Origin of the sequence: Acinetobacter sp. FL (genome assembly GCF_040744925.1) — a bacterium.
In the GTDB taxonomy this organism is placed as follows: Bacteria; Pseudomonadota; Gammaproteobacteria; order Pseudomonadales; family Moraxellaceae; genus Acinetobacter; species Acinetobacter radioresistens.
In genome coordinates this window covers 1,787,815-1,845,485 of record NZ_CP160437.1, presented here as the reverse complement: position 1 = coordinate 1,845,485, position 57,671 = coordinate 1,787,815, and the positions used below count along the sequence as shown (strand labels likewise).

The 57,671-nt window shown below is 41.3% G+C and carries 51 protein-coding genes and 1 CRISPR repeat array (1 of these 52 running past the window's edge); of the genes, 28 read left to right on the top strand and 23 right to left on the bottom strand.

Annotated elements, in window-relative coordinates:
• The 3 genes in view from csy3 to ABZP31_RS08650 are tightly spaced (at most 29 nt apart) and all read right to left on the bottom strand, a layout consistent with a single transcriptional unit that may run on beyond the window.
• Positions 1-668: the 5' portion of a type I-F CRISPR-associated protein Csy3 gene (gene csy3 / locus ABZP31_RS08660; RefSeq protein ID WP_034680311.1), read on the bottom strand. Its footprint begins 397 nt before the window's first position; only the first 668 of its 1,065 coding nucleotides appear in the window; the start codon lies at positions 666-668; its stop codon lies beyond the left edge, outside the window.
• A 29-nt stretch (positions 669-697) separates the two neighbouring features.
• Positions 698-1,603: a type I-F CRISPR-associated protein Csy2 gene (gene csy2 / locus ABZP31_RS08655; RefSeq protein ID WP_034680313.1), complete on the bottom strand. Its 906-nt coding sequence runs from the start codon at positions 1,601-1,603 to the stop codon at positions 698-700.
• Positions 1,600-2,766 carry a hypothetical protein gene (locus ABZP31_RS08650; protein ID WP_262475984.1) on the bottom strand — a complete coding sequence of 389 codons (1,167 nt, stop codon included), beginning with the start codon at positions 2,764-2,766 and terminating at the stop codon, positions 1,600-1,602. Before ABZP31_RS08650 ends, csy2 begins: the two co-directional genes overlap by 4 nt.
• A gap of 277 nt (positions 2,767-3,043) precedes the next feature.
• Positions 3,044-5,231: direct repeats of the CRISPR family, unit length 28 nt; unit sequence GTTTGTCATCGCATAGATGATTTAGAAA.
• Positions 5,232-5,355: 124 nt separating this feature from the next.
• On the opposite strand from ABZP31_RS08650, the gene cas3f reads away from it, so the two are divergent.
• Entirely contained in the window at positions 5,356-8,592 is a 3,237-nt protein-coding gene (gene cas3f / locus ABZP31_RS08645) for a type I-F CRISPR-associated helicase Cas3f (protein WP_367156789.1), read from the top strand.
• 74 nt (positions 8,593-8,666) lie between these two features.
• On the opposite strand, the gene ABZP31_RS08640 is transcribed toward cas3f, so the two are convergent.
• Positions 8,667-9,548 carry a LysR family transcriptional regulator gene (locus ABZP31_RS08640; protein ID WP_262476078.1) on the bottom strand — a complete coding sequence of 294 codons (882 nt, stop codon included), beginning with the start codon at positions 9,546-9,548 and terminating at the stop codon, positions 8,667-8,669.
• Positions 9,549-9,644: 96 nt separating this feature from the next.
• Between ABZP31_RS08640 and ABZP31_RS08635 the strand changes: the two genes are divergently transcribed.
• From ABZP31_RS08635 to madM, 10 genes are all read left to right on the top strand, one after another.
• Entirely contained in the window at positions 9,645-10,076 is a 432-nt protein-coding gene (locus ABZP31_RS08635; protein WP_005026480.1) for a PACE efflux transporter, read from the top strand.
• Positions 10,077-10,536: 460 nt separating this feature from the next.
• Complete coding sequence (gene mdcA, locus ABZP31_RS08630; protein WP_367156788.1) at positions 10,537-12,216, top strand: malonate decarboxylase subunit alpha; 1,680 nt, start codon at positions 10,537-10,539, stop codon at positions 12,214-12,216.
• A complete protein-coding gene (locus ABZP31_RS08625) occupies positions 12,216-13,100 on the top strand; it encodes a triphosphoribosyl-dephospho-CoA synthase (protein ID WP_367156787.1) in 885 nt (294 codons plus the stop codon). The genes mdcA and ABZP31_RS08625 overlap by 1 nt, the downstream gene beginning before the upstream one ends.
• A gap of 2 nt (positions 13,101-13,102) precedes the next feature.
• Positions 13,103-13,405, top strand: coding sequence for a malonate decarboxylase subunit delta (locus tag ABZP31_RS08620; RefSeq protein ID WP_367156786.1), 303 nt, complete (start codon positions 13,103-13,105; stop codon positions 13,403-13,405).
• The gene (locus ABZP31_RS08615) at positions 13,395-14,246 is read left to right on the top strand and encodes a biotin-independent malonate decarboxylase subunit beta (RefSeq protein WP_248134934.1); all 852 of its coding nucleotides are present in this window, start codon (positions 13,395-13,397) and stop codon (positions 14,244-14,246) included. Before ABZP31_RS08620 ends, ABZP31_RS08615 begins: the two co-directional genes overlap by 11 nt.
• The gene (gene mdcE / locus ABZP31_RS08610) at positions 14,243-15,070 is read left to right on the top strand and encodes a biotin-independent malonate decarboxylase subunit gamma (protein WP_248134932.1); all 828 of its coding nucleotides are present in this window, start codon (positions 14,243-14,245) and stop codon (positions 15,068-15,070) included. Before ABZP31_RS08615 ends, mdcE begins: the two co-directional genes overlap by 4 nt.
• Positions 15,067-15,681, top strand: coding sequence for a malonate decarboxylase holo-ACP synthase (locus tag ABZP31_RS08605; RefSeq protein WP_248134930.1), 615 nt, complete (start codon positions 15,067-15,069; stop codon positions 15,679-15,681). The genes mdcE and ABZP31_RS08605 overlap by 4 nt, the downstream gene beginning before the upstream one ends.
• A gap of 1 nt (position 15,682) precedes the next feature.
• Positions 15,683-16,609: a malonate decarboxylase subunit epsilon gene (gene mdcH, locus ABZP31_RS08600; RefSeq protein ID WP_248134928.1), complete on the top strand. Its 927-nt coding sequence runs from the start codon at positions 15,683-15,685 to the stop codon at positions 16,607-16,609.
• A gap of 54 nt (positions 16,610-16,663) precedes the next feature.
• Complete coding sequence (gene madL / locus ABZP31_RS08595) at positions 16,664-17,065, top strand: malonate transporter subunit MadL (RefSeq protein ID WP_101162380.1); 402 nt, start codon at positions 16,664-16,666, stop codon at positions 17,063-17,065.
• Positions 17,066-17,101: 36 nt separating this feature from the next.
• Positions 17,102-17,863 carry a malonate transporter subunit MadM gene (gene madM / locus ABZP31_RS08590; protein ID WP_248134926.1) on the top strand — a complete coding sequence of 254 codons (762 nt, stop codon included), beginning with the start codon at positions 17,102-17,104 and terminating at the stop codon, positions 17,861-17,863.
• Positions 17,864-17,914: 51 nt separating this feature from the next.
• Here the strand turns inward: madM and ABZP31_RS08585 are convergent, their stop codons facing one another.
• Positions 17,915-18,835 (bottom strand): LysR family transcriptional regulator, encoded by a 921-nt coding sequence (locus ABZP31_RS08585; RefSeq protein WP_005406275.1) that lies wholly within the window; start codon positions 18,833-18,835, stop codon positions 17,915-17,917.
• Positions 18,836-19,051: 216 nt separating this feature from the next.
• Positions 19,052-19,840 carry a DUF4198 domain-containing protein gene (locus ABZP31_RS08580; RefSeq protein WP_005406366.1) on the bottom strand — a complete coding sequence of 263 codons (789 nt, stop codon included), beginning with the start codon at positions 19,838-19,840 and terminating at the stop codon, positions 19,052-19,054.
• A 365-nt stretch (positions 19,841-20,205) separates the two neighbouring features.
• On the opposite strand from ABZP31_RS08580, the gene ABZP31_RS08575 reads away from it, so the two are divergent.
• Positions 20,206-21,192, top strand: coding sequence for an AraC family transcriptional regulator (locus ABZP31_RS08575; RefSeq protein WP_005406299.1), 987 nt, complete (start codon positions 20,206-20,208; stop codon positions 21,190-21,192).
• A 71-nt stretch (positions 21,193-21,263) separates the two neighbouring features.
• On the opposite strand, the gene ABZP31_RS08570 is transcribed toward ABZP31_RS08575, so the two are convergent.
• The 6 genes from ABZP31_RS08570 to ABZP31_RS08545 form a co-directional block, all read right to left on the bottom strand.
• Positions 21,264-22,607, bottom strand: a complete 1,344-nt coding sequence (locus tag ABZP31_RS08570; RefSeq protein WP_005026442.1) for an MFS transporter — start codon at positions 22,605-22,607, stop codon at positions 21,264-21,266.
• 472 nt (positions 22,608-23,079) lie between these two features.
• Positions 23,080-24,000, bottom strand: a complete 921-nt coding sequence (gene catA, locus ABZP31_RS08565; protein ID WP_367156964.1) for a catechol 1,2-dioxygenase — start codon at positions 23,998-24,000, stop codon at positions 23,080-23,082.
• A 101-nt stretch (positions 24,001-24,101) separates the two neighbouring features.
• On the bottom strand, positions 24,102-25,136 hold the full coding sequence (gene antC / locus ABZP31_RS08560) for an anthranilate 1,2-dioxygenase electron transfer component AntC (protein WP_034683598.1): 1,035 nt from the start codon (positions 25,134-25,136) through the stop codon (positions 24,102-24,104).
• A gap of 10 nt (positions 25,137-25,146) precedes the next feature.
• Positions 25,147-25,638 (bottom strand): anthranilate 1,2-dioxygenase small subunit, encoded by a 492-nt coding sequence (gene antB, locus ABZP31_RS08555; protein ID WP_005019796.1) that lies wholly within the window; start codon positions 25,636-25,638, stop codon positions 25,147-25,149.
• Positions 25,639-25,640: 2 nt separating this feature from the next.
• Positions 25,641-27,056, bottom strand: coding sequence for an anthranilate 1,2-dioxygenase large subunit (gene antA / locus ABZP31_RS08550; protein ID WP_005406280.1), 1,416 nt, complete (start codon positions 27,054-27,056; stop codon positions 25,641-25,643).
• 165 nt (positions 27,057-27,221) lie between these two features.
• On the bottom strand, positions 27,222-28,034 hold the full coding sequence (locus ABZP31_RS08545; protein WP_005406484.1) for an IclR family transcriptional regulator: 813 nt from the start codon (positions 28,032-28,034) through the stop codon (positions 27,222-27,224).
• A gap of 253 nt (positions 28,035-28,287) precedes the next feature.
• Between ABZP31_RS08545 and ABZP31_RS08540 the strand changes: the two genes are divergently transcribed.
• From ABZP31_RS08540 to ABZP31_RS08475, 14 genes are all read left to right on the top strand, one after another.
• On the top strand, positions 28,288-28,593 hold the full coding sequence (locus ABZP31_RS08540) for a non-heme iron oxygenase ferredoxin subunit (RefSeq protein ID WP_005406223.1): 306 nt from the start codon (positions 28,288-28,290) through the stop codon (positions 28,591-28,593).
• Positions 28,594-28,620: 27 nt separating this feature from the next.
• Complete coding sequence (locus ABZP31_RS08535; RefSeq protein WP_005406435.1) at positions 28,621-28,920, top strand: recombinase-like helix-turn-helix domain-containing protein; 300 nt, start codon at positions 28,621-28,623, stop codon at positions 28,918-28,920.
• 16 nt (positions 28,921-28,936) lie between these two features.
• A complete protein-coding gene (locus ABZP31_RS08530) occupies positions 28,937-30,004 on the top strand; it encodes an aromatic ring-hydroxylating dioxygenase subunit alpha (protein WP_005406334.1) in 1,068 nt (355 codons plus the stop codon).
• Positions 29,997-30,761 (top strand): SDR family oxidoreductase, encoded by a 765-nt coding sequence (locus ABZP31_RS08525; RefSeq protein ID WP_151828775.1) that lies wholly within the window; start codon positions 29,997-29,999, stop codon positions 30,759-30,761. Before ABZP31_RS08530 ends, ABZP31_RS08525 begins: the two co-directional genes overlap by 8 nt.
• Before the next feature lie 11 nt (positions 30,762-30,772).
• Entirely contained in the window at positions 30,773-31,702 is a 930-nt protein-coding gene (locus ABZP31_RS08520) for a VOC family protein (protein ID WP_367156785.1), read from the top strand.
• Positions 31,703-31,732: 30 nt separating this feature from the next.
• Positions 31,733-32,944 carry an FAD-dependent oxidoreductase gene (locus ABZP31_RS08515; RefSeq protein WP_248134456.1) on the top strand — a complete coding sequence of 404 codons (1,212 nt, stop codon included), beginning with the start codon at positions 31,733-31,735 and terminating at the stop codon, positions 32,942-32,944.
• Positions 32,945-32,986: 42 nt separating this feature from the next.
• Positions 32,987-34,210, top strand: a complete 1,224-nt coding sequence (locus ABZP31_RS08510; RefSeq protein WP_005026429.1) for an MFS transporter — start codon at positions 32,987-32,989, stop codon at positions 34,208-34,210.
• Positions 34,211-34,233: 23 nt separating this feature from the next.
• Positions 34,234-34,755, top strand: coding sequence for a cupin domain-containing protein (locus tag ABZP31_RS08505; RefSeq protein WP_248134458.1), 522 nt, complete (start codon positions 34,234-34,236; stop codon positions 34,753-34,755).
• A gap of 36 nt (positions 34,756-34,791) precedes the next feature.
• Positions 34,792-35,616, top strand: coding sequence for an alpha/beta hydrolase (locus ABZP31_RS08500; protein ID WP_248134460.1), 825 nt, complete (start codon positions 34,792-34,794; stop codon positions 35,614-35,616).
• 15 nt (positions 35,617-35,631) lie between these two features.
• Positions 35,632-36,426 (top strand): SDR family oxidoreductase, encoded by a 795-nt coding sequence (locus tag ABZP31_RS08495; RefSeq protein ID WP_248134462.1) that lies wholly within the window; start codon positions 35,632-35,634, stop codon positions 36,424-36,426.
• A 15-nt stretch (positions 36,427-36,441) separates the two neighbouring features.
• Positions 36,442-37,233 carry an aspartate dehydrogenase gene (locus ABZP31_RS08490; RefSeq protein ID WP_248122608.1) on the top strand — a complete coding sequence of 264 codons (792 nt, stop codon included), beginning with the start codon at positions 36,442-36,444 and terminating at the stop codon, positions 37,231-37,233.
• A gap of 13 nt (positions 37,234-37,246) precedes the next feature.
• Positions 37,247-38,713 (top strand): aldehyde dehydrogenase, encoded by a 1,467-nt coding sequence (locus ABZP31_RS08485; protein WP_248134464.1) that lies wholly within the window; start codon positions 37,247-37,249, stop codon positions 38,711-38,713.
• A gap of 38 nt (positions 38,714-38,751) precedes the next feature.
• Positions 38,752-40,392 (top strand): thiamine pyrophosphate-binding protein, encoded by a 1,641-nt coding sequence (locus ABZP31_RS08480; RefSeq protein ID WP_017400629.1) that lies wholly within the window; start codon positions 38,752-38,754, stop codon positions 40,390-40,392.
• Between the two features lie 155 nt (positions 40,393-40,547).
• Positions 40,548-41,744: a hypothetical protein gene (locus ABZP31_RS08475; RefSeq protein WP_017400628.1), complete on the top strand. Its 1,197-nt coding sequence runs from the start codon at positions 40,548-40,550 to the stop codon at positions 41,742-41,744.
• A gap of 101 nt (positions 41,745-41,845) precedes the next feature.
• Here ABZP31_RS08475 and ABZP31_RS08470 read toward each other — a convergent pair whose 3' ends face one another.
• Complete coding sequence (locus ABZP31_RS08470; RefSeq protein ID WP_005026418.1) at positions 41,846-42,049, bottom strand: hypothetical protein; 204 nt, start codon at positions 42,047-42,049, stop codon at positions 41,846-41,848.
• 139 nt (positions 42,050-42,188) lie between these two features.
• On the opposite strand from ABZP31_RS08470, the gene def reads away from it, so the two are divergent.
• Both def and ABZP31_RS08460 read left to right on the top strand, forming a co-directional pair.
• Entirely contained in the window at positions 42,189-42,668 is a 480-nt protein-coding gene (gene def, locus ABZP31_RS08465; protein ID WP_005026415.1) for a peptide deformylase, read from the top strand.
• A gap of 357 nt (positions 42,669-43,025) precedes the next feature.
• Positions 43,026-43,829, top strand: a complete 804-nt coding sequence (locus ABZP31_RS08460; RefSeq protein WP_005026413.1) for a thioesterase family protein — start codon at positions 43,026-43,028, stop codon at positions 43,827-43,829.
• Positions 43,830-43,885: 56 nt separating this feature from the next.
• Here ABZP31_RS08460 and ABZP31_RS08455 read toward each other — a convergent pair whose 3' ends face one another.
• The 10 genes from ABZP31_RS08455 to ABZP31_RS08410 form a co-directional block, all read right to left on the bottom strand.
• Positions 43,886-45,919, bottom strand: coding sequence for a triacylglycerol lipase (locus ABZP31_RS08455; protein WP_034431553.1), 2,034 nt, complete (start codon positions 45,917-45,919; stop codon positions 43,886-43,888).
• Positions 45,920-46,039: 120 nt separating this feature from the next.
• Positions 46,040-47,014 (bottom strand): ABUW_2363 family tetratricopeptide repeat lipoprotein, encoded by a 975-nt coding sequence (locus ABZP31_RS08450; RefSeq protein ID WP_017400626.1) that lies wholly within the window; start codon positions 47,012-47,014, stop codon positions 46,040-46,042.
• Positions 47,015-47,123: 109 nt separating this feature from the next.
• Positions 47,124-47,942, bottom strand: coding sequence for a serine O-acetyltransferase (cysE, locus tag ABZP31_RS08445; protein ID WP_005019829.1), 819 nt, complete (start codon positions 47,940-47,942; stop codon positions 47,124-47,126).
• A complete protein-coding gene (locus ABZP31_RS08440; protein WP_367156784.1) occupies positions 47,935-48,777 on the bottom strand; it encodes an RNA methyltransferase in 843 nt (280 codons plus the stop codon). The genes cysE and ABZP31_RS08440 overlap by 8 nt, the downstream gene beginning before the upstream one ends.
• Positions 48,778-48,796: 19 nt before the next feature.
• Complete coding sequence (dnaE, locus tag ABZP31_RS08435; RefSeq protein WP_248134473.1) at positions 48,797-52,363, bottom strand: DNA polymerase III subunit alpha; 3,567 nt, start codon at positions 52,361-52,363, stop codon at positions 48,797-48,799.
• 465 nt (positions 52,364-52,828) lie between these two features.
• Positions 52,829-53,113 (bottom strand): hypothetical protein, encoded by a 285-nt coding sequence (locus ABZP31_RS08430; protein ID WP_248134474.1) that lies wholly within the window; start codon positions 53,111-53,113, stop codon positions 52,829-52,831.
• A gap of 140 nt (positions 53,114-53,253) precedes the next feature.
• On the bottom strand, positions 53,254-53,949 hold the full coding sequence (locus ABZP31_RS08425; RefSeq protein WP_005019833.1) for a methionine ABC transporter permease: 696 nt from the start codon (positions 53,947-53,949) through the stop codon (positions 53,254-53,256).
• Positions 53,946-54,971, bottom strand: coding sequence for a methionine ABC transporter ATP-binding protein (locus tag ABZP31_RS08420; RefSeq protein WP_005019835.1), 1,026 nt, complete (start codon positions 54,969-54,971; stop codon positions 53,946-53,948). The genes ABZP31_RS08425 and ABZP31_RS08420 overlap by 4 nt, the downstream gene beginning before the upstream one ends.
• A gap of 75 nt (positions 54,972-55,046) precedes the next feature.
• On the bottom strand, positions 55,047-55,916 hold the full coding sequence (locus tag ABZP31_RS08415) for a MetQ/NlpA family ABC transporter substrate-binding protein (protein ID WP_005019838.1): 870 nt from the start codon (positions 55,914-55,916) through the stop codon (positions 55,047-55,049).
• Positions 55,917-56,411: 495 nt separating this feature from the next.
• On the bottom strand, positions 56,412-57,647 hold the full coding sequence (locus ABZP31_RS08410; RefSeq protein WP_005019839.1) for a pyridoxal phosphate-dependent aminotransferase: 1,236 nt from the start codon (positions 57,645-57,647) through the stop codon (positions 56,412-56,414).
• Between the last annotated feature and the right edge of the window lie 24 nt (positions 57,648-57,671).

Below are 57,671 nucleotides of genomic sequence, written 5' to 3'. Positions count from 1 at the left end.
CCCATACCAAAGTCAACAATCGCTTCAATGTGTAAGGCAGCATTTGTTGATTCGCCCGTAATCCCTTTTAATAAAATGTCTGCTAGTTTTTGTTCTTGTTCAGACGGTCGATCAAAACTCTTAAGGTTGTAGGAAAGGGCATCAAAGCTAAATGTTTCAGGGTAGTCCTGAGCAGTCACTTGAATGGTAATACTTTCAGCGACAATACGGTTACGCCATAACCAGCGGCCATTCACGATATTGCGTACATAACGGCGCACAACTTCTTTTAGTCCATCGCTTTCTTTAGTGTGATTTACAAAATTTAAGAAAGCTTGACGGAAGTTATATTCTTCATTTTTATCTGTACCTTTGGCAGATGCCGTAGCAAATAGGACGCAACTTAAATCAATAAAACGAAAGTTCCATTTTACTAAAAGTTTAGAATTCAGTTTCAGTTTAACTGACTCAGTGACTTGGATATTAGTAACTTCGCGGGCTAGCGAATTACCTGTTGCAGCCCCTTTTTCTTTATTACCTGCGACATTTTGAGTTCCTCGAATACCGTGATACATCACATGTAAAGGCTCTTGTTTGCCATCTTCAAATAAATTAAAAAAAGCCCCGTCACTCACCACTGTACCGCGTTGTAAAGAAAGACTACCCGGTAATTTCTTAAAAATTGTCATGTGAAAAATTCCTTATGTTCAAAAATGATTTATGCATTAACGCAATTTTGTTTTAAAAGAAAAATGTCGTCTTGTGGCCAGTGGTAGGTCCACAATAGTTTTTGCAAGTTATGCCAAGTGTCATCCTCAGCCTCGGTATTTTTCCTTAGAATCTCGCCTAAAGAAAAATACTGAACAATGCCTGTAAGTGGTTCTGCATAGGCATGTGCTGTAGTTTCCTGATCTTGTGCTTGGCGAATACCTGCTCGTTGGTCTGTGAGTGGCTCAAGTAGGGCGTACCCCAAATTAGTTGCCGATATCCAACTTAAATTTTGGTCATTAAAGAAAGTTCTAAGTGCATCTACTTTTAATGCCAACAGTTGGGTAAATGCCTGAACTCGATTAATTTGTTTACGCTGCTGATACTCAATAAGCAAATCTTGTCGATCTAAAATGGCAAAGCCAGTTTTGATTTTCTTTAGGGCTGCTTCTAATTCATTTTCAGCATGGGTGGTAATATCTAAAAACTCGATAATTTGTCCGCCAGCAAAACGGCTACGTTTTAGAATATTGGTGAGTTTTTCTGGACTAATTCGAGAACTTGTAAATTTAATCACAAGGCTAAATTCTATATGACACGATGCTGTTGGCTGTAGAGCAAGATTTATATTTTCTTTAGCGTAACCTTTACCGTCTCCTTTGGCATAGTCTTTTTCATTTATGAATACTGCTCCGCGACGTTGAGAAGGTATGAATCGGCCCCAAGCTTGTTCGCCTAAACGCTGTTGGTCATGATGAATATAAATAATACCTTCTTCTTGAGTGCCTAATTGTCTTGCTAAATGATGTGCAAACATATTGGCTGCAAACAAAGGTACACCACCTAATAAAACGCCATTGGTTTGCATATTTGCATTTTGTACTCGCATACGAGGAATCACGACATAACGACTCATCGAACAATCTCCCGTAAGCGGCGGGCGATATAACCTTCAGCATTGCTATCTAGGCTAATCGTTATAGTTTCATTATTGATTTCGATATCAAAGGTTTCATTGGTGATTTTTCTAGCAAGATAATCGGAGAATTTAATTCTCCAGTGATCATCTCTTAGCTCTGGGTCAATCAAACCTTGCAAAACAAATGGAAGGCTCGGATGAACCCAGAATGAAGGACGCTCAATTTCTTCCATACTTGGTAAAATTGATTCAGCTTCTTCTAAAATATTTTTTTGAAAAGTCGCCTGTCTTAAGACATCTTTAGCAAGGATGTTCAGGAAAATAACTTCCTGATCTCGAACATCCCGATTCGTAGAAGGAGCGAAAATCTCAAGGTTATGCCAATTTTGAATGGTATTCGTCGCGGTGATAATAAGTTGGCGATTTAAAATTTCTGACCACTCTTTAATTGCTTCTTTTGCTCGTTTAGTCCCATTAAGCAGTTTTATTTTACGGGATAGTCGTATCGTAAATCCGTTATAGAAAATTGCTAAGGCTTGGCGTACTTTTTCACTTGCTTGAGGAGCATCAACTGTAATAGGGCGTTGCATTGAACGAACAAAGCTTCCGACATTTTGTGGATTGGCTCTGCCAATGCCAAAAATAGCAGTTTGAATGCGGTTAAACTCACTGTCTTTTTCTTTGCGTAATTCATTTACAGCATCAACTTCTTGGTTCACAAGATAATTTACACCAGCAGCAGTAAGTGGGCTTACTGAAACATACTCACCATTTTTAGGAATTAGAAGCTGGCGCATACGTATATCAATGTTTTCTGTACCGGCTTGATACGGCTCATTAAAAATAGATGAAATGGATGGCTTGAGCTGTTCCACTTGTTGTTGAAACTCAGCTTCTTCTGAATGGATGTCATTATTAATCATGGCTGCTTTTACGACTTTAAAAATAGAAGCCGTTTTACCTGCATTTGCCTGATAATCAGTGGGAATCAGGAAGTCTTCATTTAATAAAGTTCGAGCACTGAGATAAGGTAAATCAAGTGCTTGTTGATTACTTAAACGAATCCCGCCTTTTTCAATATTGGAGTTAATCGTTTTTAAACTAAAGTGCACTGATTCTTCTAAAGCGTTTATAAAAATATCAGTTTGTGGTTCAGGCATTATTTTCTCCATTTTTATTATTTAAACAATTTTTAACAGATTTTTTTAAAAATGAAAGTGATACATGGCATTATTGCGACAAATTAAGTCGTAAGGACAACAGGTTAAAAATACTATATGCTTAATAGTTTTAGCCTAAGATGATTAGGTTAAACTTTGAATTTTTAAAAAATTAAATTTAATTCAATAGTTTATATTATTTTCTTAATTTGAAGGTTTAGATTCATTAAAAAGTCTATACTATTGTTTTTAAGAGCTTTGCTTTGACTTGGCTCTAGTTTGTCATCGCATAGATGATTTAGAAAAACAACAACCTGTACCCAAATGCCCGGCGGTCGTTTGTCATCGCATAGATGATTTAGAAAGACAATACCTGATACATCAACATCAGCATTGGGTTTGTCATCGCATAGATGATTTAGAAATGTACCCAAATGCCCGGCGGTCAATACTGCGTGTTTGTCATCGCATAGATGATTTAGAAAAGTACCTGAACCAGAGCCGTCACCATCACCACGTTTGTCATCGCATAGATGATTTAGAAATTAAGGTAGTCGAAGCTCAATTTCAGCTTGGCGTTTGTCATCGCATAGATGATTTAGAAATAAGCAACCTGTGCCAATTCCATCCCAAACAAGTTTGTCATCGCATAGATGATTTAGAAATACCGACTCGTTATGATCAATGTAATCAAAGTGTTTGTCATCGCATAGATGATTTAGAAAACAGGCCCCAGCAAAGTGGAAAAAGGGGCAAAGTTTGTCATCGCATAGATGATTTAGAAATTAATGGCGGATTATGGTCAGGAAACCTGCGCGTTTGTCATCGCATAGATGATTTAGAAACACGCCATTTCCATCGTCAAAAGTGGAGTACTGTTTGTCATCGCATAGATGATTTAGAAATGAATCTTGCGACGAGTTGAAAAATCCTTAAGGTTTGTCATCGCATAGATGATTTAGAAATATGCGATTTTGTAGTTAAACTGCGAAACTGGGTTTGTCATCGCATAGATGATTTAGAAAAAGTGAGATAAAACATTTAGTTATCCCCTTTGGTTTGTCATCGCATAGATGATTTAGAAATCAATAACGCCTGCACCTGATCCGCCTCAAAGGTTTGTCATCGCATAGATGATTTAGAAAATATCGTTTGGGCGTGACTGCATCGTTGTTATGTTTGTCATCGCATAGATGATTTAGAAATTGGTCTAGCATGACCGTTTCAGAAGCAAAACGTTTGTCATCGCATAGATGATTTAGAAACTAAATAACAATGTTCCTGAATTTGCTGAAGTGTTTGTCATCGCATAGATGATTTAGAAAACTGAGGTCATAAGGAGCTGTAAAGCTTGTTGGTTTGTCATCGCATAGATGATTTAGAAATTAGTCGATTAGCCAGGCGTGTAACCTTTGGAGTTTGTCATCGCATAGATGATTTAGAAATTGAAGTGGCGCCGGATATTGAAATGGATTTCGTTTGTCATCGCATAGATGATTTAGAAAGCGATATGCCATTCAAGGACGAGCAATTTAATGTTTGTCATCGCATAGATGATTTAGAAATTCTGCCTCCTTACACTCGTCGAAGCTCCTCGGTTTGTCATCGCATAGATGATTTAGAAACTGCTGCAGTTAAGAAAAATGAAAGATTAGAAGTTTGTCATCGCATAGATGATTTAGAAATACTTCATTTACAAGTATGGCTTTTAAGTTTTGTTTGTCATCGCATAGATGATTTAGAAATCATCAGAACATGGTTCAGCCAGTTCTTGATAGTTTGTCATCGCATAGATGATTTAGAAATATAAAAAGACGCCGCACCAGCTCGATCCGGAGTTTGTCATCGCATAGATGATTTAGAAACGCAGGAGGACATTGAATTGGTTCTTGTGTCGGTTTGTCATCGCATAGATGATTTAGAAATCATAATTAGTTATATGGTAAAGCTTACCCATGTTTGTCATCGCATAGATGATTTAGAAACATTGCCGGAAGTACATACGCTTAATCATTTGGTTTGTCATCGCATAGATGATTTAGAAAAAGAAATATCCCAATCGTCATATTGTGACGAAGTTTGTCATCGCATAGATGATTTAGAAAAGCCACGAGTCGGTTTTCCAATCTTGTTTACAGTTTGTCATCGCATAGATGATTTAGAAATGAGTAAGGGCAATAAATTTCTCATCCATGATGTTTGTCATCGCATAGATGATTTAGAAGTACAAAACTATCATTATTTCCGGAATTCCGGAGTTTGTCATCGCATAGATGATTTAGAAAATTAGAATACGTGGACTCCTTCAAAGAAGGGCGTTTGTCATCGCATAGATGATTTAGAAAATTATTGCGGAAACAAGAGTATAGTTTTTATAGTTTGTCATCGCATAGATGGTTTAGAAAAGCAGGAAAGCGGAATTCAATAGTCGCACTGTGTTTGTCATCGCATAGATGATTTAAAAAATCTAATTTCAATATTTAAGACGACATATTTTGTCGTTAAAAGATAGTATTAAGCAGATTAAGACTGTCTCTTTTTAAAACAAAAGAATATATTTTTATTATATTTAAATTTTAATAATAAGTTATGCATGTCATTCTCATTTCCGCTTGTGAAAAAAGAGCTTTAAAGAAAACAAGAGCAATCTTGGATAGCTATGCGATTCGTACAGGACATTCATCTTGGCAAGCACCCATGACCATGGATGGCTTAAAAGAAATTCGTAGTGCATTAAAAAAAGTGGCAACCCGACAAACTGCGGTAGCTGCGTACATTAATTTTGGTGTGCGAAGAATGAAGCTTGCATGGGTTGTGGGCGCAAAACATAAATTTGCATACGGCGGTGCCTATCCGGTTGCATCGACCAAAAAACAGCAAAAGTTATTGATGCTAGATGAATGGGTCAAAGCAAGTAGCTTGTTGGCAGGTGCAGCAGGGGACATGCATGATATTGGTAAGGCCTCACAACATTTTCAGAACAAATTAAGTCCAGAAATGGCAGGACAAAAAATGAGAGATGATATTCGACATGAATGGCTGTCTCTAAAATTATTGCAACAACTCAGAAAAAATGGATGGGACTGGCAACTTGTCTGGAAGAATTTAGATAAAGGTTTAGATAAATTTACTTTAGGTGATCGACAGGAAATTGAACAGGGAATCCAAAACGAATTAGAAGCAGTTGATTATTTAGTTGTGACACATCATGGCTTATTAGGCGTGGAAGAAGCTTTAAAAAATGATCCACTCGCATTACCCCATTATGAAAATCATGTCCGTACATTAGTTCCAAGCCGTGAACAAATGAGCTGTGCAGGTGAATTGCCAGACTCTATTTTTAAAAGCCATCAAAAACGTATGCAGCGTTTAACGGCATTAATACCAAAACAAAAAACAGACCCGCTTTTATATTGGAAAGCCTTAGCACTGCATTCGCGAGCAGCGCTGATTCATGCCGATCATATTATTTCGGCACAACAATATTCTTTGCAAAAGCCTGAAAATGTATCGTTATTTGCAAATACAAAGCTTAAAACGATAGACCAGGACAAGAAAGCCAAATTACAAGATCAGCCACTAGAATGGCATTTACACCAAGTCGGAGATCGGGCTTCACGCATTGCAGTTCAAATGATGACTGATTTGAGTTTATCAGGGTTATCTGAACAAACCGTTGAATACATCTGTCAGCCAACAACTCACCCACGTTTCCAATGGCAAAATATCGCAGCAAATACATTGCAAAAACATATACAGAAGCATCCTGAAACACCGGCACTGGTATTTAATATTGCAGGGACAGGAAGCGGGAAAACCCGTATGAATTTGCGCGCTGCCTGTACCTTACGACCAGATGACCCAAGACTAGCGATTGCGCTTAATTTGCGTTCTCTAACATTGCAGACTGGGCATGCACTTAAAACATCGATGAATCTATCGGAAGATGAAATCGCCGTGATTATTGGAGATACCGTTACTCAGACTTTATTCGATCAAAGTAAAGAGAAAATTGAGTTCGTTGATGAAGATGAAAATCGTCCTGAGCCTATGTTTGATGCCTGGGGTGAGGACTGTGAATTACCTGAATGGTTACATCCCTTATTTACGGTTGAAAAAAATGGGCGTAAAGTTTTGGATCAAAAGGAAACGACCATTCTTGCTTCGCCTTTGTTAGTTTCAACGATTGATTATCTGATTGCAGCCGGTGAGCCTCATCGACAAGGACATCACGTTAAAGCATTACTTAGAATAATGAGTAGTGACCTGATTTTAGATGAAGTGGATGGCTATGAGCCCAAGGCATTGATTGCTGTTTTACGTTTAGTTCAGCTCGCTGCAATGTATGGTCGAAATGTGATTTGCTCGTCGGCAATCTTATCACTGACCGTTGCCAAAACAATTCATCGAGCCTTTGAATCGGGTATGCAGATGCGGGCAGCCCTGTATGACACCGAGAAAAAATCTATCATTGCGATTATTGATAATGAGCTTAAACCCCAAGTCTGGTTAGAACGATCAAATCAAAAATCAGAATTTAATACAAACTACCAAAAGCATTTAGATAATTTACAAGTTCACTTGCTCTCTAAGCCTACCCATCGACTGGCTCAGTTACTTTCGTTACCTGAAACTACAGTTTTATCGTGGAAACAGTCGGTATTGGAAGGAGTAAAGCAACTTCATCAAGAGCATGCATGGCATTTTAAAAATACAGAAAAGAAAATTTCTTTGGGGCTTATACGGGTTGCCAATATTAAACATGCAATTCGACTTGCCCAGTTTTTATCAGATCATTTACCTGAGGCAAAAATAGCTTGCTATCATGCGAATGACTGGCTTATTTCAAGATTTTATAAAGAGCAACGTCTAGATCAACTTTTAACAAGGCATAAAGACGGTAAAAAAAGAAAAACGGGTAATGAGCAGATCGAGCAAGATGATGAAATGATTGATCTCATTCAAAAATCTAATTCTTTAAATATTCCCTTTATTGTGGTTGCGACACCAGTAGAAGAAGTGGGACGAGATCATGATTTTGATTGGGCCATTATTGATGCCTCAAGTGTGCAATCCATTGTACAAACAGCAGGACGAGTCAATCGTCATCGATTGGAAAAAGTACAGCAACCCAATATTATGATTCTACAGTGGAATTATCGTTATTGTGAACAACGAGATATTGAAAAAAACAAGCAACAAACCAGACAGCGCAGACGCGTATTTGTTTATCCGGGTTATGAAGGATATGGTTCATCGGTAACATCAACTTATTCATCTCAAGATTTAAACGAGCTTTTGCCTTGGGATCTTCAATCTCAATTAGTGATTAATGCCCGATTGCGTTTTGATCAGTTAAATTGTTTATTTGCAAAATATGATGATCAACAAATTAAAAGTTTTTGCCAGAATTATTTTAATGATCAAGGAGATCAGTTATTTTCTCGGTCTGATGTAGATGCAAGTATCATGACAGAGAATATTTATAATTTAACGCCTTTACGTGAACGTAATTATCAAGAAACCTATATGTTTGAGTGGGCTGAGAGCTTAACTGTTAAAAAGCAAGTATATGGTTTTGATGCGAAAGCGACGAAGACGTTAAAATATCCGAAATATGATTTGGTATGGGACCAAGTGAAATTCGAAGAAATTCCTGCTAAACCGCAAGCATGGTTAGCCCTCACTCCCCAACAAATGAAAGATTACTGTGACGAGTACCAAATTGCCCATGAGCAAGGCTGCCGTTTATCTTTAACACTTTACAATAGAGATGCAGTATCTATGTGGTCTTATGATTATGGCTTTGGCATCATGTCAAAGTAGATTAATTTTTACATTTAAAAGATAAGGTTCAAGAAAAAATTTTCCTATTTAATCTAATCTAGTCATTATTTTGATCAGTCTTCGCGGATCAGCTCTATTAATTCACGAGAGGCTTTAGGAAGTACCTTATCTTTTAACCAGACCAAATAGACCGGCATAGGGAGCTGATTTTGTGTATTTTTAAAATTTAACTGGATTAGTCGGCCAGTATCAATCAGATCTTTTACCAGAGATAAAGGAAAGTTACCCCAGCCTAAGCCTATCTCCACCATATCAATTGCTGTCTGTAAATGATTGGTTCGCCAGTAAGAAGCACCTATCACAGGCCTTAAATCTGTTATGTCTAGCTCGGTACTTGCAACTAATATCTGCCGTACATTAATCAGATCTTCAATAAAAATTGCATCTTTATTTGTATGTACCAATTCATGGTTTGCTGAAATTGTAGCTATCACTGTCTCTGTAGTAACAAGCTGCAAATATTCCTGCATCTTAATATTTTGACCGGAACTGGCCAGACAGATACTGATCTGTTCTGCATAAAGCATATGCAGAATATCATCCTGTGGCGCTGTAATAACTTCAATATGAAGCAGGGGATATTTTGAGGCAATTTTTTGTATAGCCAGCAAGAGCTTCCGGTTATTTACATCAGAAACGACACCTATTTTTAAAATATTCTCTAGGCCCAAAGACAGTTCACATGCATGCTTCGTCATCTGCCTAAGTTGCTCTGAAATCATTCTGGCTTGGGGTACTAATGCCAGCGCCGTAGCTGTAGGAATAACCTTGCGTGGAGTCCTTTCAAAAAGCATTAGTCCTAATTCTGCCTCCAGGTTGGCTATACCCATGCTCACTGCCGACGGAACCCTGCGTAAATTTCGTGCGGCCGCAGAAAAAGAGCCTGCATCGAGAACAGCAAGAAATAATTCAATATTTTCACTACTAAAATTCATTTGTTATCAGTTCAACTGAAAGCCATTAACTTTATCAATAATTCTAACTGAAATTAAAATAGGGAATCTTATCAATTTGTTCAGGTAATTACATTCATGCAAGGAATGAAACGTCGAGTAGTCTATATCACTAGCTATGAAATCATCGGAATGGGAATTTCTTCGCTATGTTTCGCTTTATTGACTGGCAGCACATTAAGCCATACTGGACCTCTAGCAATTTTAGTGACCAGTATGGCGGCACTTTGGAATCTGGTATATAACCTGATGTTCGAAGCATGGGAAAGACGTCAAACGATGCGTACCCGTACTGTGAAACGGCGTATAGCCCATGCAATAGGGTTTCAGCTCACCCTAATTATTTTTCTGATTCCCCTTATTGCCTGGTGGATGGAAATTACATTACTCAAAGCATTTATTTTAGATGCTTCTTTAATTGTTATTATTCCTTTTTATACTTTTACCTTTAACTGGATTTTTGATCAATTATTTGGTGTACCGCTTTCTGCTCAACCTATAGCTAAATAGATTTTATTAAAAAATAATATTGAGGGTTTTTTTGATCTATAGAAAATATACAGAATAGAAGTATATTTTCTATATTGTAAATTAAATAATATGTGAATAAGTTTTTGATTTTAATTAGATTATATTTTATGGGATAAAGTATTGTTGATTTATCATGATATTATAAAAATATAGGAAGATTATATTTAAAACTAATTTAATGTTTTAATTAATACTATAAATAATGAAATATACTAAATTAAAAATTTATTTTATATAAAAAATAATTGAGAAACTGAAAAAGAATTATATGTCTATTAATAGTACTTAACTACTTCCTCTTAATTAGAATCTTTAACATGTTACTTCAAAGTAGTTTTAAATCATTAACTTTAGGTTAATGATTCTGCTTTCAGGTTGATTGATCCTGCATACTAAAAAGAGTTTTATAGGTCAGGAGATAAGTATTAAGGAAAGCCTCATGGAAGGTTCGGTTCAGAATAAAGAACGTATATGGACAAAACGTCGACATGCAAAACAACTCAAACTGGAAATGGCTGCAAAATATGCCGATGGCTGCATTATTCCGGCAGAAGATATTATAAAAGTATTAGAAATATTGATTACACCAGGCGACAAAGTAGTTCTGGAAGGAAATAACCAGAAACAGGCAGATTTTTTATCTCGTTCACTGATACAAGTCAATCCGGAAATTCTGCATGACCTGCATATGATTATGCCCAGCGTTGGGCGTCCGGAACATCTGGATCTGTTTGAAAAAGGTATTGCCCGCAAGCTGGACTTTTCTTTTGCAGGAACACAAAGTCTTAGAATCAGTCAATTAATTGAAGACGGGCTACTCGAAGTTGGAGCCATTCATACTTATATTGAACTCTATTCACGGTTACTGGTTGACCTTATTCCCAACGTTGTACTTTCAGCAGGTTTTATGGCAGACCGGCAGGGTAATATCTATACCGGCCCAAGTACAGAAGATTCTCCAGCTTTAATAGAACCTGCTGCTTTTAGTGACGGTATTGTAATAGTCCAGGTAAATGAACTGGTTGATGATGTTACAGATTTACCACGGGTTGATATTCCTGCTTCATGGGTAGATTTTGTCGTGGTAGCAGATAAATCATTTTATATCGAACCTTTATTTACACGTGATCCGAAACACATCAAGCCTGTGCATATATTGATGGCCATGATGGCGATCCGCGGTATTTATGAACGTCATCAAGTGCAATCTTTAAATCATGGGATCGGTTTTAACACAGCAGCGATTGAACTGATTTTACCTACTTATGGCGAATCTCTGGGTTTGAAAGGCAAGATTTGCCGCAACTGGACACTCAATCCGCACCCGACATTAATACCTGCCATTGAAACTGGTTGGGTGGAAAGTGTGCATTGCTTCGGGACCGAGCTAGGCATGGAAAAATATATTGCTGCCCGCCCTGATGTATTTTTTACCGGTCGAGATGGCTCATTACGTTCTAACCGTATGATGTGCCAGTTGGCTGGACAGTACGCAGTAGATCTGTTTATTGGAGCAACGCTTCAGGTAGATGGAAGCGGGAACTCTTCCACAGTTACTAAAGGCCGACTTGCCGGTTTTGGTGGAGCGCCCAATATGGGCCATGACCCTCGTGGACGCAGACATGCCACACCTGCCTGGCTGGACATGCGGACCACACAACAAACTGATACAGATACTTATCTCGCTCGTGGCAAGAAACTGGTTGTACAGATGGTAGAAACCTTTCAGGAAGGCGAGAAACCTACTTTTGTAAATACGCTTGATGCGGTAGGTGTAGCTCAAAAGGCTGGTATGGCACTGGCACCTGTCATGATTTATGGTGATGATGTAACCCATTTACTCACTGAGGAAGGAATTGCCTACCTATATAAAGCCTGCAGTATGCAAGAACGAGAAGAGATGATTGCAGCGGTTGCGGGTGTAACTGATATAGGTCTTAATCATAACCCTAAAACAACTGAACGCCTGCGTCAGGAAGGTCTGGTGGTCTTTCCAGAAGACCTAGGGATACGCCGTACTGATGCAACACGCGAATTACTGGCTGCCAAAAATATTGCAGAGCTTGTGTCCTGGTCAGATGGCTTATATCAACCACCTGCAAAATTCAGGAGCTGGTAATGATGGCTGTTTTAACCGGAACTTCTTTGACTGTGGCCGAGCGGCTGGCTGAATTTGCCGTCCAGGCATTACTAGATGAAGTAAATCTGACTCCTAAGCCGGCACTGGTCGATCAGCGTGGCAGTGGTGCACATGATGACCTTAGCCTTGAGCTGATGGAGCATTCGGCACAAAGCCTGTTTCCCATGTTTAAGGCAATGGCTCAGGCCGCAGAGAAATATGGAACTGTCTGTCAGTCATTAAGAGAAAAAATTGGTCATATTGGGCGTCAAGGCGAGAAGCAAATGCTGCAGGTAACTCAAGGCATTAATACGCATCGTGGTGCAATCTGGTCACTTGGATTAATGGTCACTGCTACAGCGCTTACTCTTGAAAAGCAGAAAAGGCTAACGGTACCTGACTTATGCAGGCTTGCCGGAAAAATTGCCTGTTTGGAAGACCGGTTTATTCCAGTACAGGCATTAACACATGGCCAGAAAATCCGGCAGCAATACGGCATAAATGGTGCCAAACAGCAGGCCCAGCAAGGTTTTCCAGTAATAGTTCAGTACGGTTGGCCGCAATTATGCCTGAGCCGTAGTAAAAGCATAAGTGAAAGTCATGCACGGCTTGATAGCTTGCTTGCCATGATGTCACAGCTTACAGATACCTGTGTCATTTATCGGGCTGGCCTTTCCGGGCTAGAAGAGATGCAGGACGGTGCAAAATATGTTCTGGCCTCAGGAGGAAGTTCTACCTTAAAAGGACAGCAGGCTTTACAACAGCTAGAACATGATTTACTGGCCATTAGAGCGTCGGCCGGGGGAGCAGCAGATTTACTGGCAGCCTTACTGTTTCTGGATAGCATAAGCAGAATGGACCATAAAATATTAAAGGATGACTAAGTATGGAAATATTAAATTTTGAATTTAATGCGGGAAAAATACCTCAAAAATCTATTGTAGTTGGCTGTGTAGGTTCAGGAGATCTGGAAATCCTGATAGAACCCGGTTCAGAAAGAAAGCTTAAAGTCAGGGTAACAACTTCAGTAGATGGCAGCAGTCAGCGTTGGAATAACCTGTTTGAACGGGTATTTACCAGCCAGCTTCCGCCAGCAGTCAATATTGATATCCACGATTTTGGAGCGACACCGGGAGTTGTCCGTTTAAGGCTGGAACAGGCCTTTGAGGAGATAGAAAATGCCGGATAAAAATAAACTACTAGAACAGCAGAGCTTTATTGAATTAAATGCCCGTGAACGTGCTTGGTCATTTCTGGACCCGGACAGCGGGCGTGAACTGCTTGATCCATTTGCACGAATTATGTCGCCGTGGCTGCCCAAGCAAAATATTGTACCGCAGGCCGATGATGGCGTAGTAATTATCAAAGGATTGATCCAGCAGCAACCTACTGTTGTCATCTCAATTGAGGGTGTATTTCAGGGAGGAAGTCTTGGGGAAGTCGGCGGTGCCAAAATTGCTGGCGCACTTGAAATGGCAATCGAAGATAACCGTCAGGGAATTCCGACCACCGCTATTTTACTGCTAGAAACTGGTGGCGTACGTTTGCAGGAGGCTAACTTGGGTCTGGCTGCTATTGCAGAAATTCAGGCAGCAATTGTTGAGCTTAGACAATACCGGCCTGTGATTGGAATTATTGCAGGAAGTGTGGGTTGCTTCGGTGGAATGTCAATTGCAGCAGGGTTATGCAGTTACCTGATCATGACACAGGAAGGCCGTCTTGGGTTAAACGGACCACAGGTAATTGAACAGGAAGCAGGTATACAGGAATATGACGCTAAAGACCGTCCTTTTATCTGGAGTATTACCGGAGGGGCTCAGCGCTTTGCCAGTGGCTTGGTCGATGCTTATGTACAAGATGACCGAGAACAAATGAAACAACAGGTGATTGGCTATATGCAGCAGGGTATACCTCAACTGCATCGCAGTTCAGACTATTCTTTTTATCTGCCCAAACTCAGTCAAATAGATACATCAGAACAATTATTGCCTGTTCAGGTGCAAGCGTTGTATCAGGGAGAACAGACATGAATATGGACATAAACGCCATCAAGTTTTCAGTTCGGGGTAAACACTGGTTTGAAATTTTAACCCGAGGTTTCCAGAGAATTGAAACTGGCATTCATTCTCTGCTGGTTGCCGATGGACAAATAGACGGGCAGATGTTGCGGGTATTTGCAGTTGTACCGGATATTCATAATCACTTTCCACGGGCACGCAAAGGCGAGGTAGGACTCCTTGAAGGATGGTCACTGGCAAAAGCTGTAGATCAACTTATTCAACTCGATAAAGGAAAAAGAGATAAGCGTGCAATTTTATGTATTGTCGATGTGCCGAGTCAGGCTTATGGGCGTCGTGAAGAATTGCTGGGGATACATCAGGCTTTGGCCGGTGCAGTAGACAGTTATGTACGTGCACGTCTGGCCGGACATCCGGTAGTCAGCCTACTGGTCGGAAAATCAATGTCGGGTGCTTTTCTGGCTCATGGCTATCAGGCAAACCGGATTTTAGCATTAAAAGATTCTGGCGTGATGGTACATGCCATGGGCAAGGAATCTGCTGCCCGCGTGACATTACGTACAGTAGATGAGCTGGAGCAACTGGCTGCCAATATACCACCAATGGCGTATGACATTGAAAGCTACAACACATTAGGACTACTGTCTGACATGCTGGAAGTCAGTGATGCAGACCAGCCTACCGGCCAGGACATATTTAATGTCCAGCAGGCTCTGGTTCATGCATTTATCAATATTAGGCAACAGGGCATGACTGACCTTAAACACCGTTTGAATGCAGAAAATCGTAAAGCCTCTAAACAGGTACGTGAATTATTACGTGAGCAATGGTCATGAATACTCAGCTGCAGCCACATGACTTGCTGTGGGGAATGACGCCGGCTATGTTACCGCAAGATGCGCCTGAGTGGGTAGCACATGAATTGTCACGGGAAGTGCCGGTGGTGATACGCCGTGCATCTACCCGTCCTGCTGTAATTGCAGTCGGTATTCGTGGAAAATGCCGTAACCTACGCTATGCCACCGAGATGCCTGTTCAGGAGATTACCCAACATATCAAGCCTGAGGCGCTGGTGAAAACAGACCTTGCCGAGTTTCCCCATCTCCAGCAAAGCCTGGAACTGGTAGGGCAGGTTATGGAAAGTATTGGCTTACCTTGGGGTTATACCGGTAGTACAGGCTTTGAACTGGCAACCGGTCTGAGAACAGTGACAGAACAGAGTGATATAGACCTGTTAATACGTGCAGAGTGCTTAATGGAAAAAGAGCAGGCACGAACTATTTTACAGCAGCTCGATGCTCTGAAACTCAAAATAGATGTACAGCTTCAGACCCCTTCAGGTGGCATCGCATTAAGGGAATGGGCACAAGCAGCAGGAAGTATTTTACTAAAACATCAAGATGGGGCTGTTTTAGTGCTCAACCCTTGGAAACTGGAAGGAGCTTAGTATGAGTTCGATCTGGGTATATCCGGGTCAGGGCGCCCAAAAAGTCAATATGTTACATGAGCTGCCAACCCATAAACTGGTGAAACAGTATTTTGAACATGCGTCTGACGTTTTAAAACAGGATGTGCGGCTACTGGACCAACCTGAAAATCTCAGAACAACTTATGCAGTTCAGTTATGTTTATATCTGTCGGGCATAATTAGTTCTGCTCTTCTAACTGAACAGAATCTTTATCCAGACTATGTAGCCGGTTTATCGATTGGAGCATGGGCAGCAGCGACCGTCGCCGGTGTAATCAATTTCGAAGATGGTTTAAAACTTGTGGCCAGACGAGGCGAGCTAATGCAACAGGCCTATCCGCAAGGATATGGCATGACAGCAGTGATCGGCACAGATCGTATGAGGGTGGAACAGTGGATATCACAGGTTCGTATAGAAATTCCAGATATATACATAGCCAATATCAATGCCAGCAATCAGATAGTCATTTCAGGTTCAGATGAAGCAATGCAGCAGGTTTCCAGACTTGCACGTCTGGACGGTGCAATTATAAAACGTCTGGCAGTCAGTGTTCCTTCACACTGTGTATTGCTTGAACCGCAAGCCAAACAGCTACATATCGATATAAAAGGAGTAGCTTCCGCACAACCTAAAATTAAATATTTAAGTGGTACCTCTGCACGTTTACTGCAAACAGATGCCCAGATACTCGATGACCTTACTTTTAATATGAGCCGGATGATTGACTGGGAGAGTACGGTCCAGGCTGCTTGGGAAAGAGGAGTCAGATTACATATTGAAGCTTTACCCGGCACTGTACTGACCGGCTTGGCACGAAAAATATTTAAAGAGGGTTCAGTTTTATGTTTTCAGAATACTCAACTGGACAGTTTGATCACTGTAATGCAAAAAGAGCAGGTAAGCTGAAGTAAAACCTAGCTAAAACAAAATGATGTAACTCAATGGATAGAGGAATTTAAAATGATTATATATGGAACAGCAATTCTGGCAATCTGCCATCTGTTAGGTGATTATCTTGGAAATACTTTAGGCCTGCTGCTGGGTGTAAAGGCTAATGTGGGCGGTGTTGCTATTTCCATGATCCTGTTAATTCTGGCCAAAGAAATCTTGATGAAAAAGGGATATTTGCCTCAAGTAACCCAGTTTGGAGTGCTGTACTGGTCAGGAATGTATATTCCTATCGTGGTCGCAATGTCGGCAGGTCAGAATGTAGTTGCTGCATTATCTGGCGGAATGGTCGGTATCATTGTTGCAGTGACTTCCCTAATAGGCACAGTATTTGTGATTCGTTACCTAAACCGTATGAGTGGTGATTACGAAACTTATAGCTGGTCTATCGAAGCCAAAGAAAAGACTGCCTAATAATAATCAGAATTAATGGACTAAAAAGGAAAAATTATGGATGCACTTATTGCAGTTTTAAGTAAAAATGCACTAGTCACTGCGCTTGCAGTGACAGGGCTGATGATGTTTGTCTCCCATCTGCTTTCAAAATATCTGACTAAAGGTAAGCTGCAGAGCTCGGCTATCGCTATTACGTTAGGGCTGGTCGTCGCCTACTTTGCTGGTGTATATACGCAGGGTACGAAAGGAATTTCAGATATTGCAGTTTTCTCAGGTTTTGCCTTGCTGGGTGGGGCCATGATTCGGGATCTTGCCATTGCTTCAACAGCATTTGAAGTTGATGTGAAAGAAGTGAAAAAGGCTGGGAAAATTGGTTTTATTGCCCTGTTACTGGGCTGTGTAGTGCCTTTTATAATTGGTGCTATGATTGCCTGGGTAATGGGATATAAAGACCCTGTTTCAATGACGACTATCGGAGCTGGCGCAATGACTTATATTGTAGGCCCGATTACCGGTACGGCCATTGGTGCCAGTTCTGAAGTTATTGCGTTGTCTATCGCAATTGGCCTGATCAAATCTGTCTTCTTTATGGTCGGTACTCCTTTACTTGCAAAATTTATGTACCTGAAAAGCCCGCGCTCAGCCATGGTTTTTGGCGGCCTTGCAGGTACCACCAGCGGTACTGCAGCAGGCCTTGCTGGAACAGATGTTCGTCTGGTGCCTTATGGTGCGCTGGTTGCAACTTTTTATACAGGACTGGGATGTCTGCTTGGACCTTCTGTATTTTTCCTGACAATAAATGCTCTTTTTGACTAAAACTGTTAACACCCTCAAATGAGCAATAGCTGAAATAACTCTGTTGCTCAATTATTCAAGCAGATACTGCTGGGCAAACATCCGGCATTCTGCAATCAAGGCCAAAAGATTCGGATCACGTTCTTTACTTTTAAGAAAGACCAGACCTATTTCCTGCTTAATCTGGTACTTCGCCTGTAAAGGAATAAGACGGACCGAGCTTTCATAAATAGATGAAATACGGCCGGGGAGCAGTGCAAGACCAACACCGCTACTTACCATGCTGATTAAAGTAAAAATATCACTAACCTGTAAAAAAACTTTTGGGTCAATTCCTGCCTTCTCAAAGACTGTATCACTATCATGGCGGGTTGCGAAACCTTTTGAAAGTGTCAGGAATGTCTCATCTTTAAGTAAACTCAGATCAATTTCATGTTCTTCGGCGAGCAAAGAGTTTTTATTTACAGCCAAGTAAATACTGTCCTGAAACATAGGTAGCCGTTCAAAATCCAGATCATCTGTGGTGTCATTGAGAGCCACAATAATTGCATCCAGCTCGGTAGATTTTAATTTTTTTACCAGATCCAGATTGGAACTGAGCAGAAGCTGAATATCAAGTTCGCCGCGTCGTAATTTTAAACCGCTAATCACATTTGGTATGGTATTTACTGTAAGTGAATAGAGTGAACCCAAATGCAGGACTTTGGCTGCAAACCCTGCGGCTTCACGGGTTTTATTTACAGTGGTGATCATATCCTGAACAAGTTTTTGTGAATGCTCTTGCAGTACATAAGCACTTTTTAAGGGAATCAGGTTACGGCCTTCATTTTTAAATAACGGACAACGTAGCGCGCTTTCCAGAGAATGCAGTGCTTTGTGTACGCTAACCGTACTGATCTGCATTTCTGCTGCAGTTTTCGACAAATTTCCATAGCGCATGAACATTAGAAATATCTGTATTTTTTTTAGAGTGAGCTCTTCATCAATTTCCATATCTTCTGTTATTTCCAGTATTCAAGACATCCAGCTTTTTTATCATAATGATTTGTATGGAAAATGATATTGAATAAAAGCTTCATTTCAAAAATTTATATATAAACTGATGCACTATCTAATTAAAATTAATAAACACGCATAAAAGAATAATCTATTCAAGGCTAAACCGGGCAATTTTAACTGATCCAGTTTAGCCTTAAGCGGGTTTGCAAATTAGTTTACTGATAAAGAAATAATTTTATAGTACTGGTTAACCGGCTCCGCTTTAGGATTTTGAGTTTCTGTTATCTCAAGCAGGTATTGTCCTGCGGCTGGAAACGTCAGATTTGCTCTACCTTTTAAATCGGTCAGAACAGTTTTTGTATTTTGTTCACTTTGACCTTTTTCCTTTATTACTATTTCTGCTTTAGTTAAAAGCTTATTATTTTTTGAAACTGCTAAGCTTACAGGATGTCCTGCCTTAATATTATTCGGATGACTGGAAAACTTGACTTGGAGGGGAAAATCTATTTTTTCTTTAACTTCAGTCAGTTTGTTTTTCGAGAGATATGTTTCAATACTCCATTCACGAGTCACATTTTTTAATTGAGGTGTTTTCTTGAAATCACCAGGAATAACATAGTCCCGCTCAGCAATACTTTTTTCTTTTCCTTCTGTTGTATCATAAAAAATCTTCCATTCTTTATTATAAAGCGCATATTGCAGCGGATAGGAGACTTTTGACGAGATATAGTATGTTCCGTCAAGTTTTAAAGCTAAGTCAAAAACAGTTGCCGATTTTAATTGAGTATTCGGGGTAACCGTCGTTTGACTTTGATCTGGTTGAGTAATATGAAAGACCACATCTTTTAAAGCATATTCACTGGCAAAAGGAACCTCCGCATAACCGGAAATAACAGGTATTTGAGTATTTTCAGTGATAAATGCTAGAGGCGCTACATAAGGTTCATGTGCGAATACAATGCTGGGTATCAGGGCGACTAAAAAAATATAGTTTTTCATTTTAAGCTTATCAAGGGTTTTTGAGCATAAAGTATATATGAAAATGATTCTTATTTCATAATTTATACTGTCTAACCTGTGAGCTGGTAGAACTATTAAAAATGATTATAAAAGTTATTAACTTTGAATCACTATTAAATTTCATCTAGATAATTATATATTTGATTCTAGCTATAATTTTTCTATTTAAGCTATGCTTTTATAATATTAATTTATACTTTAAAAGTATCATAATAATTTTAATTAAATCTAAAAATTAGTTTTATTTTATGGGGCAGATAATGTACAGTGAATTAATCAGCTTTGTTAAAGCTGGTACAGGAATTGCTTAAAAAACAAGTATGTTTTTAGCTAGGTGAATGGATATGGAATCACTCAGCCAACAGATGGATTTGAATCATTATTCTCGTAAAGCTGATTTTGCGCAAAGCTTGATGTCCCAAATCTGTGGAGAGCACCGTTTAGATACAACATGTCGCGATACTCTTGATTTTCATTATGACGGTTTAAGATTGCCTCATAAACATATGGCCATTGGTACCATCAGCTATGGTGCCAACGTTGCAATTAATATTTCTAAGCTGAGAGCTTATAGCATCAGTTTACCGATTCATGGTAAACAGGCATTGAATGTACATGGGGCAAAATATCTTTCGCATGAGACAAAAGGATTAATTGTTTCAAATGCAGAGTTACAGGACCTGGTCATAGATAAAGACTGTAAAAAAATTCAGGTAGTAATTCCGGAACAGAGCCTGCAAATGGTACTCGCAGACCTTTTAAATAGAAAAGTTGAGCAGCCCGTTATTTTTAATCCTGAAATGTGTCTGGATACGGGCCAGCTTATTGAAGCGTGGTGGAAAAATATACAGAACTTTTTACAGCTTAAGTCTCAATATACAGGTTTTTATGGTTTACAGATGCTGTCTGAAGATTATGAGAATTTTGTGATCAAGGCGCTGCTTTTATCGCAGGAAAATAATTATTCTCATGCATTGAAGGAGCTGTCTCAGCAGCGGGAGCCTTCTTATATTAGCAAAGTTCGGAATTTTATTGTGGCACATGCCCATGAAGAAATTTGTGCTGATGATTTACAGCGTTTAGCTGGTGTATCAAAATCCAAATTATATGAAGAATTCCAGTATTACTACGGAACCAGCCCGATGTCTTATTTGCGTAAATACCGTTTACAGCAAATCTATAAAATTTTAAGTAGTTCAGGTCATCACAGAAAACTTTCGATTTCTAAGCTTGCCTATGATTGGGGATTCAACCATTTAAGTCGTTTTTCTCAGGAATATCGAGAAGAATTTGGTGAAAATCCAAGTGAGACAAAGTCCAGAATTTTATAAACTTCTGGCACCTATAAAAAAGCTGATTTAGATAAAAATCTAAATCAGCTTTTATTTGTAATTTTTATACTCTAGACAGAACCTTCCAGTTTTAATGCCTGTCTGGTTTTTGCTTTTTCCTGCATAACTTTTAAACTTAATGCGATAAAAGAAATAAAGGTTGGAATTGCCAGAATAAAGAAGATGCCGCTCAGGCTCAGGTTAAATGTAAAGATCAGAGAACCGAAGAAAGCACCTAAAATTGCACCGATACGTCCAATTCCATGCATCCAGGAAACTCCCACGGCACGGCAGGCAGTAGGATAAAAGATTGCCGAGAGTGGAAGCAGAGAAGATTGTGCACCTGCCAGTAATGCACCAATCAGAAAGATGGTGATGCCAAGCAGTAAGATATTTGAACTGACCAGACCGGCAATAATCAGTAAGGCAAATGCGCTCAAATATGAGTATTTAATAACAGTGGTTGGGTTCAACTTGTCCATATACCAGCCCATAAGTGTTGCACCAATGACTCCCCCGAATGGGAAGATGGCTGCAATCAGACTGAACTGTTGTGTGGTAAAACCGGCTGTTTTCAAGATGGTTGGCATCCAGCTGGTTAACAGGTAAAACACCAGCAAGCTCATGAAACAGCAAAGCCATAACATGCTAGAGCCCCAAAGATATTTACCTAACACCAGTTTGACTGGACTTTCACTGCTCTGGTTTTCAGCTTGAGTGAGCACCAGTTTGACAGGTTCAGCGAAACATTGGCCCTGAATATTTTCCAGAATATTTTGTGCTTTTTGCTGCTGGTTACGTTTGATCAAGTACTGAGTGGACTCAGGAAGCTTGAATAGAAGAAATGCAACAAGAATAAGAGGAATAGCTCCCCCAATAATAATTACTTTAGCCCAGCCTAGGCTTTCGAGCAAATAAGCAGAAAGTACCCCACCACAGGAAATACCCAGCATAAAACCACAGCCAGCCAGACCGGTTAAAAAGGCTTTACGTTTAACGGGCATGTATTCAGATACAATCGTACTAATATTTGGCATGGCTGCTCCTAAACCCACACCAGTAATGAAACGATAAATCATTAGTTCCTGAGTAGTGCTGGCAAAGCCACATAACACGGTAAAAATCCCGAACAGTAAAGTGGTCAATACAATTACTCCTTTACGTCCAAATTTATCTGCCATTGGACCAGAAATAATGGCACCAATTGACATACCGACTAATGCTGCACTTAATACAGGCGCCAGCTGTGGTTTACTGATGCCCCAGTCATCCAGTAATGCGGGTGCGATAAAACCAATAATGCCAGTATCTAATCCATCGCAAAAGAAGACCAGAAAACCCAGAGTGAATACGACCCATTGCAAGGGTGAAAGTTTGTCACGGTTAATTACAGTATTTGCATCTATTGTCTTCATACTGATTCCTTTCAAAATATAAAATGATGACACTCAAATTGTTGAATCTGGTTCATGCGGTACAGATCAAAATTTCTATAGAATGTATTAAAAAATAGAATTCGATTATTTTTATCAGCCTCATTATTGAGACTGCCCCAAAACCTTGACCATTACAGATCAATAACGCTTAAATCTTGTTGCCAGTGATCTGTTCAATCTCCTGTAAACTGACTAAATGTTTTTAGTTCATTACAGGATATAGCTATAAACGCTCTTTCCAATTGAACTCTTTTTAGCCATATTTCACTATCCAATAAATCCTGATATTCATCCGTTTTTTCCATATTGTTTTATCGGGTGATATTTATGAGTTAAAAAATAAAGTAAACATATAATTTAAGGTAAAAACCTGAATTAATTGAAAATTGGAATATAAGTATTTTTAAGAAGAAAAAAATCTGAGCCAGAAATTCTGGCTCAGATGAAGATATTAAGCGGCTACACGGCGTCGTTCAACTTCACTAGAAGGAGCAGCTTCTGCTTCTTTCACGAGCTCAACATTAAAAGTGATGTACTTGAATGGCTTGTCCAGTTCGCGACGGGCTATTTCAGCTTCATCAGTCACATCTGTTGCTGTCGCAACCAGTCCGTCACGGGTAGCAAAGGCAAAGTCATCCCACAGATACTCGTCACCTTCGATATTGAACTGTGTGGTGAGCTTGCGGTAACCCGGTGCCGATACAAAATAATGCACATGAGAAGGGCGGTTACCATGACGGCCGAGCTTGTTTAAAAGCGCCTGAGTAGTGCCTTCTGGCGGGCAGCCATAACCTACCGGCATGGTGGTCAGGGCAACATATTTACCATTCACATCTGTAAGGATGGTACGGCGCAGGTTAAAGTCGGACTGGGACTTGTCAAAGAATGAATAGTTCCCCAGGCTGTTGGCATGCCAGACTTCTACCTTGGCTCCTTCAATAATATTGCCCTGTGTATCAGTAACTGTGCCTTCAATGATCAGGGTGTCGACCTTATCGGACTCGGAGCCGTCATCCATACGTGCAAAGCCGACAGACTCAGGGGCACCGGCCACATAGAGCGGGCCTTCGATGGTACGGGGAGTGCCGCCAGTGATACCGGCCTTGGCATCTGCCTCATCGGCACGCAGGTCGAGGTAGTGTTCAAGACCGAGCCCGGCAGCGAGCAGGCCGAGTTCATTGGTATGGCCTGCATCGGTCAGGTATTCGAGGCCTTTCCAGACTTCAGAGGGCTGGATGTCGAGGTCTTCGATGGCTTGGAACAGATCCCCGAGCAGGCGGACGACGACCTGCTGAATGCGCTCATCGACCGGGCCTTTGGCGGTATCGACATTCATTTGTTTTACGAGCGCATCAATTTGTTGACGGTTCATACTATCACTCCTTAAGTATGTATAAGACGCTAACGGGGGCTGACGAGAGACCAGCCTCTGAAAAAACATCTTGTTGTTATCTTTCCTTGGTACAACTTGTTTTATGGGCTATGGCTGGTATTACTCTGTAAAAATTTTTCGCTATAAATTCGATAATCCTGCAACTCTTCAATATCCAGCCAGCTTTTAACTGCCTCAATCATGGGTGGAGGACCACACAGGTACATATCAAATGCCTGCTCAGCGAGCTGGTCTCTATTTAAATGCTCCTGAATATAGCCAGTTTTTCCTGTCCATGTACTTGAAGCTTTAGTCACAATCGGCTGATAACTAAAGTTGGGAATACGTTCAGCATAACTCTGCAGCCGCTGCTGTTCACATAAATCAGCTTCACTATTTACACCATAAAATAGCTGAACGGCAGGTGTGTTAGGCTGTTCTGCGATATTGTCGAGCATACCCAAAAAGGCTGAAAGTCCGGTTCCACCAGCGATAAAAACCAGTGGACGTTCTACTTCGCGCAAATAAAAGCTGCCTAAAGGAGCTTCCATCATTAAGGTTTGACCAACCTCACAGCGCTCACGTAAGTAATTGCTCATTACTCCATCCGGCAACAACCGGATTAAAAACTGTAGCTGGTTAGAGTGATTTGGCCGGTTGGCAAAAGAATAAGAGCGCCAGTCTGGTGTGCCTGGAATCTGTAAGCGTGCATATTGTCCTGGCAAAAACTGTAACTGTTCCTTATGTATGCTGGCATCAAGGTGTAAAATTGCAGTTGTTTCAGAAACCAGCTCAACAGCAGTGACCGTGGTGGCAAGCTTGAGCGTGTCACCTGCATTACAGATATTTGAGTTATGGTCAAAATAAAAAGCAGCATTTGACATGACCCGGGTCTGACAAGCCAGCATTTTACGCTCAGCGAGATCCCGCTCGCTTAACGCATCTTCATCAACATAATCCTGCTCGTAAATGCCAGTTTCACACTGTCCCTGACAGGTGCCACATACACCTTCACGGCAGTCTAAGGGGAGGTTGATTCCCTGACGAACAGCCGCATCCAGCAATAGCTCGTCATCATTTACCGAGATAAAAAAAGTTTTACCATCTGCAAAGTTGAGTGCAACAGAATGCCCCATGTGTCACTCCTTATACATGATAAAAGTCGAGTACGGAATCAATCTTGTCATTAAGCAAGATAGTGTGCTGACGACGGATCCGAAACGTTTCTTCAGTTTTGCGCAGAATATAAGTTGCATGTCCGTAGAAACAGCCTTCCAGACCTTGACGGTTGTAGAGGGTCTGCCAGACAACATTTGCCTGAATTAAACCATCCTCAAGCATCTTGACCCGTATATTGTTAATACTGTGCAAAGTACGTGGCAGAGGAGTTGCAGATGCTGCTTTACCTGTACGGATACGGAATACCCGGTCTTCTAGTCCTGAACGGTCTGCATAATAAATATAAGACAAGCCCTGATTTGGATCCTGTACATAGGTATGGTCATCTATCCACTGTGGAATATGATATTCGCTGTCTTCATCATATAACTCGAGATAGTCATCCCATTCATAGGCATCACAAAGCTCTGCCTTACGGTAAAGAAATTGAGAAACGGCGAAATGGAGTTCTTGAGACATGATTACACCTCATCCGTTACAGTATGATTTTCATGAGTAATATCATGCAATTTTAAAGCTTTCTTTTTCAGGCCGTCTAACATTAACTGTTGCCAGTGACCATGCTGGTTCACATAAAGTCCTTCATGCGTGAATTCACGCCCGGTAATGACAGGCTCAATAGCCAAGTCCTGTGAATTCTGGGTAGGGCCATAACACCACGTATGGTGGCCACGTGAAATATCGCTCCAGCGTTCCAGACGTGCTTGGAAACCTTTCTGCTGTTCACGGAACTCGACCAGATCGTCGGGAGTACCTAGGCCGGATACATTAAAGAAATCTTCAAACTGACGAATGCGGTTACGACGAGCTTCGGCTGACTCTCCTTTGACCCCAATGCACTGACTGATTACTTCTGTCTTGTTCCAGGCGACCGGGCGTACGATTCGTAACTGCGAGCTGATCTGGTCCATAAAAAACAGACTTGGATAGAGGTTTAAGTTTCTGAGACGGTGCATTGCCCACTCAGCACGTTTTGGACCATACTTCTCGACCAGATAGGGCATGACTGTCTCATATCCAGGGCGGACCGTCGGGTTCGGCATATCACTAAATAAAACGCTATGACCGTTTTTAAAGCTAAACCAGCCATCATCAGTTTCATTATCACCCGCACCCAGCTTGCTATAATCAAGAGTATCAAGGTCACTACCTTTGGCTGCATTGACCTGCTGGCGATGCTGTACAGTCGAAACATAATTGTAGTGAACAGTACTGACATGGTAGCCATCTAGGCCATTTTCATTTTGCAGTTTCCAGTTACCTGCAAAAGTATAAGCCGACTTACCCTGTAACACTTCCAGTTCACCGGTAGGTGACTGCTCGACCATCAGGTCGAGAAATACTTTGGCATCACCTAAAAAGTCTTCGAGGCTATCTGTAGCCTGCACATCCAGACTAACAAATACAAAACCACGATAGCTGGCAATCCGGCCCTGCTTTAGACCACGACTGGATTTGTCAAAATCTTCACAATATTCACTTGGTGCTTTAACCTTAACCAGACGACCATCGGACTTATAGCACCAGGCATGGAACGGGCAGGAGAAAGTAGACTGATTGCCTTTGGCAACCCTGGTTAATGTTGCTCCACGATGTTCACAGGCGTTAACCATAGCATGCAGTTCACCCTCACCATCACGGCTGATGATGATAGGCTGTCGGCCAATCTGAACAGTTAGAAAGTCATGGTTATTGGGAATTTCACTCTCATGACAGGCATAAATCCATACTTTTTCAAAAATGAATTCCATTTCAAGATCAAACAATTCTGGCTGCGTGAACATATCACGCGCTATACGGAAAACCCCGTCATTTGGACGAAAATCAATGCATCCTGCAACGAAATCCTGCCATTCAGTTACGCTACGTGAGGCCATTTTGTAATACTCCATTCAATCAGCACTTTTCTTGATTGAACCGCGATTACCATTTGGCCTCTATCCGATTTTTCCAGAACTTTATCCAGTTTTTGCAGAAACGTCTTTAAAGCACTATATATGCAAATAAAAGAAGAATTCAGCGATGATATAACTTGCTTGAGATCAATAAATAAATTTTGAAATTTTATTGGCAGATGCAGTAACCAGATTCGCAATTTTGTCTTTAAATACATTTTCATCATAAGTACTAAGAGGACAGCTCACTGATAAAACTGCAACCATTTCCTGTTTAGACTGTTTAAAGATAGGAGCAGCACAGGCAGCCATATCATGATTAAAATGACCCCAGCTCACCATAAATTTTTGTTCACGTACTAAATCAAGTCTAGCTAGTAACTCTTTTAAATTTTTAGGTGTGCGCTCGGAAAAGGACTTCCAGTCCTGAAATTTGCTATAACGCTGCCGTACCTCGTTCTCAGGCAAACTTGAAAGTAGATATTGTCCAATTACTGTAGCATGAGCTGGCCATCGGGTTCCCACCTGTAAAGTACTCGTAAATGCCCCAATAGCCTGAACATTATGAATAAAAATAATGTGTGTTCCTTCAAGAACAGACAGATGTGCAGCAACCTGAGTTTGGTCCCGCAGTTCTTTCATGATAGGTGTAGCAAGATCGGTCAGCGAAAGTTTGGACAAGCTGTTAAATCCGAGCTCCATAACTTTTGAGTCTAGGGCATAGGTCTTGGCACTGGCTTTTCTAAGATAACCTGATGCCTCAAGCGTGTAGATCAGGCGAAAAGCGCTCGAACGGTTCACATTTAGAATCTCTGCAATTTCAGAGATAGTCATTTCACTTGCTTCCTGATTAAAAGCCTGCAAAACAGCCAGCCCTCGGACTAGGCCTGGTACCAGATATCGTTCCTCATTCTTATTGTTTGAAAGGTCTTCAGTTGTATCGTCTAGTGCAACAGTCATGATGAAATTACTCAAACCAGTAAATTTTAATATCGTTTCAGGTTCATTGTAATGTTAAAGAATAATTAAAACAATTTTTACATATAAAACTTTTGATTCTATTTAAAACAAAATTATTTTAATAAAAATCTTAAATATTTGATTATTAGTAAAATATAAAATTTGACATAAAAAATAATTTAAGGGTATTCTTTTATAAAGTTTCTTATATTAAATATTGTTTTATATACAAAACAAAATGAGGGCGTAAGGTATGAGTTGGATCTCAGTTTGTCAGCAGGGTGACGTTAGCGAAGATGAGCCGAAAGCCATCGAAGTTGAAGGGAAAAAAATTGGTATTTTTTTTGTCGATGAAAATTACTTTGCTATCGAAAATGTTTGCCCTCATGCGTATGCCTTATTAACTGAAGGATTTATCGAAGATCAGACTGTTGAATGTCCATTGCACGAAGCAATTTTTGACATTCAGACAGGTGAGCTAAAAAGTGGACCAGGGTGTAGAAACCTATGTACGTACCCGGTTCGTGTTGAAGGACAGGATATTCAAATTCAACTCTAGTCCTCACATGTACAAGGAAGCAGAACAATGAAGACATTTAATGAAAAGTTGGCAAGCTGGATTCATGCAACGCCGGCAACCGAAGCAGGTATCAACAATATTCAAGTTCCAGGTCAATCTGAATTGTTGGTTTGGCAGACACGTTATAAAGAACCAACCCTCTACGAACAGGATTTTGTAAAGAACTTGATACAGGTATTTTCTGCGGGCGCAACTGAGTTAGATGAGGTTGTTTCTGCCCTTAATCAACAGGGTTTCCGCAGTGAATCTGGTGATGAATGGACTTCTGCAAGCTTTACAGAAGAAATGCAACGTTTAGGTTATTGATTCAGGGAAGAATAAAATGAACGCAATCGTATCAACTTCACAAAGCGCTGAAGAATATTTAGAACTTGGTTTACGTGACCAATGGCATCCGGTTTTAGCAAGTTGGGAAGTGGCTGCTAATCCAGTCGGAATTACCCGTTTGGGTGAAAACATTGTGGTTTGGCGTGATGCCGAAGGTCAGGTTCATGCACTTGAAGATCGCTGTCCACACCGCGGTGCTCGTCTTTCCCTTGGTTGGAACTTAGGCGACCGAGTTGCTTGTTGGTATCACGGTGTTGAAGTTCGTGCTGATGGTGTGGTTGCTGATGTGCCAGCAGTTCATGAATGTCCAATGACTGGAACTAAATGTTTAAAGAACTATCCGGTCATTGAGCAACATGGTGCAATCTTCATCTGGTTTGATCTTGATGCAAATGAATCGCCAAAACCGCTTGAGTTTCCAGAGCAACTTGCAAGCGAAGAGTGGAGTGCGTTCCTTTGCCAAGCAGACTGGAAAGTAAACCATCAATACGCGATTGATAACGTGATGGACCCAATGCATGGGACCTATTTACACGCGACATCGCACTCGATGGCAGATGGTGAACGTACCGCAGAGATGAAACACCGCACAACTGAAAATGGTTTTGTTTTTGAAAAAGAAGGCCAAACAGGTGTGAACTTTGACTGGGTTGAATATGGTTCAACAGGTGCAAGCTGGTTACGTCTTTCAATTCCTTATCGTAAACAATTTGGTCCAGGTGGCGAATTCTGGATTGTGGGTTATGCAACACCGATTGATGCCAACAATACTCGTGTATTTTTCTGGCGCTGCCGTAAGGTAAGTGGATGGCAACGTAATGTATGGCGCTTCTTATATCGCAATCATTTAGAACAGTTGCATTGGGATGTATTGGAACAAGATCGCATTATTTTAGAAAACCTTGCACCAAATGCACGTGCAAGAGAATTCTTATATCAACACGACGTTGGGCTTGCACGTTTACGCCGCTTAATGAAGAAAGAAGCCGAGAAGCAATTAAAGAAAATTGCTGCGCTAAATGCATCAAACCGTATCGAGATGCAGGAAGAAGCTCATGGCTAATGTAGCGTTGCTGCAAGGCAAAAAAGTTTTAGTGACTGGTGCTGCGCGTGGTTTAGGCCGAGATTTTGCTCAAGCCATTGCTGAGGCTGGTGCTGAAGTTGTAATGGCAGATATTTTATCTGATCTCGTGCAACAAGAAGCACAAGCCTTACAAAAACAAGGACTCAATGTCTATTCAGTCACTGTTGACCTTGCCAATGCAGTTTCTATCGAAAATACTGTCACAAAAAGCGTTGAGCTATTAAATGGTTTAGATGGCCTTGTGAACTGTGCTGCGCTGGCAACTAATGTGGGTGGAAAAAATATGATTGATTACGATCCTGAACTTTGGGATCGGGTCATGAATATTAATGTGAAAGGCACATGGCTCATTAGTAAGGCATGCGTTCCACATTTAAAGCAATCGGCCGCCGGCAAGATTATTAATGTTGCGTCAGATACAGCACTTTGGGGCGCACCGAACCTGATGGCTTATGTTGCAAGTAAAGGTGCAATTGTTGCCATGACACGTTCAATGGCAAGAGAGTTGGGACAGTTCAATATCTGTGTCAACACCTTGTCACCGGGCCTTACTCTGGTTGAAGCAACCGAGTATGTGCCACAGGAACGTCACGATTTATATGTCAACGGAAGAGCGATTCAACGTCAGCAACTTCCACAAGATTTAAATGGAACAGCATTGTATCTACTGTCGGATTTGTCCTCTTTTGTGACAGGTCAAAATATTCCGGTCAATGGCGGTTTTGTCTTTAACTAAGGAGTAGTCAAATGATTACAGGGATCGAGATTTTAAAGTTTGGAGTTGAAGATAGAGCCGCTTCAAACAAGTTTTTAGCAGATTTTGGTTTAAGCCAAAGTAGTTCGGATATTGAAGGTACTGATCTTTACCAAACCCAAAATGGTAGCAAAATTTATTTATTTAATTGCGATGATGAGCGTTTGCCGACTGCTATTGAGCAAGGTTCAACTTTACGTGAAGTCACGTGGGGTGTTGAAAGTAATCAAGACCTTGAAAATTTGGCAGCTCATTTGGCCGATGTAGACGGTTTTAAACGTACTGAAACAACTGTTCAGTGTCTTGACCCCAATGGTATGACCATTCGTTTTGAACAAAGTTTTGTAAAAGAAGTACCAGAACTTAAAACGCAAGGCATTAACCAATACGGTAATATTCAACGTGTGAATGCCGCAAGTCCTGTCTATGAAAAAGGACAGCCTGTTGCGATTGGACACGTGGTATTTTTTACTCCTGATCTGGCAACCACCGAAAAGTTTTACATTGAAAAATTAGGCTTTCATTTATCTGATGCCTACAAAAAACGTGGTGCATTCTTACGTTGCCGCGGTGAAGGTTATCACCACGATTTATTCTTACTTAGCGTTCCAAATAAACCTGCTGGCCTGAACCACGTTGCGTTTGTTGTTCGTGATATTCATGAGGTAATTGGGGGCGGTTTACATATGAACCGTTCAGAGTGGTCGACCTTTATTGGGCCAGGACGTCATCCAATTTCTTCTGCTTATTTCTGGTACGTCAACTCACCATTGGGCGGTGCATTTGAGTATTACACCAATGATGACTATCTGACAGAAGAATGGCAGCCACGTACAGAAGAACACTGCCTTGAACTTTTTACCGAATGGGCAATCGAAGGCGGTTTGGATAACACTACTCGCCGTCAGGTGAAGTCTTTGTAAAAAAATGCCTGAGCCAAGGAGAGCAGAATCATGGAAAGAATTGTAATTGTGGGAGCCGGACAAGCTTCTGGCTGGGCCGTAAGCACATTACGCCAAAATGGATTTTCGGGTGAGATTCATGTGGTCTCTAATGAAGATCAGGTCTTCTATGAGCGGCCACCCCTCTCTAAACAGGTCCTGTCTAGAGAGGCTGATTATGAAAGCCTAAGCTTATTTTCAGCCGATCAAATTGAGAGCTTTAATATTCAGTGGCACAAACCGGCTTTTGCTACACAGCTAGACCGTCAGCACAAACAGGTCATACTGCAAGATGGTAAAACTCTACCTTATGACAAGTTACTGATTGCTACAGGCAGCCGAGCACGTATACCAGTAAAAACCTGGCAGTTTATTCCTAATGTACTGACTTTACGAAATGTACAGGACTGTGAATCTTTGGCTGAACGTTTAGGAAAGGCAAATAAGGTAGCAGTGGTGGGTGGTGGGTGGATTGGTCTTGAAATCGCCGCTACTGCACGAAAACAGGGCAAGCAAGTGCATGTTTTTGAATATGGAGACCGGTTGTGTGCACGTAGTGTCAGTCCAGAAGTTTCCAGTGTTTTAAAACAGATTCATGAACAGCAAGGTACGGTGATTCATTTAGAGAGTAAGCACTTGCATCTGGTTGAGGCGTATCAGCAAAAAGTAGAGGTTGTTAATTATCCTCAGGCCAGTGAACTCTTTGATTGTGTCGTTGTAGGAGCTGGTGCAGAAATTGCAAAAGAGCTAGGCAGCAACGCAGGTCTGGATGTGAAAGATGGGATTGTAGTGAACTATTTTGGGCAAACCTCAGATCAGGACATTTATGCCGCAGGAGACGTCGCGATCCATCCTGGTTTGGGCTATTGCATTCAGTCTTGGGCGAATGCGCAGAATCAGGCTATAGCGGCCGCCAAGTCAATGCTCGGAATAGCAACTGAATATAACGATATTCCATGGCTCTGGTCGGATCAGTATCACTTTAATATCCAGATTTTAGGAAATTATCAACCTGAAAAAACTAAAAAAGTGATCATTCGTCAAGGTGGTGAAAACCAGGTGAGCTATTTATATCTGGACCATGAAAATCTTTTGCTGAACATGGTTGCCATTAATGATTCTAAACTGGTCAAACTGGCAAAACGCTGGATTCAGTCTGAAACCCAGCTTAACCCTGAACAATTACAAGATCCTGAATTTAATGTCATGAAATTAAAACTTTAGACATAGAATCCGGCACTCATTACTAGACTCAAGGAAAGACATATGAGTAATGAAGAAAAAAATGGATTAAAGCACTGGCTTCCAGCTTTTGTCCTGATGGTATGTGTAGTACTGGCATTTTTCGACAAGATCAGTATCGCAGTTTTGTTTTCCGATGCGCATTTCCAGGATGCGATGGGGATCGCAGGTGACAAGGCAAAGCTGGGCTGGCTGATGACCAGTTTCTTGCTGGCTTATGGTTTTTCATCTGTATTTTTGAGTTTTCTGGGCGATATTTTTAATCCTAAAAAAATGCTGTTCTGGAGCGTAGCTGCATGGGGCATACTCATGCTCTTTATGGGATTTACCACCAGCTACGCAGGAATGTTATTTCTACGCGTATTGTTGGGGCTTGCAGAAGGACCACTCTTTGCGCTGGCATATACCATCGTTAAACAGACCTATACAGACCGGCAGCAGGCACGCGCCTCTACCATGTTTTTACTTGGTACTCCAATTGGCGCATTTCTAGGCTTTCCAATTACTGCCGCGGTACTGGCTAATCACGACTGGCATACCACATTCTTTGTAATGGCTGGACTTACGATTGTTGCTTTACTGGCTATTGTATTTGGATTACGTAATCTGCAACTCAAGAAAACCATTGAACTAGAAGCTGGTGCTAAGCGCATCAATTTTCAAGGGCATATTGCAAACACTAAATTCCTGTTACAGAACAGTTCGTTCTGGCTGGTATGTATATTCAATATCGCCTTAATGACTTATCTCTGGGGGTTAAATAGTTGGGTCCCGTCTTATCTCATCCAGGATAAGGGCTTTAATCTTAAAGAATTTGGTGTTTATTCAAGCTTTCCGTTTATTGCCATGCTGGTTGGTGAAATCATTGGCGCCTTTCTTTCAGACAAACTGGGACGTCGTGCTGTCCAGGTCTTTAGCGGTTTGCTGGTAGCCGGAATCTTTATGTATGTCATGGTTCTGATGACTAATCCAATTCTAATCATTGCTGCGATGTCTTTAAGTGCTATGGCTTGGGGCTTTGGTGTCGCTGCTGTATTTGCCTTGCTTGCCCGCGTGACAACTGCAGATGTCGGTGCAACTGCGGGTGGAATATTTAATGGTCTTGGCAATTTTGCAAGTGCAATTGCGCCTGTACTGATCGGTTACATCGTGATGCAAACACATAGTTTTAATTTGGGAATTACCTTCTTGGCTGCGGTCGCTGTCATTGGGTCGTTGTTCTTGGTTCCTCTTTTAAAACGTTATTAATTCACTGTATAGGAGTTTAAAAAATGACTACACAACAATTCGAATCATGGGTACAACCAGAGGGTGCTTCTTTAGAAGACTGGTTAAACACACGTATTGCTCGCTTTGAGACACGTAAATATGACTTCGATGCTTTGAAGTTCCAAGCAGATTACGACCCGAAATATCGCCGTGCACAAATGCGTTACATGGGTACGGGTGCAACAGGTGTCGTAAATGACGGTAACACCGTTCCGGCAGAAAACTTCACATTTTCAACCATGGTTCTGCCACCACAGTGTGAAGGCCCTTTGCACATTCACCACGACGTTGAAGAAGTATTTTTTATGCTTCGCGGTGAAATTGATTTGTTTATTGAGCACAACGGCGAAAAATTTGAGACCCGTTTAAAAGAGCGTGACCTGATTTCAATTCCACCGGGGATCTATCGTGGTCTATTTAACCCAAGTCAAGAAGATGCCTTGATGTGTGTGATGTTAGGAACAGGTAAACCAACCATTCCGAACTATCCACCAGAGCATCCGTTATCTCAAATCAAACGTTAATTGTTTGATGAAGTGAATGAAAGGAACGAATTGAAAATGATGACACTCATTGAAAAGTTAGCAGAATTTCCGGTGAAAACCGTTACTATTCAAGGCCAGCAGCAAGCCTATCGGGAAGCCGGTCAGGGCGAGTACCTTGTGCTGTTGCATGGCATTAGTTCAGGTTCTGCTTCATGGGTAAACCAACTTGAAGTGCTGTCTCATCATTTTCATGTCATTGCTTGGGACGCACCAGGCTATGGCAAATCAGCTGAACTTTTAACGGATCAACCGAATGCGACCGACTACGCAAAGCGTTTGGCAGCATTATTCGATGTTTTAAAAATTGAAAAAGCAATTGTGGTCGGACACTCATTAGGTGCCTTACAGGCCAGTGCATTTGCTGCACTTTACTCAGAGCGAGTGGAACACTTGGTTGTTGCTAACTTGGCACAAGGCTACCAATGCCACGATGAGCAAACACAAATTCAGGTTTTTGAAAAAAGACCAAAAATGTTGAAAGAATTCGGAGCTAAAGGAATGGCCCAAAGCCGTGGACCTCATTTGATTTATAAACAAGAGCCACAGGCCTTAGCTTTAGTTTCAGAGGTGATGCAGCAGTTGACCCTACAAGGTTTTACCCATGCATCGTACTTACTGGCATATGACGAAATACGTAATTATTTAACCGATTTAAAAGTCCCCTGCACAGTCATTGCAGGGCAGCAAGATCAAATCACTCCTGCGTTAGGTATACAAGAGCTTGCTCAGGAATTGCAGTTGGAACAGTGCTTCGTCATAGAAGATGCAGGACATTTAAGTTATGTCGACCAACCGCAAGCATTTAACCAAATTATGTTGACGATTCAGGAACAATCGTAAGAGAGATTAAGGATTATGAGCTTCCAAGTTGAAGGAAAAGTTGCAGTTGTTACCGGTGGCTCATCTGGGGTTGGGCTGGCTGCTGTTGAAATACTGGTTGCAGAGGGTGCAAAAGTTGCTTGGTGTGGTCGCGATGAAGAACGTTTAAATGCTTCAAAGTACTATATTTTAGAAAAATTTCCACATGCCAATATTTTTACCAAAGCATGTAATGTGTTGAAAAAAGAGGAAGTTCAGCAATTTGCTAAAGAGGTCAGACTCAATTTGGGCAATGTAGACATGCTCATTAACAATGCTGGGCAAGGTCGTGTTTCAAATTTTGAAAATACGCAAGATGAAGACTGGATGAAAGAAATTGAGCTGAAATATTTCAGTGTTTTACATCCGGTAAGAGCTTTTCTTGACGACTTAAAACAGTCGGCAAATGCCTCAATTACCAATGTGAACTCATTACTGGCATTGCAACCGGAACCACACATGATTGCGACGTCATCTGCACGCGCTGCACTGTTGAATTTAACCCATTCGTTGGCGCATGAGTTTACTCAATATGGTGTTCGTGTGAACTCGATTTTACTAGGTATGGTGGAATCTGCGCAGTGGAAACGCCGTTATGAAACCCGTTCAGATTTAAATCTGTCATGGGAAGAGTGGACAGGCAATATCGCAAAAAATCGCGGTATCCCAATGCAACGTTTAGGTCGCCCAGAAGAACCTGCACGTGCTTTAGTTTTCTTGGCATCACCATTGGCATCTTACACCACAGGTTCGGCGATAGATGTCTCAGGTGGTTTTAACAAACATTTATAAATATCAGGTGCTGTCATGAAAAAGTTGATGATGATTGGTTTTGGCGCAATGGCAGCAGAAGTGTATGCCCACTTGCCTCAAGATCTGCAACTTAAATGGATTGTCGTGCCATCTCGTAGCATTGAGAAAGTTCAATCACAAGTCTCATCTGACATTCAGGTGATTTCAGATATTGAGCAATGTGATGGTACGCCAGACTATGTCATTGAGGTGGCAGGTCAAGCAGCAGTGAAAGAACATGCTCAAAAAGTTTTAGCGAAAGGCTGGACCATTGGTCTGATTTCGGTGGGTACTTTAGCTGATAGCGATTTTTTGGTTCAGCTTAAGCAAACTGCCGAAAAAAATGATGCCCATCTGCATTTACTTGCAGGGGCTATCGCAGGCATTGACGGTATTTCTGCGGCTAAAGAAGGTGGTTTGCAAAAAGTCACTTACAAAGGCTGTAAAAGCCCAAAAAGCTGGAAGGGCAGTTATGCAGAGCAATTGGTCGATTTAGACCATGTTTCAGAACCTACGATCTTTTTTACTGGAACTGCCCGTGAAGCTGCGACCAAATTTCCTGCCAATGCCAACGTTGCAGCAACCATTGCACTTGCAGGGCTTGGAATGGATGAAACCATGGTTGAGTTAACTGTTGATCCAACGATCAACAAAAACAAACACACCATTGTGGCAGAAGGTGGTTTTGGACAAATGACCATTGAACTGGTGGGCGTACCGTTGCCAAGTAACCCGAAAACATCAACTTTGGCTGCGCTTAGCGTGATTCGTGCTTGTCGCAACAGTGTAGAAGCAATACAGATTTAAGAAGGATTTGATCATGGCAAAGGAAATTTATATTGCAGGTGAATGGCGATTAGGCCGTGGTGCAGTCATTCAAAGCCTGTTTCCGGCAGATCAGTCGGTAAACGCTGAGCTTTCAACAGCAACGCTTGAAGATGTAAATGAAGCAATTGAAAAAGCGGATCAGGCTTGGCGTCATCCGAGCTGGAGAAACAGCTTGCCGCATGAGCGCGCGCGTATTCTCTACAAAGTTGCAGACATTATTGAAGCGCGTGTAGATGATTTATCGAAATTACAAACACGTGATAATGGTAAGCCTTTAACCGAAACTCGTGGTTTGGTCATGAGTGCTGCGGCGACTGCACGTTATGTTGCAGCGGCATGTGAAACAATGAATGATGAGCTCACCACTCAACGTGCTCCAGACTTTATGACCATGAGCGTGCATGAACCAGTGGGTGTTGTAGCAGCCATTACCCCTTGGAACTCTCCAATTGCGAGTGAAGTTCAAAAGCTTGCTCCAGCTTTGGCAGCAGGAAATGCCGTGGTGTTAAAACCAGCAGAAGCAACTTCACTCATTGCTTTAGAGCTTGCCAAAATTTTTGAAGAAGCAGGTTTACCAAAAGGCTTACTCAGCGTGCTAGTGGGTCGTGGTTCGGTAATTGGGGATGCCATTGCTCAACATCCATTGGTTCGTAAAATTTCTTTTACAGGTGGAACAACCACGGGGCGTCATTTAGCTCATATTGCCGCAGATAAACTGATTACTACTTCGCTTGAGTTAGGTGGTAAGTCACCAACCATCATTTTGCCAGATGCAGATGTCGAACTGGCTGCTAAAGGTGTCGCGTACGGTATTTTTAGCTCGGCAGGCCAAGCGTGTATTGCAGGTTCTCGCTTGTTTATTCATAGCAGTCTTTACGATCAGTTTTTAACACGTTTGGTTGAAATTACCAAAGGCTTACGTGTGGGCCATCCGGAACAGGCTGGTGTGCATTTAGGGCCACTAGTGAATGACAAACATTTGCAGTCCGTTGACCGTTATGTGCAGCTTGCCAAAAGCGAAGGTGGTCAGGTTCTGATTGGTGGTGAAGCACTTACCACTGGTGACTATGCCAAAGGAAGCTATTACTTACCAACCATTATCACGGGCTTAAATAACAGTGCTCAAACCTGTCAGGAAGAAATTTTTGGCCCTGTTTTAGTCGTTATGAAATATGACAATGAGCAAGATTTAATTGCCCAAGCCAATGACAGTTGTTTTGGTCTTGCCGCAGGTATTTGGACTGAAAGCTATCGCAAAGCTTGGCGTATAGCACGTGCCTTAGAAGTGGGAACGGTATGGATTAATACCTACAAAAAATTCTCGATTAGTGCGCCGTTTGGTGGCTTTAAAGACAGTGGGATTGGGCGCGAAAAAGGCCGTTTGGGCATTTTATCGTACATGCAACAAAAGAGTATTTATATGGGGCTGAATGAACAGCCTAACCCTTGGTGCGATTAATAAATTCAAGGACTGAAAACAAATTTTGAGGAACAGACATGACTGAACGTGTAAATGTAGGCGAAGCAATCGCAAGAGTATTAGAAGCGCACCAAGTTGATAGTATTTATGGTGTTATCTCCATCCACAATTTACCCATTGCCGATGCAGTAGGGCGCCGTGAAAAAATGCGCTTTGTCGCAGCCCGTGGTGAAGCGGGTGCGGTTACTATGGCAGATGCACACTCACGCTTTAAAGGCCTAGGTGTAGCGTTAACCAGTACGGGTGCTGGCGCAGGTAATGCAGTGGGTTCACTCATTGAAGCAATGAATGCAGGTAGTCCTGTATTGCATTTAACAGGTCAAGTTGAGCGTGAATATCTCGACCGTGATGCAAGCTTCATTCATGAAACTAAAGACCAACTTACATTCTTACGTGCATCAAGCAAAGCGGCGTTCCGTATTACCAGTCCAGACAATGCCGTTGGTGTGATTCGTGAAGCCATCCGTGTCGCAACTACAGTTCCAATGGGACCGGTAAGTGTTGAGCTGCCGATTGATGTGCAGGCAGCAGAAATTGATTTGCCACTTAACTTAGGGGCAGTCAAAGCACTTGAGTTACCACAGGCAGAGCAAGCAGAAATTGATCTTCTTGTCAGTGAAATCAAAAAAGCAAAACGTCCAATTTTCTGGATTGGTGGTGGAACTTTAAATAGCGTTGCTGAAGTGAAAGCAATTGCAGATTTAGGTATTCCAGTTGTGTCGTCTACACATGGTCGTGGGGTATTGCCAGATGATCATCCACGTAGTTTAGGTGCTTTCCATAACTCGGCAGGTGTGGAGCAATTATTAAAAGATGCTGACCTGATGGTTGTGGTGGGTTCTCGTTTACGTAGTAATGAAACTAAAACTTATTCGGTTGAATTCCCTGAAAACATTATTCAGGTAGATGCCAACCCGGTGGCTCAGCAACGTAATTACAAAATCCGCAACTTCATTTGTGGCGATGCGAAAGATGTCCTAACACGTGTGTTAGAGCAGCTTCAAGGAACTTCAAAAATTGATGCCGATTACGATGCTGCTGTAGTCGCGGCTAAACAGGCTGCAATTGATGCACTACACAAGCAAATCGATCAGTACGCTTTAATTTGTGACTACTTACGTGCAGCTTTACCTCAAGACGGTATTTTTGTACGTGACATCACCATGTCGGGCAGTACATGGGGCAGTCGTTTATTTCCTGTACAGGCACCAAACCAAAACATCCACTCACTTGCGGGTGCAATTGGTTTAGGTCTTGCAACAGCAATTGGTGCTTCGGTTGCTAACCCTGACAAAAAAGTAATTGGTTTAGTCGGCGATGGCGGCTTAATGCTGGGTATTGGTGAAATCGCAACCATGGTGCAAGAAAATACCAACATGGTCTTAATGATTATGAATGACGGTGGTTATGGCGTAATGCGTGGCATTCAAAATAACTACTTTGGTGGCCGCCAGTATTTCAATGAATTGCACACACCTGACTACAAACTCCTTGGCGAATCAATGGGTGTGAAAAGCTGGAAAGTCGGTAGTGCAGATGAGTTTAAAACGGTTATTCAAGAAGCTGTTGCTTTTGAAGGGCCAACCGTGATTGAGCTCGATATGAACTCGATTGGACCATTAAACTTTGCGGGTCCACCGCAAAAGAAACTGTATTAACCAGTTTGGATGGTTTAGTACATATGCTATGGGAGCTGCTAAGCCATCCTTTTTTTAGATAAATTTTTTTGTCTAAAAAACAATAAAAACGAAGTTTTACAGGTAAAGCAAATAAAGTTCCAGCAGGACGCTGGAACTCAATCAAGGATGTAGAGATGAAAAAGACTTCATTAATCATGGCATTCATTGCACCGCTTACGCTGGGGATAAGTGTAAATGTATTTGCAAAAGATTCATTGCTTGAATGGAAAAGTGCTGACGGCACCGACTCATTAAAGTTAGGTGGATTGGTTCGTTTAAATCAGCGCTATGAGAGTTGGGATAGCCCTAACCGTGGAATAGGTAAACTTGATTTTGATATTTTTAGAATTGATTTAAAAGGTACTTTTGATGATGCATATCTAAACGCGAGTTATATCATTCAGGATCAGGAAAAAACATCAATTGAAAAGGCATATGTTGGTTATAACCTAGATGTCAATAACAGCATTGAAGCGGGTCTGGTTTATAAACCTTTTACGATTTATCCCTATCCGCAAAATGGCTGGACTTACCACATTCCATTTTTTTTAGGTTATGGCAACAATATTGCACCGGGGATTAACTGGAATTATCACGACAAAGATTGGGATGTAAAACTCGGTTATTACCCGCAAATGTTAGAAACGAACTTGCGTTATTCACCTGAGAGTGCAACTTATGATGACTTGGCAGGGAATGCATTTCCATCTCAAAAAGCCTATCAAAATGAAAAACGTCATCAGGTTAATACTCGCATTGTTCGCAAGTTAGAAACTGATTTTGGTAAACAGGAGTTTGGTATATCGGGTGCAATTGCACAATTACATAATAATATTACCGATAAAGACGGCAAATATTATGCAGTCGGTTTGCATACTGAAAACAACTATAAGCGCTTTAACTTACAAAGTTCGGTCATTCACTATCAGTACGATGCTAAAAATCCGGATGGTGTAAATAGTGATATGACTTTGATGGGGGCAAACGGTTTAACGCCGGCATACTTTATAGCCTCTGAAGGTACAGTTACGAGTTTAAATCTGGCCTACACATTGCCGGTTAAAGATTTTGGGAAATTAAAAGCTATTCGTTTTTATAACGATTATAGCTATTTAGATAAAGCTCGTAATGACTGGTCCGATTCACAAATGAATACAACAGGAATGATGTTTATTGCATCACCATTTATGGTTTGGGCAGATTATACGTGGGGTAAAAACTCCAATATTATTGGTGGTTCAACTAACTCAACAGGCTATACCTCTGCAACTTCACCAAATAGTGATAAATGGCTATACCGTATTAATTTAAATCTTGGATTTACTTTTTAAACTACTAAAAGGATTAAAGGCCAAGCTTAAAAAATGGCCTTTAATTTTATTAATGGCTTAAAAATAGATGAATCTGTCAAGAACTCTATTATATTTAAAAATTAATAACGCAGGAAATAAGGTAAAACGGCAAGCACTAAACCAATACCGCCCAACAGGAAAAGATTCTCTACAAAATAGGGAAAAATGATCAATATCAGGCCGCAGACTAAGGGAACAGTCATACTCTGTTTCCTGCCATATAAGAAATAGCCTAAACCAATAGAGCTAAAGAGCACTCCAAGCAACAGTTGTGTAGCGGTCATAAACTTAACCGATAATATTCTATATTTATTTTATAATACGAGAAATTGAAGAGGGAATGTAGCTGCTTCCGTCATTTTTAATTTATTGTAAATCAAAATATAAATGTCTATTAATCGCAGGGAGAAAGAGGGATGAGGGATGAGTATCAGCTTGCCAGTAGCCCAGCGTGGTGAAAAAGTTTTAACTTTAAAAGCTGCAGAAGTTTCAGAAAATGAATTTAACACTGAATGGCTAAGGCAGCTTGCTCAAGCTATGCACACGACTATGCTTGAGCAAAATGGAGTAGGAATTGCAGCACCACAGGTCTATATCTCTAAACGTATTATTATTGTAGCATCACGCTCTAATCTACGTTATTCCGATGCACCGGAAATGGAGGCAGTAGTGATGGTGAACCCGGAAATATTAGAATTTTCCAGAGAAACTTGTATGGGAGAGGAAGGCTGCCTGAGTGTACCGGATGTGCGGGGTACTGTAGAGCGGGCTGAGACAGTTAAGCTGCGTTATTTAACTTTAGAGGGTGAACCAGTAGAAACAATATATAAAGGTTTCCCCGCCCGGATCATACAACATGAGATTGATCATCTGAACGGAATTTTATTTGTCGAGCGGTTATAGTAATCCAATGGTTCATCTTAGAATTCTATATTTATAAATATAAAATTAATTATATAGAAATAAATTTTTAAAATAGCCTAAGTATAAAAATCTGTTTTTATAAATATTTACGTCTACAATTTTTTGAAATGGGTAGGTTCACGTAAAAATATTGATTCTAATTTTTAGAACTCCTGAGTCATAAAATACAGTAAAAGTGCAGTTTTTTGCCTAACACTTTTCAAGCAGTTATGTTTATTATGAATATTAGTGAACTAAAACTATGTATGTTTTATCAATACAGCTACTTACTTTACCAAGCCTAAAATACCCAGAAAACATGTGGGCAAGATAAACTAAAAATGGATAAGGAAATTTATGTCAGCTTATTATCAGTTACTTGAGCGTAAACAGAATCAGGATGGTACGGTTACAACATTCTATAGCTCTAATCGGCATGCGCAAGGTGCATGGAATCCGCATGAACAGCATATGGCGCCTGCAACCGGAATTATGTGTGCTGAACTGGAACAGTTTATGCCACGTGATGATATGCGTATCGGTCGAATTAGCCTGGATATTTTTGGACTCATCCATTTTGGTGATTTTTCAATTACTTCTCGCGTCATTCGTCCTGGAAAAACGATTGAGCTGATCGAAGCAGAAATGCAAGCTGGAGGGAAGACCTGTATTGTGGCGCGTGCTTGGCGTATGCTGAAAGCTGACTCTTCAAAAGTGGCAGGAATTGAAGATCAATCTGTCACACATCCTGAATCGCTACCCGTTTGGGATGGTATGAAGCGCTGGCCAGGTGGTTATATTGAAAGTATCGAGGCACGTACCGATGAAAACCACCGGGCAGGTAAAGGTACGGTCTGGCTAAAAAATGAACTTGATATGGTTAACGATAAATCTACTACTGATTTTGTTCGTTTACTCGGGATGGTTGATACAGCGAATGGAATAGTGCCACGTCAGGAAGGCAATTTTGAATGGGGTTTTCCAAACCTGGACTTGCAGCTGCATTTATACCGTATTCCACAAGGAAAATGGCTGGGCATAGAAGCTGTACAACAGTATGGAGAAGATGGTATCGGTTTAACTAGCGCTGTATTACACGATACCCAAGGGCCTTTTGGACGCAGCGAACAGATACTTACCTTAAGAAAAATGAAAGCTTGAAATTCAGTAGAGCAAAAAAATGGGCCTTTAAGAGCCCATTTTTTATAAGTTTATATTTAGGGTGACTCAATTTTTATTTCATCAGGATGGTAAAGACCCAGTTCAGTTAAATGCTGTCTTAGAATATGGCGCAGTTCAAGAATAGTTTCTGGCGTCATTTGAATAGAATGGCCACCTTTAAAGATTTTTTCAGAGGCCGCGCCTTCTAGGTGAGCACTTTGATAGGTAACTACACCATCTGTAATCACATTTGGATCTTGACTGTCTGTATTATTTCCAAGAATTGAATGATATACCAGACCATCAACAGGCATCACATCTTCAGTCAAGTCAATAAATTTAGATTTATAGCTTAAATTGCTTGGTCCATTCTGAATTAGTGAGCGATCAACCTGCTGTAAGATATCCTTAATACTCAAGTCATCATTTCGTAGAGATTCGCCAATTGCATTTACGAAAGTACCTGGTATGCGGATAATTTTACGTGCTGCCAAGGTAAACCAACGATCAGCATATCTAGTTCCTTTATGAGGAGTTGCCAGAAATACAGCGCGAGTAAAATTATTGATAGGTTGCAGGCGTAGACGCTCGCGAATCATGGGCTCATTTCGATACTGTACCAGCTGGTAAGAGTTCATTTTCTGAAGTGCTGTTTCTGAAAGGTCAGCCTGACTTACCAATAAGCGGCTAATAATACCTCCCATACTATGACCAATCAGAACTGCATCTTTAGCAGAGGGAGCATTTGGGTCAAGATTCTTGAAAGCTTGCTGTAGCAAGGCATAGATCTGAAAACGACTTTCAATGATTGGCATATTGGTAGAGTAGAAAACTTGCCATACCTGATAGTGTTCACGTAATACATTATCACCCATAATGTCGTTAGTTACTGCAATCCAAGCCTCTGGACTGCTGGCCAGTCCATGGACCAATACGATTACTTTTTTGTCCGGGTTATAGGGCTCAAGCATGTATAAATGCGGCATAGTTAAATCTTGCCGCCGGTCAAGCAGGGTAAGATAAGCCGCAATACCCAGATTATTCTGAGCCAGCCACAAACCGTAAGGTGCAGAAAAGTTGGCCGCAAGTGGATAATTTTCACCTCCTACTTTAACTTTCTTGGTACTGTAAGGATCATATACATTTAACTGAAAGTGCGGACTGTTTAATATTTCTTCTATACTGCTCTCTGTCTTTGGCTGAGCTGTAATAGTTACTGCTAGATAGCGAGCCTTATGAATATTCGGATTTACGCCATTTTCATAAGAAAAGTTCATTGGGTCAAGGATATATTTATCTACTTCCTTACGCTCTTCCTGTGGTAATACTACAACAAACTCAGAGCCAAAACCGTCACGACGGTTAATTGAGCGTAGCCCTGAGAAGTTAAGGTTATAACTTGAAAGCAATTGTTCTAATGGCTGGTTTTTAAGCTGTGGGTATTGATCTACATTAATAGTGTAGATACTTTTACCCACCTTAATTTGGGGTGAAACCGTTTTACTAGGATGGCGTAAACTATAAGTTGTAACCAGCTTTGCTAGCGCCTGGTTATAAAAATCACGAATCTGTACCTGACGGTTATCAAAAATCCGGTCTTCAGGATGGCGTTCTGTTTTAAACAGATAGGCATAGCTATAACGGATGCTTTTGTCCAGAAGATTCAGCTGTTGATCCAGACACTGATTATAATTCTGTTCCTGTAATTTTCGCTTCTCCATAGCTTTAGTTGAGTCACCTTTACTCTTTGGTGCTGTGCATTCGGCTCCTCCAGAAAGTTCAAGCGACTTTGCCAGATATATCTCACTAGCAGCGGAAAGCATCTGCTCATCCATGATCTGTGGAATCTGCTCGAGTTCTTTAATACACTCATCCGGCTTCTCAGTACAGGCCTCAGCTTCACGTCCCGTCATGGACAATACGTTCAGACTGGCCTCACTCATCCGGTCACGGGTTAAAATGCTATCGCGTTCATTTGCGATACTGATATTCAATGCTTGCTGTTTAACACTGACCACCTGGCAACCGCTGAGCAGCACAACGGATAGGGTAGATAATAGCCAGATTCTATTTATTTTATTTCTAAACATGGGCTGAAGAATCAACAAGATAATCTCGATTAAATCATACGTGAATTCTGGCTGTTTTCAATTCAAACCCTATAAAAATAGGCTGCCGAAGCAGCCTAAATTGTGCAAAATGTGTGAGAGTTATGAGGCAGGTTGTGCAGGAGTGGCAGTACCTGGAGCTGCTGTAGCTACAGGTGCAGATGGAGTGGCAGGAACATTTATATTTAATATCTGCCAGACATTCCAGCGGCCCCGCTTGTCAATTTCTTCAATCAAACGGTCAGCAACTTCGGCTTCTTGCGAATATTTTACTTTATAATTTTTTAGAGTTGTGGTCGCATTCTTTTTCTGTTCCATTGCAATATAGTTATTAGCTGCTGAAAGATAAGCTTCCTGTACGCCAAATTTCATTGCTTTATCCAGATATGGAATCGCTTCACGCTGACCGCCACCTTCAGACAGGGCAAAGCCAAACCAGAAATTGGCTTCTGGATCATCTTGGTTAATACGTAAAATACGCTGTGCATAAACTAGTGACTGAGTCGTATAGTTTTTACCCAGGTCCAGATTGCGTGCCATTACACTTGCTTTGAAAGCACGAATTAATACATCGAATGAAGCATTTGGATTAGCTGCCAGTGTATCGAGTCGTTGACTAACCTCTTTAAGTTTATTTTCAAAACCACGACGTTCCTGACGTTCGGTAAAGCGTGGTGGATAATGGCGTGCCTTACCTTCTACCAGCTGTAGAAAGTCATCAATTTCAGTAATATCAATTTCATTTTCACCAGCCAGTACAGCAAATTTCATGGCGCGCTGATTACTGTTGATAATTGGAACAATAAGTTTATTGGTTTCAAGGGTCGTAGTCTGGCCAGTGGTTGGGTCTGTGACCTGAAGCTTGGTAACTGGCTGTGCTGCGGCTGCTTTTAGCGCAACTTCAAATGGAGGCGGAGCATTATAATCAAACGGGTTTAGTGCATAAAATGGTGGAGAAATTTCAGGTTCAGTAAAGACGACCGGTTCATTGTTTACTTTCTGTTTTACTGGTCCGGTTGAACATGCAGTAAGAAATGAAGTAGCAATCAATGCACAGGCCAGTGGCTTAAAAGTCATATAATTCTTCCGTTAATTGTTATCTACATAAGAGAAGCACGTTTGCCAGTCTAAAAAATCCTATGCAAACATGCAATGTCCAGCTTGTGAGTATATGTTTTAATTTAGCTCAAGCTTTGGTCTGGGTACTTTGTGCTTCGCATTCACGGCGCACTTCTTCAATAATCTTTAACTCTTCTTCACTAAATGGGTGCTGTTCATTTTGTGCTGAACGCTTAAATGTCGGGTCAAGTAGCGATAAACGCTGACATAAGGTGTTCATGCGTTTCTCGTTATATTCAATACGGTCCAGCAATACACGCATACCTTCAAGAATAGGATCGGCCTGTTCCTGTGTGGCGGCATAAGGCTGGAAACCTATACGTTCTGCATAAGAACGACGACGCGCTTCCTGTTCGTTATCCTGAGCTTCTTTATCTTTAAAAATGTAACGTGCCGGTCCGCCTACCGCTGTAACCCCTGCAGGGATAGCCTTTGTAACCACTGTATTCGAGCCTACTTTGGCATTTTTCCCCACAGTAAATGGTCCAAGAATTTTAGCACCTGCACCGACTACTACGCCATCTTCAAGTGTAGGATGACGTTTGCCTTTATTCCAAGTAGTGCCGCCTAAAGTAACGCCATGATAAAGAGTAACATCGTCTCCAATCTCTGCTGTTTCACCGATCACTACACCCATACCATGATCAATAAAAAAGCGTCGGCCAATCTTTGCACCCGGATGAATTTCTATACCGGTGGCAAAGCGGCTGAATGAAGATAAAAGCCGGGCTGTACCCTTGCAGTCTTTCTTCCACAGTTCATGGGCTACCCGATGCATAATTAATGCATGAATACCCGGATAGGTCGTTAATACTTCCAATGTGTTACGGGCAGCGGGATCACGGGCAAATACGGCCTGAATATCTTCTTTAAGCTGCTTAAGCATCTGGCTGCTCCTTTTGGCTGTTCGACTTTTTCCATGTGCCATTGTTCAAGGCCTGCACCCGACTAAAAATGCCACGCAATAAATGATATTCCATACGGTCTAATTGTATACGCCCGAATAAGCGACGCAAGCGTAAAGGTAACAGGCGTTTATTGTTGGGATCTAAAAATTCAATCTCTTCAAGCATTTTTTTCAGATGGGGATAAAACTGCTCCATTTGTTCATGTGTAACCAACGGCTCATCCCAGTCCATCATAGACTTGCCAGTTACCGGCATTTGATTGGTTTCTTGAGGTGGAGTATCCACCAGTTCCAGTGTAGCCATACGCATTTCATAGCAGATTACTTGAATTGCTTGAGCGACATTAAGTACGCCATAATCTGTATTGACTGGAATAGTGACATGATAATTGGCTAGTGCCAGCTCTTCATTGGTCAGGCCACGGTCTTCACGGCCAAATACTACCGCAATTTCCTGCTGTTTACTGATAACTGCCTGCATAGAGGTTTGTGCTGCCGGGTGGGCATCTAACAGTGGCCATGGGATGGTGCGACTGCGGGCACTGGTACCAAATACCAGATGACAGTTCTGAATGGCCTCTTCCAGTGTTTCGACAATCTGGATCTGTTCAATAAGATCCTGTGCACCTGCTGCCAGCGCATCAATGTCCGGATGTGGATAAGTTTTTGGAGCGACCAGGACCAGTCGGCAAAGACCCATTGTTTTCATGGCACGCAGAGCACTGCCAATATTAGCCGGAAGTGTGGTATTGACCATTACAATTCGGACGTGGGATAAATGCTCTGAAATTAAAGCATTATCAAAACTGCTCATAGGATATCCAATTTTTGTATCAAGAATACTGGCTGACTTCAGCCTGATAAAGTTCTAAAGCTTCATCCATGCTTATATCATTCGAAGCGGGGGAAGCTGTATGTACCGGGCGCACGGGCTCTACTACCCGCGCAGCTTTGGATTTGACCTGGTATTCGATATGCAGAGCTTCCTTGCCAAAATAATCACGCAATTTTGCCAGCAACTCATCAAGTGGGGCAACTTTCCAGCTTGGACCCAAATGTAGCTCTGCTGTAGCATAGGGCTGCTCTATAAATAGCTGTACCGGAATATGCTGGTACATGTCTATATTACAATAAGGTGCAAGTATTTTTTGCAACTCCAGACCCAATGCCGGGCCTAGCAGATCATCACTCAGCTGTATCTTGATGCTGTTTGCTCGCTTCTGACGGATTTCATTTAAGCTAAAAGCCTTGCTGAGACGCGCCATCGGGCGTTCATAACCTTCGCGCTCATAAATTTCTCCCTCAATGACTACGACTTTTTCAGGCTGGATAATATCTTTAAAGCGTTGGAAACGCTCGTGGTTACAGCTGACTTCTACACGTGCTGTACCATCATCCAGTGTGATCATGACGCGGTTTGGAAAATTGGCGACATCGATTACCAGACCAGCGAATACAGTGGTCACGCCACGACGGGTAGGCGTCAGTTCATTCAGCCGACTTGGAACAAAAGACTTGAGTTCTGGCCGGTAGACATTAATAGGGTGCCCGGTCAGGTAAAGGCCTAAAGTGTCTTTTTCGCCTTTGAGACGAACCTCGTCACTCCAGGGTTTTACAGGTTTAGCTGGTTTACGCTGAATTTCTTCAACTTCACCGAAAAGATCCATAATCCCGGTTTCACGGTTTTGACGGGCCTGATCTGCTGCTTGTACTGCCTCTGGAAGCTGTGCCATCAGGTCGGCACGTTCAATACCTAGACAATCCAATGCACCGGCACGAATCAGTGCTTCTAAAGTACGTTTATTGATTTTCTTCAGATCAATGCGGTGGCAGAAATCGAATAGATCTTTATACGGTCCTTGCTGGTTACGCGAGTCAATCACTGACTGCATTGCAGCCTCACCAACGCCTTTAATCGCACCAAGACCATATACAATAGTTTTTTCATCAATTGCATGGAACTGGTAAATTGACATATTGACCGAAGGTGGCAAAACTTCCAGATTGTTTTTTCGGCAGTCATCAATCAAAAATACCACGTTATCGGTATTCTGCATTTCCGATGACATTACCGCTGCCAGAAATTCAGCTGGATAGTGCGCTTTTAACCATGCCGTCTGGTAGGCTACTAATGCATAGGCAGCTGCATGCGATTTATTAAAACCATAGCCGGCAAATTTTTCCATATAATCAAAAATATGGTTGGCTGTAGCTTCATCAATATCTTTTTTTGCAGCGCCTTCAATGAAGATTTTACGCTGCTTAACCATTTCCTCAGGTTTTTTCTTACCCATTGCCCGGCGCAGCAAATCCGCACCACCAAGCGTATAACCCGCACAGTACTGTGCCGCCTGCATGACCTGTTCCTGATACACCATAATCCCGTAAGTCGGCTCTAATACGCCTTCAAGCAGAGGATGCAGATATTCAAACTCACCACCATGCATACGATGAATAAAGTCAGGAATCAGATCCATCGGTCCCGGACGATATAAAGATACGAAAGCAATAATTTCTTCAAATTTGCTTGGACGTGCTTCTTTGAGCATTTTTTTCATGCCCACAGATTCAAACTGGAATACCGCGGTGGTATTGGCATTGGCAAAGACCAGATAAGCGTCTTTATCTTCAAGTGGAATAGCAGCAATATCTAAAGGCTTATCGCTTTTAATACGTTTATTGATATTCTTGACTGCATCTTCAATCACGGTCAGGTTACGCAAACCCAGAAAGTCAAACTTTACCAGACCTGCTGCTTCTACGTCATCCTTATCGAACTGCGCTACGCGCGCCGTACCATCAGCATCACACATGACCGCAGAAAAATCGGTAATCTTGGTCGGTGAAATAACTACACCACCGGCATGTTTACCGGTATTGCGGGTAATACCTTCCAGTTTTAGCGCCATTTCCCAGATCTCTGAAGCATCATCATAATCCGGGTTGGATGGGTTGGTAACAATATCCTTAAGCTGAGGTTCAGCTTGTAAGGATTCTTCCAGACTTAAGCCCAAAGGTTTAGTTGGAATCAGTTTGGAAATACGATCTGCTAGTCCATAAGATTTACCTAGAACCCGGGCCACATCACGAATCGCTCCTTTAGCCGCCATAGTACCAAAAGTAGCAATCTGGGAGACGGCATCACGACCATAAGTACGTGCTACATAATCAATTACACGGTCACGGCCAGCGATACAGAAATCGACATCGAAGTCAGGCATCGAAACACGTTCCGGATTTAAGAAACGTTCAAACAGCAGTTCATAACGCAGTGGATCAAGATCAGTAATTTTTAAACTATAAGCAACCAGAGAACCTGCGCCTGAACCACGGCCCGGGCCTACCGGTACGCCATTATTCTTTGACCATTGAATGAAGTCCATTACGATCAGGAAGTAGCCCGGAAACCCCATCGAGTTAATAATATTAATCTCGTATTCGATACGTTCATCATAAGGCTTACGTATTTCCGGCCAGTGTTCATCACGCTCTTCAGGTGGATAAAGGAAATTTAACCGCTCTTCGAGGCCTTCTTTGGACAAATGCGCAAAGAAGGTATCAATAGTATAACCCTCTGGAATCGGATAGTCCGGCAGGAAGTATTTACCCAGTTGCAAGGTTACGTTACAACGTTTAGCAATATGATAAGTATTCTCAATGGCTGACGGAATATCCGAGAACAGCTCGGTCATCTCTTCAGAAGACTTAAAATACTGTTCGGGCGAATAGGTTTTCGGACGGCGATTATCACCAAGGACATAACCATCAGCAATACAGACCCGGGCCTCATGCGCTTCGAAGTCGTCTCGGGTCATGAAGTGCACATCATTGTGTGCCACTACACCAATATTATACTTCTGGGCCAGTTTCACCGCTTCTATAATAAAGTCATCTTCGCCCGGACGATTAGTACGGGTTAGGGCCAAATAAACCCGATTTCCAAATTTGGCAATCCATTCTTCCAGCAAAGGTTCAGCTTTTTGAGGGTTAGAAGTGATCAGCATTTTACCGACATCAGAATTCATCCCGAGCAGGGCAATCAAATCCTGGTTCTGGTCCAGTATCCATTCTTTTTGTACGCAGGGAATATCTAGCTGTTGACCGCGGATATAACCTTCAGATACCAGTTCTGTCAGGTTTCGCCAGCCTGTATTGGTCATTGCCAATAAGGTCATACGATGTTCAGCATCATTCAGGCGGATTTCTGAGCCTAAAATAGGCTTGATACCTTTACCTAAACATTTTCCGTAAAATTTGACCGCTGCGTGCAGGTTAGACAGATCAGTCAGTGCCAAAGCAGGCATTTCATCTTTTTGAGCAGCTTTAACCAGATCAGGCACACGTACGATTGATTCTGTAATCGAGAACTCTGTATGAATACCAAGATGAACAAACTGCATAGAAAACAACCCTGCCTAAACTGCCCTGTATTTTACCATGCTCTTGCGAACGGCATAGCTCAATATTTACTACATTAGAATCTTTTATAATTTCATTTTAAGCAGGGCTATAAATGGAAAGACAGAAATTCCATTATAAATATACCCTTCTAATAAAAGTACCAGTAATTAACAGGTTATACCTTGGTATATATCGAAAGCACATAACCTGCCATTTTTGAAAGTAAAGTCAAGATATGGAAAATAAGGAGGGACGTACTCATCCGGATGCTTGAGATAAGCTTTTAGGTTAGCAGAAGTTAGCAGTATTACTGTGCCTATACCTGTAGTTTTTATTCCTTTTTCACTTTGAGGAAAGTCTTTTTTAAACTTGGCAAGAATATAATCTTTTGAGATGGGAAGATTATTTATCAAGATTTTTTTGCTAAGTTCTGCTTTATTTTTGCAGTTCAGACTGACTCGGCCCTAAGTATCAGTGAGTTGATTAATACTGTCTCTGCTTTTGAAATAGTTTTTAGAAAAAGGGGAGTTATCTTCTGGATATATTTCAAAAAACAGCCCTTTGTTTGGAACAAGAGCAGTTGAATATTCATAGTTACCTATACATTCTGAGTAATTTCTGTGAGTTTTTATATTTTGGATGACTAGCTGTTGGGTTAATTGAGAAGCCGTTACAGACGGTCTAAGCTCTAATACATTTACCTTTATACTGGTAGCATAATCATAAGGTAATGTAGAAGCCTCAGACACTGCACATATGCTAAAAGAAAAGATTACTAATCATATTTTTATCATGAATATTGACCGGTTAATCATAGCTATAGCACGTTTATAACAAACAGCAAACCTGAAAAAAGCCCTCTATAGAGGGCGGTTAATCATTCTCCAACCTATCTGAGACGGGCTAGCCATTCACCGAGCATCTGGACGATTTGAACCAGAATCAAAAGAACAATAACTGTTAAAATAACTACACTGGTATCAAAACGCTGATAGCCATAAGAAATAGCCAGGTCTCCAATGCCGCCCGCACCAACAGCACCTGCCATTGCAGTCGCACCAATCAGGCTAATAGTGGCTGTGGTCAGGTTAAGGATCAGTGAGCTACGGGCTTCTGGCAAAATAAAATTAAAAATAATTTGTAGGGGAGTCGCTCCCATCGCTTGAGCTGATTCAATAATTCCTTCATTTACTTCCAGCAGTGAAGTTTCAACCAGCCGACCGATATAAGGACCTACATAAATAGTCAAAGGCACGATAGCAGCCCATGTTCCAATCGAAGTTCCGACCAGCAGCTTGGTCAGTGGAATGACTGCAATAAGCAATATGATAAAAGGCAGGGAACGTAGCGCATTAACGATGGGGTTTAAACCATGATAAATCAACCGGTTTGGTAAAATACCTCCCGGACGTGTAACCACCAGAGTAATACCCTGAATAAAACCCCAGACACAACCAAATAGCATGGCAAAAAACACCATGTGGAAGGTTTCCTGTAAAGCGGTTACGAACTGGTCAATTGAAAGTGAGCTTTTCCAAAATGGCGCAGTAACGCTAGTGAGCCACTGAACAATCAAGTCTCTCATCCTTGCACTCCTGACTGTTCAACCTGCACGCCATTATTTTCCAGAAACAGAATAGCTTGCTGAATCACTTCCGGGTCACCTAAAAGTTGAATAAACATTTGTCCAATAACAGTCCCATGAATTTCAGTCATATTGGCAAACAAGATATTTAAACTTAAGTCAAACTTTTTGATTACAGCTTGAACTACCGTTTCCTGAGCAGATTTACCCAGGAATTTCAGACAGTAAATACTATGATGATTCTGGTTTTCCAAATTATTTAGAATATTAACCGGTAATTGCTGTTGCAAAACAGTTTGGATAAAGGTCCGAGTTGTTGGATGTTGTGGCTGACTGAAGATATCTAGTGTAGAGCCTGTCTCAATGACTTTACCATGTTCCATCACTGCGACATAATCACAAACTGATTCAATCACATCCATTTCATGGGTAACCATCACAATGGTAATCCCTTGCTCTTTATTAATTTTTTTAAGCAGTTGCAAAACAGACTGGGTGGTCTGAGGGTCAAGTGCAGACGTAGCTTCATCGCAAAGCAGAATTTTTGGATGATTTGCTAGAGCGCGTGCAATACCAACCCGCTGTTTCTGTCCACCCGACAACTCATCGGGAAAAGCATCTCGTTTGTGCTTTAAATTAATAAAGTCGAGCAGTTCATTCAAGCGTTTTTCGCGTTCAGCCTTGCTATAACCCAACAGTCTCATCGGCATTTCAATATTGGCTGCTACAGTTTTGGTTTGCAGCAAATTAAAATGCTGAAAAATCATACCAATATTGGCACGTTCCTGACGCAATGTACGGGCATCCAGAGCAGTGAAATCTTTCTGGTGAATAATAACCTGACCCTCATCTGGGCGTTCTAGCAAGTTAATCAGACGGATGAGTGTACTTTTACCCGCACCACTATAACCGATGATACCAAATATACTGCCATCTGGTATCTGCAGGTTAATCTGGTCAAGGGCACGAATAGTCTGGCCCTTGAGCTGGTAGTGTTTGGAGATGTTCTTAAATTCGATCATAGCGTCAAGATACTGTATAAGAATGAAAAAACAGGCAAAGTTCACTTTGCCTGTTTGTTAATCGCAATTATATGATTATTTTGCGTCAGTAAGATAGCTTACCGGCTTATTTACATCGACTTTAGTACCGCCAAATTTTTCCTGGATATACTGCTTAACCGGCGCAGTATGGTATAGCGCACCAACTTTCTGTAGTACAGGATCATTCTGGCGATCGGCAGCAGTAGCCAGAATATTTACATTCATTTTGGTACTCTGGTCAATTGGTTCATAATAAATAGCATCTTTAAGTACATTTAAACCGCCTTCCATTGCTAAAGTATTGCCCAATACTATGGCATCTACTTCATCTTTTACACGGACTGCAGTTGCCATTTGGACAGGCTTGATCACAATCTGCTTTTTATTTTCAACGATATCGGCAGGAGTACCCTGTACCTCGTCAAAACCGGGCTTTAATTTCACCAGACCCGCAGACTGAAGCAGTAGCAATGCACGTGACTCATTTGCCCCATCATTTGGAATAGCAATGGTGGCACCATTTGGGAACTCTTCAACTTTCTTTACTTTGGTTGAGTAAATACCCATCGGTTCTAGATAAGTAGTAGATACCGGTGCAATCTTATCTTTATTGTTGGCATTATATGCGACCATATAGGCATACGACTGAAATGCGTTCAGGTCGACTTCCTTATTGGCTACAGCGGTATTCATGGCAACATAATCAGTGAAGTTTTTAACATCCAGTTTAATGCCAGCTTCTTTAGTTTCAGGCAGAGTTGCAATGTAGCGCCAGATATCTGCATCTGAACCAGTAGATGCCATAGTTACGGTTTTAACTTCAGCAGAATCCTGTGTAGCGTTTTCAGTTGCAGGCTGTTCAGGTTTTGAGCATCCTGCCAGTCCTACAGATACGCCTAATACAAGGCCAAGCAACTTTTTCATGTATTCGTCCCGGTAAATTTAATATATTTAAATTTACAAATTATAACATTTGATCATTAAATCAAGCTTAAACCAACCGCTCTCGTGAAATGAAGACCGGTTTAAAGCGTTAAGAAATTTGTAGTGGTCTGTTCTAGCGCTCTATTGTATTAGGGAAACTGACTGCTATCACTACAGCATGTTATTTAACTCAATAAAATTTAGAACCTACTCATGAGCTGCATCATACCAATAAAGCTATATGCAATATAGTGAATATAAAGTCATTCCTTATCTTATTAAATGCTTTTGAAAATTCAAATTTAAAAAAAATTTATTATTAAAATCATGTGTTTATTTATAATTTTTTATAAAAAATATTTACTTGGTAAATTTTTGTCCTATATAAAATTTTATTCAATATAAATCTATAAATGAGATAAAACTGAATATAGCAATATTAAGCTCTACATCTTTCGAATAGAAAGATGCAGAACACTATTTTATTTAACAGACTTATCGCATTTTTGCCAAAAAGCGACTTAAACGGTTGATTGCTTCGCGTAATTCATTTTCGGCAGGCAGGAACACTACACGGAAATGATCCGGAGTTGGCCAGTTAAAGCCTGTACCTTGTACCAACAATACTTTTTCTGCACGCAGAAAATCCAGCATAAATTTTTCGTCGTCTTCAATCGGATACACTGCTGGATCTAAACGTGGAAAACAGTACATGGCGCCTTCCGGTTTAACACAGAAAACTCCAGGAATTTCATTTAACATTTCCCAAGCAATATTGCGCTGCTCATATAAACGTCCGCCTGGACGAATCAAGTCATTAATAGACTGATAGCCTCCGAGAGCAGTCTGAATTGCATATTGAGCCTGATGATTGGCACACAGTCGCATTGAGGCAAGCATATCCAGACCTTCAATATAGTCTACTGCACGGCTTTTATTACCGGTAATTGCCATCCAGCCTGAACGGTAACCTGCAATACGATAAGCTTTAGAGAGACCATTGAAAGAAACACATAACTGATCACCTGCCAGTGCTGCCAGGGCTACATGTTCAATTCCATCATAAATAATCTTGTCATAAATTTCGTCGGCAAACAGGATCAGGTCATATTTTTTTGCCAGTGCAACAATCTGTTCAAGTACGTGGCGCGGATAAACCGAACCGGTTGGGTTGTTGGGATTAATCACCACAATACCGCGGGTATTTGGAGTGATTTTACTTTCCATATCAGCGATATCGGGATACCAGAAATTTTCTTCATCACATTTATAGTGAATCGCTGTACCGCCAGAGAGATTAACAGCTGCTGTCCAGAGCGGGTAGTCCGGCATTGGCACCAGCATTTCATCGCCATCATCTAGCAGACCTTGCATGGCCATAACAATGAGTTCTGATACGCCATTACCAATGTAGACATCTTTTACGCTGACATCAAATACACCTTTTTGCTGGTAATACTGGCAGATCGCTTTACGTGCCGGAAAGATTCCTTTTGAATCGGTATAACCCACTGCATTTGGCAGGTTCAGGGCAACATCATTAATAATTTCTTGTGGCGCTTCAAAGCCGAACGGGGCGGGATTACCAATATTGAGTTTGATAATTTTATGGCCCTGTTCTTCCATTTCATTGGCGGCTCGTAACACTGGTCCACGAATGTCATAGCAAACATGCTCAAGCTTAGACGATTTTTTGATTTCGCGGGGTATAGTGTTACCTAAAACGGACATGATCTCATCCAATTATATGTATAT

Excerpts from the sequence above, each read along its gene's own strand:
- csy2 (WP_034680313.1), bottom strand. The coding sequence starts at position 1,603 with ATGAGTCGTTATGTCGTGATTCCTCGTATGCGAGTACAAAATGCAAAT.
- ABZP31_RS08650 (WP_262475984.1), bottom strand. The coding sequence starts at position 2,766 with ATGCCTGAACCACAAACTGATATTTTTATAAACGCTTTAGAAGAATCA.
- cas3f (WP_367156789.1), top strand. The coding sequence starts at position 5,356 with ATGCATGTCATTCTCATTTCCGCTTGTGAAAAAAGAGCTTTAAAGAAA.
- ABZP31_RS08640 (WP_262476078.1), bottom strand. The coding sequence starts at position 9,548 with ATGAATTTTAGTAGTGAAAATATTGAATTATTTCTTGCTGTTCTCGAT.
- ABZP31_RS08635 (WP_005026480.1), top strand. The coding sequence starts at position 9,645 with ATGCAAGGAATGAAACGTCGAGTAGTCTATATCACTAGCTATGAAATC.
- mdcA (WP_367156788.1), top strand. The coding sequence starts at position 10,537 with ATGGAAGGTTCGGTTCAGAATAAAGAACGTATATGGACAAAACGTCGA.
- ABZP31_RS08625 (WP_367156787.1), top strand. The coding sequence starts at position 12,216 with ATGATGGCTGTTTTAACCGGAACTTCTTTGACTGTGGCCGAGCGGCTG.
- ABZP31_RS08620 (WP_367156786.1), top strand. The coding sequence starts at position 13,103 with ATGGAAATATTAAATTTTGAATTTAATGCGGGAAAAATACCTCAAAAA.
- ABZP31_RS08615 (WP_248134934.1), top strand. The coding sequence starts at position 13,395 with ATGCCGGATAAAAATAAACTACTAGAACAGCAGAGCTTTATTGAATTA.
- mdcE (WP_248134932.1), top strand. The coding sequence starts at position 14,243 with ATGAATATGGACATAAACGCCATCAAGTTTTCAGTTCGGGGTAAACAC.
- ABZP31_RS08605 (WP_248134930.1), top strand. The coding sequence starts at position 15,067 with ATGAATACTCAGCTGCAGCCACATGACTTGCTGTGGGGAATGACGCCG.
- mdcH (WP_248134928.1), top strand. The coding sequence starts at position 15,683 with ATGAGTTCGATCTGGGTATATCCGGGTCAGGGCGCCCAAAAAGTCAAT.
- madL (WP_101162380.1), top strand. The coding sequence starts at position 16,664 with ATGATTATATATGGAACAGCAATTCTGGCAATCTGCCATCTGTTAGGT.
- madM (WP_248134926.1), top strand. The coding sequence starts at position 17,102 with ATGGATGCACTTATTGCAGTTTTAAGTAAAAATGCACTAGTCACTGCG.
- ABZP31_RS08585 (WP_005406275.1), bottom strand. The coding sequence starts at position 18,835 with ATGGAAATTGATGAAGAGCTCACTCTAAAAAAAATACAGATATTTCTA.
- ABZP31_RS08580 (WP_005406366.1), bottom strand. The coding sequence starts at position 19,840 with ATGAAAAACTATATTTTTTTAGTCGCCCTGATACCCAGCATTGTATTC.
- ABZP31_RS08575 (WP_005406299.1), top strand. The coding sequence starts at position 20,206 with ATGGAATCACTCAGCCAACAGATGGATTTGAATCATTATTCTCGTAAA.
- ABZP31_RS08570 (WP_005026442.1), bottom strand. The coding sequence starts at position 22,607 with ATGAAGACAATAGATGCAAATACTGTAATTAACCGTGACAAACTTTCA.
- catA (WP_367156964.1), bottom strand. The coding sequence starts at position 24,000 with ATGAACCGTCAACAAATTGATGCGCTCGTAAAACAAATGAATGTCGAT.
- antC (WP_034683598.1), bottom strand. The coding sequence starts at position 25,136 with ATGGGGCATTCTGTTGCACTCAACTTTGCAGATGGTAAAACTTTTTTT.
- antB (WP_005019796.1), bottom strand. The coding sequence starts at position 25,638 with ATGTCTCAAGAACTCCATTTCGCCGTTTCTCAATTTCTTTACCGTAAG.
- antA (WP_005406280.1), bottom strand. The coding sequence starts at position 27,056 with ATGGCCTCACGTAGCGTAACTGAATGGCAGGATTTCGTTGCAGGATGC.
- ABZP31_RS08545 (WP_005406484.1), bottom strand. The coding sequence starts at position 28,034 with ATGACTGTTGCACTAGACGATACAACTGAAGACCTTTCAAACAATAAG.
- ABZP31_RS08540 (WP_005406223.1), top strand. The coding sequence starts at position 28,288 with ATGAGTTGGATCTCAGTTTGTCAGCAGGGTGACGTTAGCGAAGATGAG.
- ABZP31_RS08535 (WP_005406435.1), top strand. The coding sequence starts at position 28,621 with ATGAAGACATTTAATGAAAAGTTGGCAAGCTGGATTCATGCAACGCCG.
- ABZP31_RS08530 (WP_005406334.1), top strand. The coding sequence starts at position 28,937 with ATGAACGCAATCGTATCAACTTCACAAAGCGCTGAAGAATATTTAGAA.
- ABZP31_RS08525 (WP_151828775.1), top strand. The coding sequence starts at position 29,997 with ATGGCTAATGTAGCGTTGCTGCAAGGCAAAAAAGTTTTAGTGACTGGT.
- ABZP31_RS08520 (WP_367156785.1), top strand. The coding sequence starts at position 30,773 with ATGATTACAGGGATCGAGATTTTAAAGTTTGGAGTTGAAGATAGAGCC.
- ABZP31_RS08515 (WP_248134456.1), top strand. The coding sequence starts at position 31,733 with ATGGAAAGAATTGTAATTGTGGGAGCCGGACAAGCTTCTGGCTGGGCC.
- ABZP31_RS08510 (WP_005026429.1), top strand. The coding sequence starts at position 32,987 with ATGAGTAATGAAGAAAAAAATGGATTAAAGCACTGGCTTCCAGCTTTT.
- ABZP31_RS08505 (WP_248134458.1), top strand. The coding sequence starts at position 34,234 with ATGACTACACAACAATTCGAATCATGGGTACAACCAGAGGGTGCTTCT.
- ABZP31_RS08500 (WP_248134460.1), top strand. The coding sequence starts at position 34,792 with ATGATGACACTCATTGAAAAGTTAGCAGAATTTCCGGTGAAAACCGTT.
- ABZP31_RS08495 (WP_248134462.1), top strand. The coding sequence starts at position 35,632 with ATGAGCTTCCAAGTTGAAGGAAAAGTTGCAGTTGTTACCGGTGGCTCA.
- ABZP31_RS08490 (WP_248122608.1), top strand. The coding sequence starts at position 36,442 with ATGAAAAAGTTGATGATGATTGGTTTTGGCGCAATGGCAGCAGAAGTG.
- ABZP31_RS08485 (WP_248134464.1), top strand. The coding sequence starts at position 37,247 with ATGGCAAAGGAAATTTATATTGCAGGTGAATGGCGATTAGGCCGTGGT.
- ABZP31_RS08480 (WP_017400629.1), top strand. The coding sequence starts at position 38,752 with ATGACTGAACGTGTAAATGTAGGCGAAGCAATCGCAAGAGTATTAGAA.
- ABZP31_RS08475 (WP_017400628.1), top strand. The coding sequence starts at position 40,548 with ATGAAAAAGACTTCATTAATCATGGCATTCATTGCACCGCTTACGCTG.
- ABZP31_RS08470 (WP_005026418.1), bottom strand. The coding sequence starts at position 42,049 with ATGACCGCTACACAACTGTTGCTTGGAGTGCTCTTTAGCTCTATTGGT.
- def (WP_005026415.1), top strand. The coding sequence starts at position 42,189 with ATGAGTATCAGCTTGCCAGTAGCCCAGCGTGGTGAAAAAGTTTTAACT.
- ABZP31_RS08460 (WP_005026413.1), top strand. The coding sequence starts at position 43,026 with ATGTCAGCTTATTATCAGTTACTTGAGCGTAAACAGAATCAGGATGGT.
- ABZP31_RS08455 (WP_034431553.1), bottom strand. The coding sequence starts at position 45,919 with ATGTTTAGAAATAAAATAAATAGAATCTGGCTATTATCTACCCTATCC.
- ABZP31_RS08450 (WP_017400626.1), bottom strand. The coding sequence starts at position 47,014 with ATGACTTTTAAGCCACTGGCCTGTGCATTGATTGCTACTTCATTTCTT.
- cysE (WP_005019829.1), bottom strand. The coding sequence starts at position 47,942 with ATGCTTAAGCAGCTTAAAGAAGATATTCAGGCCGTATTTGCCCGTGAT.
- ABZP31_RS08440 (WP_367156784.1), bottom strand. The coding sequence starts at position 48,777 with ATGAGCAGTTTTGATAATGCTTTAATTTCAGAGCATTTATCCCACGTC.
- dnaE (WP_248134473.1), bottom strand. The coding sequence starts at position 52,363 with ATGCAGTTTGTTCATCTTGGTATTCATACAGAGTTCTCGATTACAGAA.
- ABZP31_RS08425 (WP_005019833.1), bottom strand. The coding sequence starts at position 53,949 with ATGAGAGACTTGATTGTTCAGTGGCTCACTAGCGTTACTGCGCCATTT.
- ABZP31_RS08420 (WP_005019835.1), bottom strand. The coding sequence starts at position 54,971 with ATGATCGAATTTAAGAACATCTCCAAACACTACCAGCTCAAGGGCCAG.
- ABZP31_RS08415 (WP_005019838.1), bottom strand. The coding sequence starts at position 55,916 with ATGAAAAAGTTGCTTGGCCTTGTATTAGGCGTATCTGTAGGACTGGCA.
- ABZP31_RS08410 (WP_005019839.1), bottom strand. The coding sequence starts at position 57,647 with ATGTCCGTTTTAGGTAACACTATACCCCGCGAAATCAAAAAATCGTCT.